At 65.6% G+C, this 56,284-nt stretch carries 50 protein-coding genes (1 of these 50 cut by a window edge); 21 read left to right on the top strand and 29 right to left on the bottom strand.

The window, feature by feature from the left end:
* From J2X19_RS00250 to J2X19_RS00240, 3 genes are all read right to left on the bottom strand, one after another.
* Positions 1-1,175, bottom strand: the 5' portion of a protein-coding gene (locus J2X19_RS00250; protein ID WP_310369577.1) for a cyclic nucleotide-binding and patatin-like phospholipase domain-containing protein. 604 nt of this gene lie to the left of the window's left edge; only the first 1,175 of its 1,779 coding nucleotides appear in the window; the start codon lies at positions 1,173-1,175; the stop codon falls past the left edge of the window.
* Between the two features lie 141 nt (positions 1,176-1,316).
* Positions 1,317-2,039 (bottom strand): lipoprotein-releasing ABC transporter ATP-binding protein LolD, encoded by a 723-nt coding sequence (gene lolD, locus J2X19_RS00245; protein ID WP_310369575.1) that lies wholly within the window; start codon positions 2,037-2,039, stop codon positions 1,317-1,319.
* On the bottom strand, positions 2,032-3,288 hold the full coding sequence (locus tag J2X19_RS00240) for a lipoprotein-releasing ABC transporter permease subunit (protein WP_092758257.1): 1,257 nt from the start codon (positions 3,286-3,288) through the stop codon (positions 2,032-2,034). The genes lolD and J2X19_RS00240 overlap by 8 nt, the downstream gene beginning before the upstream one ends.
* A gap of 338 nt (positions 3,289-3,626) precedes the next feature.
* On the opposite strand from J2X19_RS00240, the gene J2X19_RS00235 reads away from it, so the two are divergent.
* From J2X19_RS00235 to J2X19_RS00210, 6 genes are all read left to right on the top strand, one after another.
* On the top strand, positions 3,627-4,508 hold the full coding sequence (locus J2X19_RS00235) for a helix-turn-helix domain-containing protein (protein ID WP_310369572.1): 882 nt from the start codon (positions 3,627-3,629) through the stop codon (positions 4,506-4,508).
* A 125-nt stretch (positions 4,509-4,633) separates the two neighbouring features.
* Positions 4,634-5,362, top strand: coding sequence for an SDR family oxidoreductase (locus J2X19_RS00230; protein ID WP_310369570.1), 729 nt, complete (start codon positions 4,634-4,636; stop codon positions 5,360-5,362).
* Between the two features lie 2 nt (positions 5,363-5,364).
* Complete coding sequence (locus tag J2X19_RS00225) at positions 5,365-6,930, top strand: FGGY-family carbohydrate kinase (protein ID WP_310369568.1); 1,566 nt, start codon at positions 5,365-5,367, stop codon at positions 6,928-6,930.
* Between the two features lie 66 nt (positions 6,931-6,996).
* Complete coding sequence (locus tag J2X19_RS00220; RefSeq protein WP_310369566.1) at positions 6,997-8,076, top strand: ABC transporter substrate-binding protein; 1,080 nt, start codon at positions 6,997-6,999, stop codon at positions 8,074-8,076.
* Positions 8,077-8,083: 7 nt separating this feature from the next.
* Positions 8,084-8,905, top strand: a complete 822-nt coding sequence (locus J2X19_RS00215; protein ID WP_092758262.1) for an ATP-binding cassette domain-containing protein — start codon at positions 8,084-8,086, stop codon at positions 8,903-8,905.
* 8 nt (positions 8,906-8,913) lie between these two features.
* Positions 8,914-10,173, top strand: coding sequence for a sugar ABC transporter permease (locus tag J2X19_RS00210; RefSeq protein WP_310369561.1), 1,260 nt, complete (start codon positions 8,914-8,916; stop codon positions 10,171-10,173).
* A 73-nt stretch (positions 10,174-10,246) separates the two neighbouring features.
* Here J2X19_RS00210 and J2X19_RS00205 read toward each other — a convergent pair whose 3' ends face one another.
* The 3 genes from J2X19_RS00205 to J2X19_RS00195 all read right to left on the bottom strand — a co-directional run bounded on the left by J2X19_RS00205 (position 10,247) and on the right by J2X19_RS00195 (position 15,629).
* Positions 10,247-12,421: a LamG-like jellyroll fold domain-containing protein gene (locus tag J2X19_RS00205; RefSeq protein WP_405048613.1), complete on the bottom strand. Its 2,175-nt coding sequence runs from the start codon at positions 12,419-12,421 to the stop codon at positions 10,247-10,249.
* Between the two features lie 175 nt (positions 12,422-12,596).
* Complete coding sequence (locus tag J2X19_RS00200) at positions 12,597-14,714, bottom strand: beta strand repeat-containing protein (RefSeq protein WP_310369557.1); 2,118 nt, start codon at positions 14,712-14,714, stop codon at positions 12,597-12,599.
* A 603-nt stretch (positions 14,715-15,317) separates the two neighbouring features.
* The gene (locus tag J2X19_RS00195) at positions 15,318-15,629 is read right to left on the bottom strand and encodes a BON domain-containing protein (protein WP_310369555.1); all 312 of its coding nucleotides are present in this window, start codon (positions 15,627-15,629) and stop codon (positions 15,318-15,320) included.
* 217 nt (positions 15,630-15,846) lie between these two features.
* Between J2X19_RS00195 and J2X19_RS00190 the strand changes: the two genes are divergently transcribed.
* Positions 15,847-16,299 carry a DUF2214 family protein gene (locus tag J2X19_RS00190; protein ID WP_310369552.1) on the top strand — a complete coding sequence of 151 codons (453 nt, stop codon included), beginning with the start codon at positions 15,847-15,849 and terminating at the stop codon, positions 16,297-16,299.
* A 25-nt stretch (positions 16,300-16,324) separates the two neighbouring features.
* A complete protein-coding gene (locus J2X19_RS00185) occupies positions 16,325-17,620 on the top strand; it encodes a cation:proton antiporter (RefSeq protein ID WP_310369550.1) in 1,296 nt (431 codons plus the stop codon).
* Between the two features lie 8 nt (positions 17,621-17,628).
* Here the strand turns inward: J2X19_RS00185 and J2X19_RS00180 are convergent, their stop codons facing one another.
* On the bottom strand, positions 17,629-17,949 hold the full coding sequence (locus J2X19_RS00180) for a hypothetical protein (RefSeq protein WP_310369549.1): 321 nt from the start codon (positions 17,947-17,949) through the stop codon (positions 17,629-17,631).
* Positions 17,950-18,123: 174 nt separating this feature from the next.
* Between J2X19_RS00180 and J2X19_RS00175 the strand changes: the two genes are divergently transcribed.
* Positions 18,124-19,632, top strand: a complete 1,509-nt coding sequence (locus J2X19_RS00175; protein WP_310369547.1) for an aminotransferase-like domain-containing protein — start codon at positions 18,124-18,126, stop codon at positions 19,630-19,632.
* 135 nt (positions 19,633-19,767) lie between these two features.
* Complete coding sequence (locus J2X19_RS00170; protein WP_310369545.1) at positions 19,768-20,571, top strand: class I SAM-dependent methyltransferase; 804 nt, start codon at positions 19,768-19,770, stop codon at positions 20,569-20,571.
* Positions 20,572-20,575: 4 nt separating this feature from the next.
* Here J2X19_RS00170 and J2X19_RS00165 read toward each other — a convergent pair whose 3' ends face one another.
* From J2X19_RS00165 to J2X19_RS00125, 9 genes are all read right to left on the bottom strand, one after another.
* The gene (locus tag J2X19_RS00165; protein WP_310369543.1) at positions 20,576-21,469 is read right to left on the bottom strand and encodes an SMP-30/gluconolactonase/LRE family protein; all 894 of its coding nucleotides are present in this window, start codon (positions 21,467-21,469) and stop codon (positions 20,576-20,578) included.
* 139 nt (positions 21,470-21,608) lie between these two features.
* Complete coding sequence (locus J2X19_RS00160; protein WP_310369541.1) at positions 21,609-22,370, bottom strand: SDR family NAD(P)-dependent oxidoreductase; 762 nt, start codon at positions 22,368-22,370, stop codon at positions 21,609-21,611.
* Positions 22,371-22,500: 130 nt separating this feature from the next.
* A complete protein-coding gene (locus J2X19_RS00155; protein ID WP_116605760.1) occupies positions 22,501-23,352 on the bottom strand; it encodes a carbohydrate ABC transporter permease in 852 nt (283 codons plus the stop codon).
* A complete protein-coding gene (locus J2X19_RS00150) occupies positions 23,352-24,287 on the bottom strand; it encodes a carbohydrate ABC transporter permease (RefSeq protein ID WP_310369536.1) in 936 nt (311 codons plus the stop codon). The genes J2X19_RS00155 and J2X19_RS00150 overlap by 1 nt, the downstream gene beginning before the upstream one ends.
* A gap of 45 nt (positions 24,288-24,332) precedes the next feature.
* A complete protein-coding gene (locus J2X19_RS00145) occupies positions 24,333-25,568 on the bottom strand; it encodes an ABC transporter substrate-binding protein (RefSeq protein WP_310369535.1) in 1,236 nt (411 codons plus the stop codon).
* Positions 25,569-25,626: 58 nt separating this feature from the next.
* Positions 25,627-27,579 (bottom strand): beta-galactosidase, encoded by a 1,953-nt coding sequence (locus tag J2X19_RS00140; RefSeq protein ID WP_310369533.1) that lies wholly within the window; start codon positions 27,577-27,579, stop codon positions 25,627-25,629.
* Positions 27,580-27,596: 17 nt separating this feature from the next.
* Positions 27,597-28,751, bottom strand: a complete 1,155-nt coding sequence (locus tag J2X19_RS00135; RefSeq protein WP_116605757.1) for an ABC transporter ATP-binding protein — start codon at positions 28,749-28,751, stop codon at positions 27,597-27,599.
* Positions 28,752-28,829: 78 nt separating this feature from the next.
* Positions 28,830-30,560 (bottom strand): IlvD/Edd family dehydratase, encoded by a 1,731-nt coding sequence (locus tag J2X19_RS00130; RefSeq protein ID WP_310369530.1) that lies wholly within the window; start codon positions 30,558-30,560, stop codon positions 28,830-28,832.
* A gap of 94 nt (positions 30,561-30,654) precedes the next feature.
* Positions 30,655-31,431, bottom strand: a complete 777-nt coding sequence (locus J2X19_RS00125; protein WP_310369528.1) for a FadR/GntR family transcriptional regulator — start codon at positions 31,429-31,431, stop codon at positions 30,655-30,657.
* A gap of 83 nt (positions 31,432-31,514) precedes the next feature.
* Between J2X19_RS00125 and J2X19_RS00120 the strand changes: the two genes are divergently transcribed.
* Positions 31,515-32,444 (top strand): 2-dehydro-3-deoxygalactonokinase, encoded by a 930-nt coding sequence (locus tag J2X19_RS00120; protein ID WP_310369526.1) that lies wholly within the window; start codon positions 31,515-31,517, stop codon positions 32,442-32,444.
* 2 nt (positions 32,445-32,446) lie between these two features.
* Positions 32,447-33,064: a 2-dehydro-3-deoxy-6-phosphogalactonate aldolase gene (locus tag J2X19_RS00115; RefSeq protein WP_310369524.1), complete on the top strand. Its 618-nt coding sequence runs from the start codon at positions 32,447-32,449 to the stop codon at positions 33,062-33,064.
* Positions 33,065-33,129: 65 nt separating this feature from the next.
* On the opposite strand, the gene J2X19_RS00110 is transcribed toward J2X19_RS00115, so the two are convergent.
* The 5 genes from J2X19_RS00110 to J2X19_RS00090 all read right to left on the bottom strand — a co-directional run bounded on the left by J2X19_RS00110 (position 33,130) and on the right by J2X19_RS00090 (position 38,197).
* Positions 33,130-34,053: an L-lactate dehydrogenase gene (locus J2X19_RS00110; RefSeq protein WP_310369522.1), complete on the bottom strand. Its 924-nt coding sequence runs from the start codon at positions 34,051-34,053 to the stop codon at positions 33,130-33,132.
* A gap of 46 nt (positions 34,054-34,099) precedes the next feature.
* On the bottom strand, positions 34,100-35,824 hold the full coding sequence (locus J2X19_RS00105; protein ID WP_310369520.1) for a dipeptidase: 1,725 nt from the start codon (positions 35,822-35,824) through the stop codon (positions 34,100-34,102).
* Positions 35,825-35,886: 62 nt separating this feature from the next.
* The gene (locus J2X19_RS00100; protein WP_310369518.1) at positions 35,887-36,324 is read right to left on the bottom strand and encodes a TIGR02594 family protein; all 438 of its coding nucleotides are present in this window, start codon (positions 36,322-36,324) and stop codon (positions 35,887-35,889) included.
* Positions 36,324-37,010 carry an SOS response-associated peptidase gene (locus J2X19_RS00095; RefSeq protein ID WP_310369516.1) on the bottom strand — a complete coding sequence of 229 codons (687 nt, stop codon included), beginning with the start codon at positions 37,008-37,010 and terminating at the stop codon, positions 36,324-36,326. The genes J2X19_RS00100 and J2X19_RS00095 overlap by 1 nt, the downstream gene beginning before the upstream one ends.
* A 104-nt stretch (positions 37,011-37,114) precedes the next feature.
* Positions 37,115-38,197 carry a TIGR03118 family protein gene (locus tag J2X19_RS00090; protein WP_310369514.1) on the bottom strand — a complete coding sequence of 361 codons (1,083 nt, stop codon included), beginning with the start codon at positions 38,195-38,197 and terminating at the stop codon, positions 37,115-37,117.
* Positions 38,198-38,373: 176 nt separating this feature from the next.
* Between J2X19_RS00090 and J2X19_RS00085 the strand changes: the two genes are divergently transcribed.
* Together J2X19_RS00085 and recJ are read left to right on the top strand one after the other, a co-directional pair.
* Positions 38,374-39,324 (top strand): phosphoglycerate mutase, encoded by a 951-nt coding sequence (locus J2X19_RS00085; RefSeq protein ID WP_310369512.1) that lies wholly within the window; start codon positions 38,374-38,376, stop codon positions 39,322-39,324.
* Complete coding sequence (gene recJ / locus J2X19_RS00080) at positions 39,321-41,045, top strand: single-stranded-DNA-specific exonuclease RecJ (protein WP_310369510.1); 1,725 nt, start codon at positions 39,321-39,323, stop codon at positions 41,043-41,045. The genes J2X19_RS00085 and recJ overlap by 4 nt, the downstream gene beginning before the upstream one ends.
* Before the next feature lie 68 nt (positions 41,046-41,113).
* On the opposite strand, the gene J2X19_RS00075 is transcribed toward recJ, so the two are convergent.
* The 3 genes from J2X19_RS00075 to hmpA all read right to left on the bottom strand — a co-directional run bounded on the left by J2X19_RS00075 (position 41,114) and on the right by hmpA (position 45,613).
* On the bottom strand, positions 41,114-42,928 hold the full coding sequence (locus tag J2X19_RS00075) for a methyl-accepting chemotaxis protein (protein WP_310369508.1): 1,815 nt from the start codon (positions 42,926-42,928) through the stop codon (positions 41,114-41,116).
* A 133-nt stretch (positions 42,929-43,061) separates the two neighbouring features.
* Positions 43,062-44,396, bottom strand: coding sequence for an NAD(P)/FAD-dependent oxidoreductase (locus tag J2X19_RS00070; RefSeq protein WP_310369506.1), 1,335 nt, complete (start codon positions 44,394-44,396; stop codon positions 43,062-43,064).
* A gap of 35 nt (positions 44,397-44,431) precedes the next feature.
* Positions 44,432-45,613, bottom strand: a complete 1,182-nt coding sequence (hmpA, locus tag J2X19_RS00065; RefSeq protein ID WP_310369504.1) for an NO-inducible flavohemoprotein — start codon at positions 45,611-45,613, stop codon at positions 44,432-44,434.
* Positions 45,614-45,739: 126 nt separating this feature from the next.
* Here hmpA and norR point away from each other — a divergent pair, with 126 nt between their 5' ends.
* Together norR and J2X19_RS00055 are read left to right on the top strand one after the other, a co-directional pair.
* Positions 45,740-47,299 (top strand): nitric oxide reductase transcriptional regulator NorR, encoded by a 1,560-nt coding sequence (norR, locus tag J2X19_RS00060; RefSeq protein WP_310369502.1) that lies wholly within the window; start codon positions 45,740-45,742, stop codon positions 47,297-47,299.
* Positions 47,300-47,329: 30 nt separating this feature from the next.
* Positions 47,330-47,815 (top strand): acyl-CoA thioesterase, encoded by a 486-nt coding sequence (locus tag J2X19_RS00055; RefSeq protein WP_310369500.1) that lies wholly within the window; start codon positions 47,330-47,332, stop codon positions 47,813-47,815.
* 57 nt (positions 47,816-47,872) lie between these two features.
* On the opposite strand, the gene J2X19_RS00050 is transcribed toward J2X19_RS00055, so the two are convergent.
* The 4 genes from J2X19_RS00050 to J2X19_RS00035 are packed head-to-tail and all read right to left on the bottom strand — an operon-like array spanning position 47,873 to position 50,595.
* Complete coding sequence (locus J2X19_RS00050) at positions 47,873-48,412, bottom strand: NYN domain-containing protein (RefSeq protein ID WP_116605742.1); 540 nt, start codon at positions 48,410-48,412, stop codon at positions 47,873-47,875.
* A 5-nt stretch (positions 48,413-48,417) separates the two neighbouring features.
* Positions 48,418-48,810 carry an SMU1112c/YaeR family gloxylase I-like metalloprotein gene (gloA2, locus tag J2X19_RS00045; RefSeq protein ID WP_310369498.1) on the bottom strand — a complete coding sequence of 131 codons (393 nt, stop codon included), beginning with the start codon at positions 48,808-48,810 and terminating at the stop codon, positions 48,418-48,420.
* Positions 48,811-48,820: 10 nt separating this feature from the next.
* Complete coding sequence (locus tag J2X19_RS00040) at positions 48,821-49,564, bottom strand: LytR/AlgR family response regulator transcription factor (RefSeq protein WP_310369496.1); 744 nt, start codon at positions 49,562-49,564, stop codon at positions 48,821-48,823.
* Complete coding sequence (locus tag J2X19_RS00035) at positions 49,561-50,595, bottom strand: sensor histidine kinase (RefSeq protein ID WP_310369493.1); 1,035 nt, start codon at positions 50,593-50,595, stop codon at positions 49,561-49,563. Before J2X19_RS00035 ends, J2X19_RS00040 begins: the two co-directional genes overlap by 4 nt.
* A 68-nt stretch (positions 50,596-50,663) precedes the next feature.
* Here J2X19_RS00035 and argH point away from each other — a divergent pair, with 68 nt between their 5' ends.
* The 4 genes from argH (at position 50,664) to J2X19_RS00015 (ending at position 54,725) form a co-directional block, all read left to right on the top strand.
* Positions 50,664-52,067: an argininosuccinate lyase gene (gene argH / locus J2X19_RS00030; protein WP_310369492.1), complete on the top strand. Its 1,404-nt coding sequence runs from the start codon at positions 50,664-50,666 to the stop codon at positions 52,065-52,067.
* 183 nt (positions 52,068-52,250) lie between these two features.
* Entirely contained in the window at positions 52,251-52,688 is a 438-nt protein-coding gene (locus tag J2X19_RS00025) for a universal stress protein (RefSeq protein ID WP_116605740.1), read from the top strand.
* A 73-nt stretch (positions 52,689-52,761) separates the two neighbouring features.
* On the top strand, positions 52,762-53,421 hold the full coding sequence (locus J2X19_RS00020; RefSeq protein WP_310369487.1) for a response regulator: 660 nt from the start codon (positions 52,762-52,764) through the stop codon (positions 53,419-53,421).
* Positions 53,418-54,725: an ATP-binding protein gene (locus tag J2X19_RS00015; RefSeq protein WP_310369486.1), complete on the top strand. Its 1,308-nt coding sequence runs from the start codon at positions 53,418-53,420 to the stop codon at positions 54,723-54,725. The genes J2X19_RS00020 and J2X19_RS00015 overlap by 4 nt, the downstream gene beginning before the upstream one ends.
* A gap of 109 nt (positions 54,726-54,834) precedes the next feature.
* Here the strand turns inward: J2X19_RS00015 and J2X19_RS00010 are convergent, their stop codons facing one another.
* A complete protein-coding gene (locus J2X19_RS00010; protein ID WP_310369484.1) occupies positions 54,835-55,824 on the bottom strand; it encodes an isopenicillin N synthase family dioxygenase in 990 nt (329 codons plus the stop codon).
* Between J2X19_RS00010 and J2X19_RS00005 the strand changes: the two genes are divergently transcribed.
* Complete coding sequence (locus J2X19_RS00005) at positions 55,823-55,951, top strand: hypothetical protein (protein WP_310369483.1); 129 nt, start codon at positions 55,823-55,825, stop codon at positions 55,949-55,951. The genes J2X19_RS00010 and J2X19_RS00005 overlap by 2 nt on opposite strands.
* The last annotated feature ends 333 nt before the right edge of the window (positions 55,952-56,284 follow it).

The following is a 56,284-nucleotide window of genomic DNA, read 5'->3' as shown; positions in this document are numbered from 1 at the left end:
CCCGACACCAGGGAGATGATGGGCAGGGTCAGCCACTCGCCGCCCTCGGCGAATGTGCGGGTCTGGTCGCGGATGCTGTCCAGCGGCAGGCCGCACGCGTATTGCGCACCGATCAGCGCACCCATGCTGTTGCCACCCACCAGGTCGACCGGAATCTTGGCCTCCTGCAAAGCCCGCAGCACGCCCAGATGGGCAAAGCCCCGGGCGCCGCCGCCGCCCAGCACCAGGCCGACGGCGCGGCCGGTCAGAAAGCGCGCCAGGCGCGCATAGTCGCCGTTCTGCTGGCTGCGCAGCGGGTAGATGCGCTCCAGCGTGCGGCCCAGACGCCAGGGTCCGGTGGCCTGAGGCAGCGCGGCCGTGGCCGCATGCAACAGCACCAGGTGCTGGCGCTTCATCTGGACGCCGGGCTGGCTGGCCAGGCCCAGCTCCACGGCACTGGGCACCGCAGACGCGCCGGCGTCGGCCACCCACACCACCTGGTCGGCCTGGCGCAAGGCCCGCCGGGTCCAGGAAGAGGGGGAAGCGGCTCCGCCATCGGCCTCCAACACCAGGTAGTCATTGGCGTCTTCCAGCGCATCAAACCGGTCCTCGGCCGCGCCGGCTGCGGGTGTAACGTGGTGCACCCGGCCCAGCCGGCCCAGGGCCTGGGCCAGGCCGCGCGCCACCTCGGCTGCGCCGGTGCTGCCCGGCAGGGGCAGCACTACGAAGGCATGGGCCTGGTGCCGCTGCAGCACCCGCGCGCTGTGGCGCAGGTGCTCAAAAATGGCTTGCGAAAACACCCGGTTCACGGCCAGCGGCTGGCGCAACAGCAGGGTTTCGAAATGGCTGCGGTGCAGCACCGCCAGGGTGGAATCGCGCACCGCGCTGACATCGGCGGTGCGCGGCTGCTGCAGCACCATGCCCGTCTCGCCCACGCTGTCGCCGGAGCGGATTTCGTTGTACAGCAGCAAACCGCTCTCGGCACTGCGGCGCGATACGCGCAGGCGTCCGGTGAGCACGAAGAACATGCTTTCGGCCGGCGCCCCTTCTTCGAACACCATGCTGCCACCGGGCACGTCCTGGCGCTCCAGCAGCCGGGCCAGGTCGTGCAGCACGGCGTCGTCCAGGCTGCCGAACACCCGGCTGTCGCGCAGCACCTGGAGGGCCCGCCCGTAAAACTGCTCCTGACCTAGCATGGACCCACTCCTGCGCTTTGCATGTAATGGCCGCCTGGCCTGCTGTCGATAGGCGCACAGCGCGCCGCTGCGCCGTGATCCCGATACAAAAATACACAATTCACCAGTGTACGTCCGCACAGGAACGGTGCAACAGCGGGTTTACAGAAGCGAAGCGTAGCCCGGGTGTACGGGCTGGGCCGTGTCCAGCACGGCAAACTGGCCTTGGTTCAGGCGCAAGGTGCGGCCGCAACGGGCTGCCAGCGACTCGTCGTGGGTGACCAGTACAAAGGCCGTGCCCTGGTCGCGCGCCAGCTGCAGCATCAGGGCAAACACGCCGTCGGCGGTGCTGCGGTCCAGGTTGCCGGTGGGCTCGTCGGCCAGCACGCAGGCCGGTTGGGCCACCAGGGCGCGGGCGATGGCGACGCGCTGGCGCTCGCCGCCGGACAGCTCGGCCGGCCGGTGGTGGATGCGCTCGCTCAGGCCTACGCTTGCTAGCATTTTGGTAGCCTGCTGCGCAGCCTCGGCGAGCGGCATACGCCGAATCCATAGGGGCATGGCAACATTGTCCAGCGCGCTGAATTCGGGCAGCAGGTGGTGGAACTGGTAGACAAAACCCAGGTGCTGATTCCGCAACTGGCCCTGCTCGGCCGGGCCCTGGCTGGCCAGGTCCTGCCCATGCAGCAGCACCGAGCCGCTGGTCGGCGCGTCCAGCCCGCCCAGCAGGTGCAGCAAGGTGCTCTTGCCCGAACCAGAGGCACCGACGATGGCCACGGTTTCGCCGGCAAATACCTGCAGGTCCACGCCCTTGAGCACGGTCACATCGAGCCGGCCTTCGGTGAAACGCTTGGTCAAGCCATTGGCTTGCAATACAGGCTTATTCATAACGGAGCGCTTCTGCAGGGTTGACGCGGCTGGCGTGCCAGCTCGGGTAAATGGTGGCCAGGAAGGCCAGGATCAGCGATATCACCGCGATCGGCACGATGTCGGACTGCTGCGGCTCGCTCGGCATGCGGCTGATGAAGTACACCTCTTTGGGCAAGAAGCTGGCGTGGAACAGCTGCTCCAGCGCCGGCACGATCACGTCGATATTGAAGGCAATGCCCAGGCCCAGCGCCAGGCCGGCAAAGGTGCCCATCACGCCGACCATCGCGCCCTGCACCATGAAAATGCCCATGATGCTTTTCGGGCTGGCGCCCAGGGTGCGCAGGATGGCGATGTCGGCGCGCTTGTCGGTCACCGTCATCACCAGGGTGCTGACCAGGTTGAACGCGGCCACGGCCACGATCAGGGTCAGGATGATGAACATCATGCGTTTTTCCAGCTCGACGGCAGCAAACCAGGTCTTGTTCTGCTGGGTCCAGTCGCGGATCAGCAGGTTGCCGCTGAGGCTGTCGGCCAGCTGCTGCGCCACCTGGCGGGCCTGGTGCAGGTCCTGCAGGCGCACGCGGATGCCGGTCGGGCCTTCCAGGCGGAAGATGCGCGCCGCGTCGTCCATGTGCATCATCAGCAGCGCCGAGTCGTATTCAAAATGGCCGGAATCGAAGGTGCCGACCACCGTCATCTGCTTCAGGCGCGGCACCACGCCGGCCGGTGTCACCTGGCCGCTGGGCGCGATCAGGGTCACCGGGTCGCCCTCGCGCACGCCCAGGCTGCGCGCCAGCTCGGCCCCCAGCACCACGCCGAACTGGCCGGGCACCAGGCGCTCCATCACCGCCTTGGGCAGGGCCACGGCCAGGTCGGTGACCTCGCCCTCATGCGCCGGGTCTATGCCCCGCACGATAGTGCCCTTCATGTCGTCGCCGCGCGCCAGCAATGCCTGGCTTGCTATGAAAGGTGCAGCACCAATGACGGCCGGGTTGCGCTTCACCTCGGCCAGGGTCTTGGCCACATCGGGCAAGGCCTCGCCGTTCGGGGCGAACACCTCGATATGCGCGACCACCGACAGCATGCGGTCGCGCACCTCTTTCTGGAAGCCGTTCATCACGCTGAGCACGATGATCAGCGCCGCCACGCCCAGCGCAATGCCGAGCATGGAGACGCCGGAGATGAAGGAGATGAAGCCATTGCGCCGGGTGGCGCGGCCAGCCCGGGTGTAGCGCCAGCCCACCAGGAGTTCGTAGGGGATTTGCATGGAGCGGTAGAGAGCGAAAACAGCGGCGATTGTGGCATTGCGCCTGCAACGCCAGCTTGGCAAGGGCAATTTGCTATGTAAACAATAGCTGCCTGCGCAGGTACCAGCTGCGCTAGAGGCCTAAAAAGCTTGTAGTTCATGGCGCATTCCCACCGCATTTTTCGAGTCACTGATACAAACTAAGTGCTTACCCTATAAGCCAAAAAAGTATCAGAGATGCGCGGCTTGCGCAGTAGTAAGCCCCTGGGTGGCTGGCTAAGCTACAGGCATTCGCACAGAGGATGCAGCAGACCCGGGGTCTGCGCTCCCTGCACCCATAACCACAGCCGGAGACCGTGATGTCCCCTTACCTCGAACTGGTAGGCATTCAGCAGCAGGAGTCCTTCAAGGTCTGGACGCACGGCTATCCGTATGAAACGGTGCGCTGGCACTTCCACCCCGAGTACGAGCTGAACCTGGTGACCCATACCTCGGGCCGTTTCTATGTGGGCGACCACACCGGCACCTTCGAGCCCGGCCAGCTCTACATGGTGGGGCCGAACGTGCCGCACAACTGGATCAGCGAAGTGCCCGACAACCAGCCCGTGCCCGAGCGCTGCCGGGTGCTGCAGTTCTCCGGCAAAAGCATCATGGGCGGGATCGAGGCCTTCCCCGAACTGGGCCAGCTGGAGCGCCTGCTGGTAGACGCGCAGCGCGGCATCCTGTTCTCGCCCAGCACCTCGGCCAAGGCCGCACCGCTGATGGAAGAGCTGCTGCACGCCAAGGGCTTCCAGCGCGTGCACAAGTTCCTGAGCCTGCTGGAGATTCTGGCCACGGCCCATGACAGCACGCTGCTGGCCACACCCACCTTCCAGCCCGATCCGCAGGGCTACCAGTCGTCCACCATCAACCAGGTGCTCAGCTACCTGGCCGAGCACCTGGACGAACAGCTCAGCGAAGCCGACCTGGCGCGCTATGCGGGCATGGAGGCCAGCGCGTTTTCGCGCTTCTTCCGCCGGCATACCGATGTGCCCTTCATCCAGTACCTGAACCGCCTGCGCATCAACAAGGCCTGCGAGATGCTGATCTCCAGCGACACGCCGGTCACCGACGTCTGCTACGCCTGCGGCTTCAGCAATGTGTCCAACTTCAACCGCCAGTTTCTGGCGCAGAAGACCATGCCGCCCTCCAAGTTCCGGCAGTACTACCGCCTGAACGAGGACTGCGCGGCGCTGGGCTAGCGCCCCCACGCCACCCCATCCGCTCTGTACAAGCGGCCGCCCGACGGCGGCCTGGGCGGAGCTTTGCCCACAACCTTTTAAACACCCACCGACATGAACACCAACCGCCCCTGGAGACAAGCAAAATGAAGCAAGCACTCGATGGAAAGGTCGCGGCCGTCACCGGCGCCGCTTCCGGCATAGGACTGGAATGCGCCAAGGCCATGCTGGCGGCCGGCGCCACCGTGTTCCTGGTCGACCGCGCCACCGACCGGCTGGCCGCACTGTGCGCCGAGCTCGGCGAGCGCGCGATTCCGCTGACGGTGGATCTGCTGGACAGCGCCAGCGTGGCCACCATGCTGCCGTCCATCCTGGCCCGCGCCGGCCAGCTCGACATCTTCCATGCGAATGCCGGCGCCTATGTGGGTGGCGAGGTGGCCACCGGCGACCCCGACGCCTGGGACCGGATGCTGAACCTGAACATCAACGCCACCTTCCGCTCGATCCACGCGGTGCTGCCGCACATGATCGAACGGCGCAGCGGCGACATCATCGTCACCAGCTCGATCGCCGGCCTGGTGCCGGTGATGTGGGAGCCGATCTACACCGCCTCCAAATTCGCGGTGCAGGCCTTTGTGCACACCGTGCGGCGCCAGATCGCCCCGCACGGCGTCCGCATCGGCGCGGTGGCCCCGGGCCCCGTCGTCACCGCCCTGCTCGACGACTGGCCCAAGGCCAAGATGGACGAAGCCCTGGCCAACGGCAGCCTGATGCAGCCGCAGGAAGTCGCCGACGCCGTGCTGTTCATGCTGACCCGGCCGCGCACGGTGACGATACGTGACCTGGTGATCCTGCCGCTAAGCGTAGACCTCTGACCATGCAACACACAACGTATGTCATCGGTGTCGATATAGGCACCCAAAGCACCAAGGCGGTGTTGGTCAGCGCGCAGGGCGAAATCGTGGCCCAGTGCGCCCAAGGCTACCAGGTGGAAACGCCGAAACCGCTGTGGGCACAGCAGTGGCCGGATGTCTGGCTGGACGCCGTGGAATATTGCATCAAAGGCGTGCTAGCGCAGGCAGATATTGCGGTAGCTGCTATCAAAAGCATATGTGTGAGCAGCCTGTATGGCGGCAGCGGTATCCCGGTGGATGCGCAGGGCGAGGCCCTGTACCCGAGCCTGATCTGGATGGACCGGCGGGCGCAGGACGAGGTGCGCTGGGTGCGCGACCACGTCGATCTGGAGCGCCTCTTTGATATCACCGGCAACGGCGTGGACAGCTACTACGGCTACACCAAGATGCTCTGGCTGCGCGAAAAAGAACCCGCCGTGTGGGCCCGCACCCAGCAGTTTCTGCCACCGAACAGCTATGTAAATGCCCGCCTGACCGGCGAGGTGGCGGTAGACCACAGTTCGGCCGGCAATATCGGTGGCGTCTACGACGTGAAAGCACGCGGCTGGTCGGATGAAGCCCTGCAGATGCTGAGCATTCCGCGCCGCATGATGCCGGACCGCCTGGTCGAGTCCAGCGGCGTGGTCGGCCCGCTGCTGCCGGCCTGGGCCGAGCGCCTGGGCCTGCCCGCAGGTATTCCTGTGGTGGCCGGTGGTGTCGATGCCGCGGTCGCCACGCTGGCTGCTGGCGCAGCCCAGCCCGGCAACCATGTGGCGATGATTGGCACCAGCATGTGCTGGGGCACGGTACGCCCCAGCGTCGATGCGCGCCACGGCCTGATCAGCATGCCGCATGTGTTCAACGGCGCCCAAGATTTATATGTATTCGGTGGCGCTATCACTGCCGGCGCCTCGGTCACCTGGTTCCGCGAAACCTTTTGCCAGGCCGAGATCGCCACCGGCAAGGCGCTGGGCGTGGACCCGCACAGCCTGCTAGAAAAAGACGCCGCGCCACTGCCACCGGGCAGCGACGGCCTGCTGTTTCTGCCGTACCTGATGGGCGAGCGCAGCCCCGTATGGGACGCGCAGGCCAGCGGCGCCTTCGTCGGCCTGGGCCTGCACCACGGCCGTGCCAACCTGTACCGCGCGGTGCTGGAGGGTGTGAGCTACGCGCTGCGCCACAACATCGAAGCCGGCGTGAAAGGTATTGCCCAGCTGGACGAGCGTCTCGTGGTGGTCGGCGGCGCCAGCCATTCCGACATGTGGATGCAGATCATTGCCGACGTCACCGGCCGCCCGGTGTTCACCCTGGCCGACGACGTGGAAGCCTCGCTGGGCGCGGCCATGCTGGCCGCCTTTGGCGCGGGCCTGATCGACGCCGACGCGGTGCGCCGCGGCTGGGTCAGGCCGGTGCTGCGCACCACGCCCCAAGCCGCAGCCCACGCCGCCTACAACGACTTGTTTGCCCAGTACGTGGAGCTGTACCCCGCACTCAAACCAACCATGCACCGCCTGCGACAACCGCCCCAAGGAGACACACCGACGACCTAACCATCGCTTTGACACCCTGCCATTGTTGAATTTCGAATTTAAGAATTACATCCATAGGAGATAGACATGCACAAACGTACACACGCTGCCGCACTGGCCACCCTGGTGCTCGGCACCACCGCGCTGTACACCCAAGCCTTTGCCCAGAGCATCACGCCGGCCAAGATCGCGTTCCTGATGCCCGACCAGTCGTCCACCCGCTACGAAGAGCATGACAAGCCCGGCTTCGTGGCAGAGATGAAAAAGCTCTGCGCGGCCTGCGAAGTGCTGTACCAGAACGCCGACGGTGATGCATCGCGCCAGCAGCAGCAATTCAATTCGGTGGTTTCGCAGGGCGTGAAAGCTATCGTGCTGGACCCGGTGGACTCCACAGCCGCCGCCTCGCTGGTCAAGCAGGCCCAGGCTAAGGGCATCAAGGTCGTCGCCTACGACCGCCCCATCCCCGACGCCAAAGCCGACTACTACGTGTCGTTCAACAACGAAGGCATTGGCAAGGCGATTGCCGACTCGCTGGTGGCCCGTCTGAAGGCCAAGGGCGTGTCGCCCAACGACGTGGGCCTGCTGCAGATCAATGGCTCGCCCACCGACGCAGCTGCCGGGCTGATCAAGAAGGGCATCCACTCCAGCCTGGACAACAGCGGCTACAAGATCCTGGCTGAATACGACACGCCGGACTGGGTGCCCGCCAAAGCCCAGCAATGGGCCAGCGGCCAGATCTCGCGGTTCGGCAAGAAGATCATCGGCGTGGTGGCTGCCAATGACGGCACCGGCGGCGGCGCAATTGCGGCTTTCAAGGCGGCCGGCATGAACCCCGTGCCCCTGGTCTCCGGCAACGACGCCACCATCGCGGCGCTGCAGCTGATCATCGCCGGCGACCAGTACAACACCATCTCCAAGCCCAGCGAAACCGTGGCCGCGGCCGCCGCCCAGGTGGTGGTGAAGCTGCTGGCCGGTGAAACCCCAAAAGCCGAGACCACGCTGTACGGCACACCGTCGCAGCTGTTCGTACCCGCCGTGGTGACGGCCGAAAACCTGAAGGCCGAAATCATCGACAAGATGGTCAGCGGCAAGCCGATCCAGACCCCGGCCGTACTCTGTGTCGACCGCTATGCGGACGGCTGCAAGAAACTCGGCATCACCAAGTAAACACACCATGGCTGCACAACCAATACAACACCCTGCTGCTGGACCCACGGCCCGCGAACCGGTGCTGCGTCTGCGTGGCGTCTCCAAGCGCTTCGGCGCGGTGGCGGCTTTGACCGATATCGATCTCGACGTGCATGCGGGAGAGGTGGTTGCCTTGGTTGGCGACAACGGTGCGGGCAAGTCCACGCTGGTCAAGATCCTGTCCGGCGTGCACCAGCCGACCACCGGCAGCATGCACTTCTGCGGCCAGCCGGTGACCCTGGCCGACCCGGGCGCCTCCTTGGCGCTGGGCATCGCCACCGTGTTCCAGGACCTGGCGCTGTGCGAGAACCTCGACGTAGTGGCCAACATCTTTCTCGGCAAAGAGCTGAGCCCGCTGCACCTCGATGAGGTCAGCATGGAAGTCACCGCCTGGAAGCTGCTGAACGAGCTGTCGGCCCGCATCCCCAGCGTGCGCATTCCGGTGGCCTCGCTGTCCGGCGGCCAGCGCCAGACGGTGGCCATCGCGCGGTCCCTGCTGCTGAACCCGAAACTGATCCTGCTGGACGAACCCACGGCGGCACTCGGCGTGGCCCAGACCGCCGAGGTGTTGGACCTTATTGAGAGGGTGCGCGACAAAGGCCTGGGCGTGGTGATGATCAGCCACAACATGGAAGACGTACGCGCCGTGGCCGACCGCATCGTGGTACTGCGCCTGGGCAAGAACAACGGTGTGTTCGCTCCCGACGCCTCCAACCAGGAACTGGTCAGTGCCATCACCGGCGCATCGGACAACTCCGTCTCGCGCCGCTCCGGCCGGCGCCAGGCCCAACTCAACCAGACAGCATAAGAACCACCATGACAAGCGCTAAGCACACCACCGCCCCCGCCACACCGCTGCTCGACCGCAGCGACGAACGCTACCAGGTCGCCACCGGCGTGATGGGCAGCATCCGCAGCTTCCTCGACCGGGTCCGCGCCGGTGACCTGGGCTCGCTGCCGGTGGTCGTCGGGTTGGCGATCATCTGGACCGTGTTCCAGAGCATCAACCCGATTTTCCTGTCCAGCCAGAACCTGATCAACATGCTGTTCGATGCATCCACCATCGGCGTGATCTCGCTGGGCATCGTCTGCATCCTGATGGTCGGCGAGATCGATCTGTCGGTGGGTTCGGTCAGCGGCTTTGCCTCGGCCATCGTCGGCGTGCTGTGGGTCAACCATGGCTGGCCGGTGGGCCTGGCAATCGCCGCGGCGGTGGCGACCGGTGCCGCCATCGGCCTGCTGTATGCCCAGCTGTTCAACCGCTTCGGCATGCCCAGCTTTGTCTCAACCCTGGCCGGCCTGCTGGCCATTCTGGGCGCGCAGCTGTATGTGTTGGGCGGCACCGGCTCCATCAACCTGCCCTACGACTCGCCCTTGGTGAACCTGGGCCAGTCGGTGTTCATGCCGGCCTGGTTGGCCTACACAGTGGTGGCCCTGGCTGGCGGGGTGATGTTCCTGGCCGGCTTTCGCACCGCGGCCCGCCGCCGCAGTGTCGGCCTGTCGACCGAGTCGCTGCAACAACTGCTGCTGCGCACGCTGGCCATTACCGTGGTGCTGGAACTGATCACGCTGTACTTCTACCAGGACCGCGGTATTCCCTGGATGTTCGGCATCTTCATGGGCCTGGTGGTGGGGCTGGACTACCTGCTGAAGCGCACCCAATGGGGCCGCATGGTGAATGCCGTCGGAGGGAATCGCGAAGCCGCACGCCGGGCCGGCATCGATGTGCACAAGATCTACTCCAGCGCCTTTGTGCTGTGCGCCGTGCTGGCGGCTTTCGGTGGCGTGCTGGCATCCTCGCGCCTGGCCTCGGCCAGCCAGCAGGCCGGCACCGGCGACGTAAACCTGAACGCGATTGCGGCAGCCGTCATCGGCGGCACCAGCCTGTTCGGCGGACGCGGCAGCGCGTATTCGGCCTTGCTGGGCATCATCGTGATCCAGTCGATCTCCAGCGGCCTGACCTTGCTGGACTTGTCCTCGTCGCTGCGCTACATGATTACCGGTGCGGTGCTGGCCATCGCCGTCATCGTCGACTCGCTGGCCCGCCAGTCGCGCGTATCGCACGGCCGCGCTTGAGCGCTTCAGATGTGAGCGGCCACCTACCAAAAACCGAGGCCGCCGGCTGGCCGGCGTTCAACGCCGGTTTCAGCTACACCAGCGCGGCGATCTCCGCGGCGCTGAGGGCGCCGCGATAGATGCGGAAGTCCTGTACACGGCCCTTCAGATAGGGGTCCGGGTACTGGGACCGGCCAATCCAGTTCTGTGTCGTGCCGCCCAGGCGGAAGGGAGCGAGCGTCATTGCCGTGTTGGTGCCGGCAACGCTGCCGTTGACGTAGAGAGTACCGACTGTGCCGGAAAGGGTTACGGCGACATGCACCCATTGGCCGGTGGGCAACGCCGTACTGCCGTCGATCACCTGTTCGTTGTACGCATGCACGGTGGAGATGGCATAGCGGACAACGCCGCTACCGTTCCTGGGCGTCAAAAACATAGAACGCCGGGCGCCCGAGCCGAAGTCGAAAACCCGTGCCCAGGTCCCTGCCGCGTCCACGAACACCCAGGTCGCAATACTGAAGTCCGCAAGGTCGGCGACCACCCCGTCAGGCAGGCTTACATAATCATCGGTCCCGTCCAAAGACACGGCATTGTCGGTACGCCCCGCCACCCACAGCGGCCCGTTGACCAAGCTGCCGGTGTACCCGTTGCCGCTGGCATCGGCCGCCGCAGTTCCACTGGTTTCGTTGAACCGCAGCCGCACCAGCAATTCGGGCGTGATGATGGCTTTGGCCTCTGCAGAAGGCGCGGTTTCGCCCGATGCCGTGGCGGCTGTCACCACGTAGTAATAAGCAGCCGCACCGTCCACATTGGTGTCTGTGTAGGTGAGCAGATCCGTAATGCCGGAGGCGACCGTGGTTGTGTAGGGCCCGCCCTGGCTGGTGGCGCGCTTAACGGTATAGCTGCTCGCATTGGGGACACCCCACCACGACAGGATGACCTGCTGACCGCTGCACTGCGCGGTCAACCCGCTTGGGCTGGCGGCAAGAGGATCGCGCGAAAAGGTCAGGGTGCCAAAACCCAACTGGTCGCCATTGCTGCCATCGCGCTCTGGATGCAGCTGCGCCACCTGCAGCGCACAGTAGGGCGCCGCGATACCGCGGCGGCCCGCGTAGTGGTTATAGACCGACTCCCAAATCGGGCGAACACTGCCCTGCCCGGCCGTGGACAATTGCGTTTGCGAGCCTTGCTTGTTCTTGTTGGTCAGGTACGGCATCACGTAGAACGCGCCGTTGGCGTCAAGCAAGTTGGTCTTGGCCACATACTCGGCGCCAGCCAGGAAGCGGTTGTTTTCGTAGCCGTACAAATCATCACCTTGGTTCCAGGCCATCTCGCAGAAAGCACCTGCCAGCCCAATGCCCAGTGTGCAATGCCCCTGGTCGCGCCCGCTTTCCTGCCATTGGCCGAGGTAGCCTGGGTGCACATGGTAGACGGCCTCCAGCCCGGCGCCATTGCCCTGCCCGTTCTTGTAGTAACCCATTGCTTCGTCGTAAATATCCACACGGTCGCAAAGCACGCCAACGGCCAGGATGCAGGCCAGGGAGCACTGGTCCCAATTGGCCCAGTAGTTGGTGATCTCCGCACCGTTGTGCCGCGCAAGAAAGTCGCTGCTGAGCGGATAGAAAACGGTGAGCATCATGTTCTGGAAGCGCGCGAAATCCGCCGCGGCCCACCCGGAGTAGCTGCGCATGATCTCGGCGGCATTGGCGAACTGGTAGCCGTAGATGCCAGCGGCCAGGAAGCGGTCGGCATTGCCGGTCACGGTCTTCAGCGTAGACGACCATGCATTGAGAAACGTCACCGCCAGATCGGCATAGCGGGTATCGCCCGACACCTGCCAGCGCAAGGCGAGCTGGTAAGCCCGCGCGATATCGATGTACATCTGCGCGAAGTTCTGACCGGTACCACCCCGCACCACGGTCTCCAAGGGACGCGGGCTTGCGCCGAGCTGAGAACGTCCGTTCGAGGTCAAGGCATTCCATCCGTCGGTCCAGGGCTGGGCGAGCGCCGCCACCTTGGAGCGCATGCGCTCAAAGTCGGCCTCGGTGTGCAATAGACCAGGATGCACGAACACCCTCGCCGTAGACACCTCCGTGCTTGAGTTGGCTGACGTGGCGTCGGACACCAACGTGCTTGATTCCGAAGCGGCGAATGCCACGCTGGTAGAAGTTGACGCCGTCGAAGCGGTAGCGCCAGAGTCGGATGCACCGCCACCGCAAGCAGGCAGCCCCAACACACCCAGACCGTACAAGAACATGCGCCGCGACATGCTGTCTACCGTTTGGCTCGGTTCGCCGCATGCATCCAAGGGTTCAACCGGTCGGCTGGCGGCGTCGGAGCCAAGGTCGCGGGCAATCGTCTGGTACGGCTTCAATTTTTTCATGGTCACTTTCTCTTGGGATGGGTACAAGGAAGATGGCAACAGGCGCGCCCGGTGGCAGGCTTTACTGGACGATGACGTAAAAACTCGTTGCGTCCTGCCCGCCCACCACGGATGTGCCATTGCTGGTGATGCTGCTGAACGTGCCGCTGACGCTGGCGGCATTGACCAGCACCAGCTTCTGCCCGCTGGTGTAGCTGCCGGTGATATTCAGCGTCAGCGTGCCGCCGAGCACGGCCGCGCCAGCCACCGTCAGCTGGTCAAAATCAACACCCGGGCTGGTACCGTTAACGGCAAGAGTCAGGCTGCCGCCGCTGCCTTGCTGGAAACCGCCGCCAATCGCCAAGGCCCGCGTGCTGGTCAGCGCCAAAGCGGCGTTGTTGACCACGCTGCCGGTGCCCAGGGCACCGCTGCTGCCGGCCAGCAGTGTGCCGCGGTTGATGGTGGTAGCACCGCTATAGCTGTTGTTGAGCAAGGTGGTGGTGATGGCGCCGTTATGCACCAGGCTGCCACTGCCGCTGATGTTCGACAGCGTGATGTTGGTGCTGGTGTTCTGGATGATCAGTTGGCCCGCGTTGACGATGGCATTGCTCGAGAGCCCGCCGGTGGACTCGGCCGTCAACAGGCTGGAGTCCCCCGTATAGGTGGCTTGCAGCACGGTGGTCTTGCCCGTGGGACGCACGGTGGTGTAGTTCAGAGGCACGGTGCTGCCCACGCCCAGCCGCAGAATGGCATTGGCGCCGATGGTGGTGGTGCCGTTGTAGTTCTGGGGCTGTGCAAAGGTCACATCGTTGCCGGCCGTGCCCATGATGGTCACATTGCCCACGCCGATGGCGCCAGTCCTGTTGGGGCCGCCACCGCCGCCGGTGATGCCCACGTTCAGGGTCACCGCGCCGTTGTAATTGAAAGCCAGCGTGCTGCCGCTGTGCAGGTTGATGTAAGCGTTTTTGGCTCCCAGGGCCGGGGACACCTCGGCAGGCGACGGAGCCGATGGCAAGAAAAAATGACTATGCGTGCCGTCACCCCACTGCACCGTGCCCCCGCCAGCTTCGATATTGATGCCACGGTAGCTGCCATCGTTGCCATTGACGTCGTTGGCGCCACCGCGGTAGATCACTTTGGCAAAATTCAGACTGGCATCGCTCAAGCCCGGATCAACCAGGTTGGGGCTGTTGTGCGGGCTGTTGTCGGTATGGCTGTATACGCCGGACATGACGATGGTCGAATTGCCGATGGGATGGAAGTTGATGTCGCCACCAAAGGCCGCCTCGTAGATGTTCTGCGTGACCTTCACCACGCTGCCCGGCGGGCTCCAGACCAGCCACGAGCCTTCGTTCAGCACGGCCTTGGCGCTGGACAGCGAGGCGGCAACGTGGTTGCTGCCGAAGTCGTGCCCTGTGCTCAGTGACAAGACGCCTTCGAATGCATGGACCCCGCGCATCGAGTTGCCGCCCCAGACATTGACGCCTTGCAAGACCGGGCCACTGCCGCTGATTTCGCCCAGCAGGATGAATTGCGCGCTGCTGAGCACAATGCGACCGTTGTTGAGAATATTGTTCAGGTTGACTTCGCCGTTGACCAGGCTGGCGGCGTTCAGGCTGTCCGAGGTGGCGATGATGTTGGGTGCGTTGTCGGCGCTGGTGTTGGTGCCTATCTGCAGCGTCACCCCCGCATCGATGGTCAACACAGGCGGGTTGGTGCCGGAAATATCGAGCCGGTAGCCACCCGTGGCGCTGGTCTTGGTGACCACCTCGACCTGCTGGGCATCCGGCAGGGTAAAGGTGCTGGTCTGGGTAATGATGAGGGTGCTGGGGCTGCTGGTGCCACCGGTAGCCGCCAGCACCAGCGTTCCCTTGCCGGAAATCACCCCCGTATAGGTCGTGGAGCCGACCGGCAGGCGGATGATCGCATCGCCACTGAGGGTGACATTCTGGTTCGCCAGAATGGCGGCGGTGATGTCGGTGGCACTGCGGCCATCGGCTGTCGCCGCACTGCCAGAGCCTCCGCCGCCACAGGCGGACAGGCTCAAGACACCCACGCTGTACAGAAAGCTGCGGCGCGAAAGCCCCACGGTAACCTCGGCAGACGGCTCACATGCTGCGGTCGATCCGGTAGCCGAGCACGCAACCAGCGCTGGAACCTGTTTGGTGGCTTTATTCGGCTTGCCGTTCTTATGGCGCATGGGCTTCCTTGGGTTACTTGCTGATGGGGCTTAACTACGACAAAGGTGGTTATCGCCAAGCGCCGCCAGACCTATTCCAATCTGCGTGGAACGGTTACATACAGAGCACTTTCAATGCAGGCATTTGTGACAAATTTTGTCTTTAGGAAAATTGCTTGTTAGCGTAAATGTCAGATATCCAACCAACCAAACAGTGATATCCGTCACAACTATCCAAGTAAATTTCTCCTGACAATCTTGCATTTCAGATATTTTTGGAGAACAACCTTGACGGGAATAGCAAGCTCTGGACCAACATGGCTTGTCTTTACAAAAACAATGAGGCCAAGCAAATATTAGTAGCTCACATACTTCAGGATATGTAACAAAAAACACTCCGGAGCGTATGCAACTGGCAATGCATTTATCCACGCGTCGGCATGCGCGCCCAACACCAACGCCGGCCGCGTTCCTGGGAATAGACATAGGCATGGCGCAGACGAAAAAAAAGCCTCTGCACAACCCAAGGTTGCGGCAGAGACCTATAACCCGGCCACGCCTGGCGCACCCTATGGGCGCTCCGGGACGTTCCGGTCACTGGAGAAGATGAAAGCGGCTTGCGGTTTACTCGTTGCTGTCGCTGGAGAAGGTGCGCACCGAGCTGTAAGCGTTGTGCACGCCGGGCACCTTGCTGGCGACGAAGCGGGCCTTGGCTTCTTCTTGCGGGCCTTGGGTCCAGCCGTGCAAGGTGATGTTGCCGTTGTTGGCGGTGACGGTCAGGCCGCTGGCATCACTGCCCAGCGTGTTGCTGAGACTGGACTGCACGGCGCTGGCCAGGTCAGCGTCATTGGAGGTAGCGGCTTGGGCAGCCATGAAAGGGCCGGCTGCCAGGGCGATCAGGGCGGCAGCGGCAATGCGGTTGAAAGAGCGTGTCATGGTAAATCCTTTGGGTTGTTGGTTGCGATGGGGTGATCTTCCCAAGCGGGGATCAATACCGTGTGTCGGAAACGCGTACTTGTGTTGCAACTGTCATGGAGAATGTCATCTGGCGAGTTGCTTGCTATTAAATTTGCAGCTGCTTGCGCAATATCCATATGCGCCAGAGGCCTAAAGTCCTCCATACTCCGGCCATCGCTACACCCAGGAGACCCGCATGCTGACCAGCGCCTTGTTTGCCTTTTTGCACTTTGCCGCGGTGTTCGGCATCTTTGCCACGGTGTTCGGCACCTGGCTGCTGCTGCGCCAGGCGCCGACCTGCGCCCAGGCCCGGCAGATCCAGGCCTGCGACCGCTGGTACGGCCTGTGTGCGGCTGCAGTGCTGGGGGTCGGCCTGCTGCGGGTGTTCTATTACGAGAAGGGCGCGGCCTATTACGCTGGCAATCCCTTCTTCGGCTGGAAGATGGCCTTGTTTGTGCTCGTCGGCCTGCTGTCCATCTACCCTACCGTGCAGTTCATCCGCTGGGGCGCGCAAACCCGGCAGGGCCTGCCGCCGGTGGTCAGCGCGCAGCAACTGGCGCGGCTGCGCGGCCTGTTGGGTCTGGAACTGGCCTTGCTGCTGGGCGTGGCGCTGTGTGCGGCGCTGATGGCCAAAGGGGTCACGCTATGACTTGCGGCGCCAAGCGTCTGCGGCCATGAACGGACCGACCGCCTTTACCCTGGGCTGCATCGTGGTGGGGGCGCTGCTGATCGCCATGACGCTGGGCGGCTCGTTCATCAGCCGCCTGCCCTTGAGTTCGGCCATGCTGTACCTGGGCGTGGGCATTGCCATCGGCCCCTGGGGACTGGGCCTGTGGAAGCTGGATGCGCTGAAAGACACCCAGCTGCTGGAACGCCTGACCGAAGTGGCCGTGCTGATCTCGCTGTTTACCGCCGGCATGAAGCTAAAGCTGCCTTTGAAAGACCGGCGCTGGTGGATTCCGCTGCGGCTGGCGTCGCTGTCCATGCTGGTCACCGTGGCGGCGGTCACGGCCATCGGCATCTGGCTGCTGGACTTGCCAGTCGGTGCCGCGGTGCTGCTGGGCGCCATCCTCGCGCCTACCGACCCGGTGCTGGCCTCGGATGTGCAACTGTCCGACCCCGGCGACCGGGACCGCCTGCGCTTTGGCCTGACCGGCGAAGGCGGCCTGAACGACGGCACCGCCTTCCCCGTGGTGATGCTGGGCCTGGGTCTGCTGGGCCTGCACGACCTGGGCGCCGGCGGCTGGCGCTGGGCTGCGGTGGACGTGCTGTGGGCGATTGCCGGCGGCCTGGCGCTGGGCAGCCTGATGGGCGCGCTGCTCGGCCATGCGATTCTGTACCTGCGCACCCGCCACCAGGAGGCGCTGGATGCCGACGAATTCATTGCCCTGGGCCTGATCGCGCTGACCTATGGCCTGGCGCTTGCCTGCCAAACCTATGGCTTTCTGGCGGTGTTTGCCGCCGGGCTGGCGCTGCAGCGCGTCGGCGAAAAAGCGGCCGCCCCGGCCACCGAGCCGCCACCCGAGCTGGAGCCCGCCACACCCACGCCGGCCGAGATGATGCTGGCGGTGCAGCGCTTCAACAGCCAACTGGAGCGCTTTGTGGAAGTCGGCATCGTGCTGGCCATTGGCGTGCTGCTGGCAACGGTGCGCTTCCGGGCTGAGCTGCTGTGGTTCATCCCCGTGCTGTTTCTGCTGGTGCGTCCGCTGTCGGTTTTTGCCGGCCTGCTGGGCACGACTGTCCAGGGTGCGCAGCGCCGCCTGATGGCCTGGTTTGGCATCCGCGGCATTGGCTCGCTGTACTACCTGCTGTACGCCATCCACCACGGGCTGCAGCCAGCGCTGGCCCAACAGCTGTTGTCGATTACCGTGGGCGTGGTGGTGGCGTCCATCGTGGTGCATGGTATTTCCGTGACCCCGTTGATGAACCGCTACGAAGCCCGCAAAAAACCCCGGCCTGGCGCTCTGTAGCCAGCCGGCTAGACCGTCCGCGGGCTGCGCCAGAACAGCAGTCTCGCCAGGGCCGCAGGCCAGCTCCACCGGCTAGGCGCAGACACCAGCAGCCGCGCCGCGACCAGCGCCTCGATCTCAACCCAGCCGGCCGCCACCCGCTGTCGCTCCCCGGCGCGCAGCAGCAGCGGCGCATCCACCCACAGCCCGGCCAGGTACTCACGCCGGTGCAGGCAGACCGCGCCCTCGGCCACCATGACTTCCGCCCCCCGCGGCAGCGGCTGCCAGCTGCGCTGGGCGGCGGGCAATTGCAGGGTCAACAAGGGCACTGGGGCAGTAAGGAGCGGCATACAAGACCTCTTTGTGAAAGTAGCTGTAGCGTAGAAATTCCAGTCCCCATCGAACAGCCACAGACCGCCGCCATCTGTTACGCAACAGTTCAGAAAATGTGCATCTGTTATGGTGTGTTTTGCGTCCGTCTGTACCTGTTCAGCCCACCCCCGGCCCCGCATGATGGAGGGCCCATGACCATGCCCGCAGCCCACCCATCCCCGCCCAAGTACCAAAGCCTGGCCGAGCACTACCGCAGCGCCATCCAGGCGGGCAGCCTGCTGCCGGGACAGCGCATGCCCTCGCTGCGCGAGCTGGTGCGCCAGCACGCGGTCAGCCTGTCCACTGCCATGCACGTCTGCCGCCTGCTAGAAAGCGAAGGCACGCTGGAGGCGCGGCCACGCTCGGGCTACTTTGTGCGCACACCCGAACGCTCGCGGCTGGCACCGGTGAACGACCCACCGATGCAGCGCGCACCCGACCCGGCCCAGTACGTGGGCATCCACACCAAGGTGTCCGAATTCCTTGCGCTGGGCCGCATGCAGCGCTTCAAGACCAATCTGTCCACCGCCCGCTGCGCGCCCGAGCTGTACCCCAGCCAGGCGCTGAACCTGGCCGCCCAGCGCAGCCTGCGGCAAGACCCCGAGCAGTTGGTGCGCGCCGCGCCGCCGCAGGGCTGCCTGGAGTTCCGCGAAGTGCTGGCCCAGCGCGCCATGGGTGCCGGCATGCACTTGTCGGCCAACGACATCCAGGTCACCAATGGCTGCACCGAGGCGCTGAACCTGGTACTGCGCGCCGTGGCCCAACCCGGCGACACGATTGCGGTGGAGTCGCCCACCTTCTACGGCCTGCTGCAAACCCTGGAGAGCCTGGGCCTGAAGGCGTTGGAAATCCCCACCAGCCCGCGCACCGGCATCTCGGTGGACGCGGTGGAACTGGCACTGCGCAACACCCAGCGCATCAAGGCCGTGGTGGTCATCCCCTACCTGCAGAACCCCACCGGCAGCATCATGCCCAGCAGCCACAAACAGGCGCTGCTGCGCCTGTGCCAGCAGCACGATGTGGCCTTGATCGAAGACGATACCTATAGCGCGCTGGTGGACGACAGCGTGCTGCGCGAGGAGCCGCTGCGCGCCATCAAGTCCTGGGACGACAGCGGCCACGTGGTGTACTGCGCCTCGCTGCACAAAAGCCTGGCACCCGGCCTGCGCCTGGGCTGGGTCAGCGCCGGGCGCTGGCAGACGCGGGTGGAGATGCTGAAGTTCGCCGCCTCGCGCAGCAACGAGCGGCTGGCACAGCGGGCGGCCGCCAGCTTCATTGCCTCGGCCGCCTACGACCGCTATCTGCGCCGGCTGCGCAGCATCCTGGCCACGCAGCGCACCCAGACCGCCCAGGCCGTGGCCAGCTACTTCCCGCCCGGTACCCGGCTGACCGTGCCGCGCGGCGGCCTGTCGCTGTGGGTCGAGCTGCCCCACCAGCTGTCGGCCACCGCCCTGTTCCACGCGGCGCTGGCGGAGAACATGGTGATTGCGCCCGGCACCATCTTCACCAACTCGAACCGCTTCGAGAACCATCTGCGGGTCAACTGCGGCTGGCCGTTCACACCCGAGATCGACCACGCGTTTGCGCGGCTGGGGCAGATGGTCGGCGCCTTGGCGCATGCAACTTCAGGCGCCAAGGCGGGCCGCCTTGCTGCAAGCTAACCTAGAAGCCCGTATCCATCCAAGCCGGACGGGCAGAACGGCCGGCATGCAAAAGCGGGCCACGGCTTGCCTTTTGGCCTCGACGGACTAAAGTTGTTTCCTGCCCCGGCAGCAATGCACTTTACGGAGAACACCATGGCTCCAGACCCGTTTGCAGAACTGAAGAAGCGCCAACGCGAGATGTGGGTCACGTTCACGCCCGTGGCCATGTTCACCACCCCGGTGGCGGGCCAACTGGTGAAGTTTGCGGGCATCCGGGCGGGCGAGGCGGTGCTCGACGTGGGCACCGGAACCGGCGTCGTGGCCATCACGGCGGCGCGTGCCGGGGCCCGCGTCTCGGCGCTCGACCTTACCCCGGAACTGCTGTTGCAGGCCCATCAAAACGCCCAGATCGCCCAGCACACGGATATTGTGTGGACCGAAGGCGACGCCGAACAGCTACCCTACCCGGACGCCTCCTTCGACGTGGTGCTGAGCCAGTTTGGACACATCTTTGCGCCCCGCCCCGAGGTGGCCATCGCCGAGATGCGCCGCGTGCTCAAGCCGGGTGGACGGGTGGCCTTCGCTACCTGGCCGCCTGAGCACCTCGTGGGCCGGATGTTTGCCTTTATCGCCCGAAATTCGCCACCGCTGCCCGCAGGCGTGGCACCGCCGCCCCAGTGGGGCAACCCGGCCATCGTCAGCGAGCGTCTGGGGGCGCGGTTCGAGGCGCCCTTTTTTGCCCGGGGCACCATGGGCTTCCCCGCCTTGAGCGTCGCCCACTACCGCCTCTTCATGGAGCAATCGGTCGGGCCCATGCAAAAACTCGTTGAGAGCCTGGCCAACGAACCCGAAAAGCTGGCCCAGCTGCGGGCCGAGTACGAGACGCTGGTCGCCCCCTACCATCTGGACAACGTGATGCAGCAGGACTATCTGCTGACGCGCGCGCGGGCCTGCTGAGAGATCAAGCCGGCCGGCCCCAGACCGCTGGCACCAGGCCGCGCACACCGGTGCGCAGCACAAAGGCCGAGCCGGCCAGCGGCTGCTCGGCCAGTTGCGCGGCCGACAGGCCGGCCCGGGCGCTGGTCACCAGCATCAGGTCCAGGTTCTCGCCGCCGAATGCCACATTGGTGATCTGGCTGGCGGGCAAGTTGATGCGCTGTAGTTCGTCGCCGGCCAGGTTGAAGCGGCGCAGGCAGCCACCGCCCCAGAACGCCACCCACAGATGGCCTTCGGCGTCGAAGGTCATGCCGTCGGGCTCGCCCTCTTCGACCGCAAAGCGCTTCCACAGGCTCTTGCCCTGCAGCTGGCCGTTGGCACCCAGGGTGTAGCGGTAAATGCTGCGCAGCAGGCTGTCGGTGTGCAGCATCACCGTGCCATCGGCCGAGATCGCCGGGCCGTTGGCGATGTGGATGTCGCGCTCGGCAATCTCGATACGGCCGTCGGGGTGCAGGCAGGCCAGCTGGCCCAGCGGCTGCTGGGGGTTTTCGTGGTGCATGGAGCCGGCCCAGATGCGGCCCGCGGCATCGGCCTTGGCGTCGTTCAGGCGCAGGCCCGGCTGGTCGGGGTGCGGCGAACCCAGGCGCTCGATCTTCAGCTCGGGCTCCAGGGTCAGGCGTACGAAACCCGACTGGAAACCGGCCACAAAGCCCTGGCCATCGGCGCACGGCACCAGCCAGCCCACCTTCTCGGGCAGCAGCCAGGTTTGGCGGGTATCGGTGCTGGGCGTCCAGGCGTGCACCGCCTGGCCCAGGATGTCGACAAAGAAGAAACGGGCGCTGGCGGCATGCCAGAGCGTGCCCTCGCCGAGTTGCAGATTCGCGGGCCAGATGGGGGTGATCGGAGTGGGCAAGGGCATGGCAACAGGTTTGCTACAGTTTTTAAGTATAAAAACCATAGCTTCTCACGCAATTCAGATCTGCGTAAGAGGGTTTTTCAGTAGGCGAACCAAGGCATCAAAAATGCCCGCCCGTTGGGCGCCGGGCAGGCAGCGGGCTTCAGGTCCAACCGGCGTCCACCACGAAGTCCTGGGCGGTGACCATGCTGCTGTCGTCGGCCGCCAGGAACAGCGCCATATTGGCGATGTCGGCACCGACGATGCGACCGGGCAGGCACTGGTTGTCGTCCATGGCGCGCTCGCCCTCGGCATCGACCCACTGGGTCAGCTGCTTCTCGGTCATGATCCAGCCGGGAGTCAGGGTGTTGACGCGGATGTTGTCCGGCCCCAGATCCCGCGCCAGGCTGCGCGACAGGCCAACCGTGGCCGACTTGCAGGTGGCGTACACCGGGTAGCCCTTGCCCTTGATCTTCCAGCTGGTCGAACCGAGGTTGACGATGACCCCGCCGCCCAGGCGCCGCATGCCCGGTACCACGGCTTGCGCCGCGAAGAAGTGCGGCCGCAGGTTGACGGAAACGCGCCAGTCGAAGTCGTCCGGTGTCACGGACATGATGTCGTGGCGCTGGTCGTTGGCCACGTTGTTGACCAGCACGTTGATATCGCCATGGGCGCTGGCTGCCTGGGCAATCGCCGCCTGCAGCGCAGCCACATCGGCGGCTTCGCTTTGCAGGAATAGCGGCGTGGGGCCGACCGCGCTGGCCTCGGCCAGCACTTTGGCGGCTGACTCGGCATTGCGGCCGGTGAAGGCCACCTTGGCGCCCTGGCGGGCAAAGCCGACCACGATGTCGGCGCCGATGCCCGAGCTGCCGCCGGTGACGAACACGCTGCGGCCCTCCAGGCTGGGGTAATGTGCGGTTTTCAAAGCAATGCTCCTTGGTCTGTCTGAATAAAAAAATGCGTGCCTGCTCAGCCCTCTGAGGCAGGCACGCTGGAGAATGTAAAAACCCGGACCGGCTCGGGACGCAGCAACGGCAGCAAATGTGGCATCACCATCAGCCTTTGGTGGCACCGAAGGTCAGGCCTGCGATGAAGTGTTTTTGCATCAGAAAGAAGATCAGCACCGGCGGCATGGCGGCGACGATGGAGCCGGCCGAGACCAGATGCCACTGCGCCACCCACATGCCGTTCAGCGACTTCAGCCCGCCGGTTACCGGCATCGCATGGTTGCCCTGTATCAGCACCGTGGCCCAGAAATAGTCGTTCCAGATGAAGGTGAACACCAGCACCGCCAGCGCTGCCACCGCCGGGCGCACCAAAGGCAGCACCACCTTGAAGAAGATCTGGATCTCCGAAGCACCCTCGACCCGCGCGGCCTCGATCAGCTCGCGCGGCAGCTCGCGGATGAAGTTGCGCATGAAGAAGGTGCAAAAGCCGCTCTGGAAGGCGATGTGGAACAGCGCCAGCCCGGCGATGCTGTCGTACAGGCCGAGCCGCAGGCTCAGGTCGCGCACCGGTACCATCAGGATCTGGAACGGCACGAAGTTGCCGCCTACGAACAAAAAGAACACCAGCAGGTTCAGCTTGAAGCGGTACACGCCCAGTGCAAAGCCGGCCATGCAGGCCAGCGCCACCGCACCGATGACGGTGGGGATGGTGACCAAAAAGCTATTGATGATGTAGGCCGCCAGCGGGGTCTTACTGAACACCGCGGTGTAGTTCTCCACCAGCCGCCATTCGGTGGGCAGGCCCCAGTAGTTGCCGGTGCTCAGGTCGGCGCCGCCGCGGATCGAGGTCAGCGCCACAGCGATGATGGGCAGCAGCCAGACCAGCATGGCCACGGGCAGGCCCAGGCGGTACAGCAACTGCGTCGCCAGGCTGGTTTTCTGGATCGGGGTGGGGAACATTATTCGGTTTCCTGCTCTTGTTTGTAGACGCGGCGGAGCACGAAAACGATGTAGACCAGCATCAGCAAGAACAGCACCGTGGCGATGGCCGTGCCATAGCCCATGCGGTAGCCGTATTCGCTCAAGGCCTTCTCGTACATGTAGTAGGCCAGCACCCGCGACTGGCCGAAGGGCCCGCCCTGGGTCATGATGGACACCATGTCGAAGCTGCGCAGCGAGCCGACCACGGTGACCACCACGGCGATGAAGGTGGCAGGGCGCAGCTGGGGCAGCACGATCTTCCACAGCATGGTCCAGCCCTTGGCGCCTTCCAGACGCGCGGCCTCGATCAGGTCGGGGCGCAGATTGTTCAGGCCGGTCAGGTACAGAATCATGCAGTAGGCGATCTGCGGGTACAGGCCCGCGATAACAATCCCATAGGTGACCAGGGTGTCGTCCGACAGAATGGCAACAGGCTCCATGCCGAAGAAACCCATCACATGCAGCAGCAGGCCGTTGGTGGGGTCATAGAACCAGCTGAACACCAGGCCGATCACCACCTGCGAGATCACGAACGGAAAAAAGAACAGCGACTTGGCGAGGCGGATGCCGAACACCTTCTGGTTCAGCAGCAGGGCCAGGCCCAGGCCGGCGGGAATGGCCAGCAAGAAGCCGAAGAACCAGATCACATTGTTCTTCAGCGCGATGTAAAAGTCCTCGTCACCGGCCAGCTCGACGTAGTTGCCGAAGCCTATGTACTTGGGCGTGCCCAGGCCGTCCCAGTCGTAGAAGCTCAGTGCGATCGACTCGAAGATCGGGCCGATCACATACACGCCGAACATCACCAGCGCGGGCAGCAGGAACAACCAGGGCACTATGCTGATCTGGTGTTTGGACCACCAGCTGGCAGCCGGTGGAGCGAGTGGAGCAATGGGTTCGGAGGATGGAGTCATCATGCAGTTTCCTGACCGGGAGGCCCTTGCAGACCTCCCGGGGCGGGATTACTTGTAAACGCTCTTGCGCACCTTCTCCAGGCGCTCCAGGATCTTGGCGCGCTCGCCCGGCTTCACCATGTACTGCTGGAAACCGTCCATGCCGGCCTTGGCCATTTCAGCGGGTGCATCGCGGTCATAGAACTGGCCCAGCGCATAGGCGTTGGACAGCATGGAGAAGCCGGCCTTCAGATAGGTATCCATAGGCATCTTCGAATCCTTGTTGACCGGCAACTGGCCCAGGATGGCATTCATCTCGGCCTGCACTTCGGGCTTGGACAGATAGGCCAGGAAGCGGCGCGCATCAACCTTGTTCTTCGCCTTGCTCGGGATGTGGAGGGACTCGGTAGGCGCGTCTTCGGCCTTGGGCAGGCCGGGGGTGATCTCCGGGAACTGCATGAAGCCAACCTGGGCTTCGGTCAGGCCGGCCTCCTTCATCGGTGCCACGGCAAAATTGCCCATCAGGTACATCGCGGCATCGCCCTTGATAAAGGCGGGCAAGGCTTCCTGCCACTTGTAGGAGGTGTGGTTGGTCAGGTAGTAGCCGGGCTTGACCAGGTCGTCCCACTTGTCGAACACGGCTTGCACGCGCTTGTCGGTGTAGGGCACTTTGCCAGCGGTCAGGTCCATGTGGAACTCGTAGCCGTTGACGCGCATGTTCAGGTAGTCAAACCAGCCGCCGGTGGGCCAGGTTTCCTTGGTGCCGATAGCGAACGGGGTGATCTTGTTGGCCTTGAGCTTGGCGCTGGCGGCTACCAGTTCGGCCCAGTTCTTGGGTTCGGCGATACCCAGCTTGGCGAACAAGTCCTTGCGGTAGTAGATGCCCCACTGGTAGTAGCTATAGGGCATGCCCCACTTCTTGCCATTGATGGTCATGGCCGAAGTGGCCGACTTGAGCTTTTCGTTCAGGCCTTCCTTGGCCCAGATATCGGACACGTCCTCGAACAGCCCGGCGTTGACAAACGGGGCCATGCGGTTGCCCGCGTACCAGGTGCAGACATCGGGTGCCTCGGCCGTCAGAAAGTTGCGGATCGAGGTCTTGTAGCCCTCGTGGTCGAACACATTGACCTTGACCTTCACGTCCGGGTTGGCGGCTTCGAAGCCCTTGACCAGTGCCTCGAAAGCGGCACGCGGCGCCGGGTCGGATGCGTCGTTGTTGAACACCAGCTCACCGGCCAGGGCCGACAGACTGCAAGCCAGCAAGGCGGCAACAGCCAGCACCTGTTTGACGGGTTTGAACACCATTTTTTTGTCTCCTAAATATGCGTTTGAAACGCGTTGTACGGAAGCCTTAACGTGAAAGCTACAGCTTCCAGATCGACACGGCCTGGGGGGCCAGATCACGCGCACCCAGCAGGCACTGCGCGTGTGTTGCCGGTGCCAACTGCACCTCGGAACCCGAAAAATTCATCACGAACTGCAAGTCGCCGCAGCGGCGGGTGCGCACGTCCGTTGGCAGGTCCTGCACAGTCAGCTGCGCAGCCTGGGCGGCCAGGCCCAGCACCCGGCGCCAGCCCGCGGCGTCCAGCCAGCCGGCGGTGTACCAGGTGCTGCCGTTATGGGTCACGGCCGGACGGTTGTCGGCGAACACGGCCACCGGGGCGGCCGTGCTGCAAGCCAGGTCTTCGCGCCAGCGGCTGGCCTCGGTATGGCCGCCATCGTTCCAGTGCACGCTGTCGACCAGGCCGGGCGGCAGTGAGGCGACGCGCTGCACCGTGACACCGGCCAGATCGGCAAACGCGCCCGGCGGCAGCTTGTCGGGAAAGGCCAGGGCCTCGCTCTTGGAGCCGCTGCGCGGACCCAGCACCACCTGCGCCTTGCTATTGGCCAGGCGCGCGGCCAGGGCTGCGTCTTCGCGCAGATGGGCGGGCAGCACCACCAGCGCATAACCATCAAGGTCGGCGCTGCTGGAGACGATGTCCACATCCAGCCCCATCTGGCGCAGCATGCTGTAGGCGCGAAAGCTCAGTTCCACGGCATTGAAGTCCGCACCCTGGGGCTGGATCTTGGCCATCCAGATGCTGGTGAAGTCGAATACCAGGGCCACCGGCGCCTGCTGGTAGCTGGTCGGCAAATGGGCTTGCAGCTGGCGCAGCTCCTGGGCCACCTGGGTGGCTTCCAGGCCGCCTTGGTCCAGTGTGCGGTCGGGGCGGTTCAGGCCGGCGTGCATCTGCTCTTGGGCAAACGGTGCCTGGCGCCAGCGGAAATAGCTGACCACCTCGGCCCCATGGGCGAAGGCCTGCCAGGTCCAGAGCCGCACCATGCCATCCAGCGGCGCCGGGTTCCACTGGGCCCAGTTGACCGGGCCGGGCTGCTGCTCCATCACCCACCAGCGGCCCTTGCACATGCCGCGGTACAGGTCGTGGTGGAAGGACGCGATGTCCGGATGGCCGATGCGCGCGTAGTGGCGCTTTTCTTCGGGCGTGAGAAAGAAGTTCTGCGTAAAGCCCAGCGGGTAGCTGTCCCAGGTGGCCACGTCCAGATCGGCCGACAGCGCGTGGTGGTCGAACTCGGTGAAGAAACCCATGAAGTTGTGCACCACATCGCGCCCTGGCGAGTGCTGGCGCAAGATGTCGACCTGGATGCGGTTGAAGGCCACCACCTCGTCCGAGGCAAAGCGCTGGTAGTCGAGGCGCTGCGCAGGCGTGACTTCGGTCACCGTACCCACCGGCGCATCGACTTCTTCAAAGTTGCGGTACTCCTGGCTCCAGAACACCGTGCCCCAGGCCATGTTCAGCGCGTCGATATCGCTGTAGCGCTGCTGCAGCCAGGCGCGGAAGCCCTGGCGCGCTGCCGTGCTGTAGCTGACCACGGTGTCATGGCAGCCGTACTCGTTGTCGGTTTGCCAGGCCACCACCGCCGGGTGCTGGCCGTAGCGCTCGCCCAGGGCCGTGGTGATGCGCGCCGACTGGGCGCGGTAGCTGAGGCTGGAGAAGCAGTAGTGCCGGCGCGAGCCAAAGCCGCGCGTCTGGCCATGGGCGTCCACGGCCAGCATGCCGGGGTCAGCATCGACCAGCCATTTGGGCGGCGTGGCGGTGGGCGTGCACATCACCACCTTCAAGCCGGCCGCATGCAGTGTGGCAATCGCGCGGTCCAGCCACTCCCAGGCGAACACGCCGGGGCTGGGTTCGATGCGGCTCCAGGCGAATTCGGCAATCCGCACGTACTGGATGCCGACTTCGACCATGCGCCGGGCATCGTCGGGCCACCAGCTCTCAGGCCAGTGTTCAGGGTAATAGCAAACGCCTAGTTTCATCTTCGGGGTTCCTCGGTTCAAGCCATGGCCGCCGACAGCAGCAAGTCCTCGTTGGCCACGGTGCGCTCCACCGCGCGGCCTTGCGCGTCAAACAAATGCAGGTGCTGCGGCGGCAGCGACACGGCCACGCGCTCGCCGGCGCGGGCAAACGCATTGCCGGGCGCCTTGACCACCCAGGGGTCGCTGGGCGTGCCGCTGTCCAGGTACAAATAGGTGGATTCGCCCAGCCGCTCCTGCCACTGCACGGTGCGCAGCACATGCTGGGTGGCGGTGCCGACTTCGGCGTCTTCGGGGCGCAGACCCAGCGACACGGCGCTGCCGACGGCCAAAGCGCTGGCGTTGACGCGGATCTGCAGCAGCTCGCCCTGGACCAGGCGCACCGTGGCCAGCTCGGTGCTGGCGGATTCCAGCGTTCCGTCGATGAAGTTCATCTTGGGCGAACCGATGAAGCCGGCGACAAACTTGTTGCGCGGCCGGTGGTACAGCTCCAGCGGCGGGCCGAACTGGGCCACGCTGCCGTCGCGCTGCACGGCTTCGCCGGTGTTCAGCAGCACGATGCGGTCGGCCAGGGTCATGGCCTCGACCTGGTCGTGGGTCACATAGACGGTGCTGGCCTTGCCGAAGTCGCGGTGGATCTTGGCGATCTCGAAACGGGTCTGCACGCGCAGCGCCGCATCCAGGTTGGACAGCGGTTCATCAAACAAAAACACCCCCGGCTGGCGCACGATGGCCCGGCCGATCGCCACCCGCTGGCGCTGCCCGCCGGACAAGGCCTTGGGCAGGCGCTCCAGCAGCGGACCAAGCTGCAAGATACGCGCGGCTTCATTGACACGCTGCAGCACCTGGGCCTCTGGTGTCTTCGACAAGCGCATGCCGAAGGCCATGTTCTCGAACACCGTCATGTGCGGAAACAGCGCGTAGCTCTGGAACACCATGGCCACGCCGCGCTGCGCGGGTTCCACATCGTTCATCTTCACGCCGCCGATCAGCAGCTCGCCCTGGTTGATGGTCTCCAGGCCAGCCACCATGCGCAGCAAGGTGGACTTGCCGCAGCCGGATGGGCCAACGAAAACGCAGAACTCGTTTTCACCGATATTCAAGGACACGTCACGGATCGTCGCGGGGTTGTCGCCGTACGACTTGAAAACATTCTTCAGATCAATGCGTGCCATACGGGCGTGCCTTCGGAAATGGAGTGAGGCTGGCGCAGCACCCGCACCGCGGACACTGCGCTAATCTTTGGGAAAAAGTTAGTGCGAATCGCGCGGTACGGCGGCGCCGCGGCAGCCCACCAGGAAATCCATGTCGGCGCCCTGGTCGGCCTGCAGCACATGGCGGTGGTACATGCGCACATAGCCGGAGGCCGGCTCGGGCGGCGGCACCCAGGCAGCGCGGCGGCGTGCTAGCTCTTCGTCGCTCACATGCAGGTGCAGGCCGCGGCCGGCTACGTCCAACTCGATCTCGTCGCCGTCCTGCACCAGGGCCAGCGTGCCGCCGGCAGCGGCTTCGGGCGCCACATGCAGCACCACCGTTCCGTAGGCCGTGCCGCTCATGCGGGCATCGGAGATGCGCACCATGTCGGTAATGCCCTTTTGCAGTAGCTTGGGCGGCAGGCCCATATTGCCCACTTCGGCCATGCCGGGGTAGCCCTTGGGGCCGCAGTTCTTCAGCACCATCACGCAGTTTTCGTCGATGTCCAGGTCCGGCTCCATGATGCGTTCCTTGTAGTGTTCGATGTTCTCGAACACCACGGCCCGGCCCCGGTGCTGCAACAGCTTGGCGGTGGCAGCCGACGGCTTGATCACCGCGCCCTGCGGCGCCAGGTTGCCACGCAGGATCGCCAGGCCGCCCTGCTCCACCAAGGGCTGGTTCAGCGGACGGATCACCTTGTCGTTGAAACACTCGGCATGCTCGACGTTTTGCGCCTGGGTGCGGTTGTTGACGGTGATCGCGTCGCCGTGCAGCAGGCCGGCTTCCAGCAGGCGCTTCATCACCACTGGCAGGCCGCCAGCGTAGTAGAAGTCTTCCATCAGGTATTCACCGGATGGCATCAGATTCACGATGGTCGGGATGTCCTTGCCCAGGCGGTCCCAGTCGTCCAGCGACAGCGGCACGCCCATGCGGCCGGCGATGGCGATCAAATGGATGACGGCATTGGTCGAGCCGCCAATAGCGCCGCAGACACGGATGGCGTTTTCAAAGGCTTCGCGGGTCAGCACCTGCGACAAACGCATATCGCGCTCGACCATGTCGACGATCATGCGGCCGGAGCGCTGCGCCAGTTCCAGGCGGCGCGAATCGACGGCCGGAATCGCCGCATTGGTGGGCAGCGAAACACCCAGCGCCTCGACCATGCTGGCCATGGTGGAGGCCGTGCCCATGGTCATGCAAACGCCGGCGGAACGCGACATGCAGCTTTCGGCCTGCATGAACTGCGGCAGGGTCATCTTGCCGGCGTTCACCGCCTCGGAGAACTTCCACACATGGGTGCCCGAGCCAATCGCTTCGCCGCGGTAGTTGCCGTTCAGCATCGCACCGCCAGACACCACCAGGGTGGGCAGGTCGACGCTGGCCGCGCCCATCAGGGTGGCGGGCGTGGTCTTATCGCAGCCGGCCAGCAGCACCACGCCGTCCAGCGGATGGGCACGGATGGCCTCCTCCACGTCCATGCTGGCCAGATTGCGGTACAGCATGGCGGTGGGGCGCATCAGGGTCTCGCCCAGCGAGGACACAGGGAATTCGACCGCAATGCCGCCGGCCTGCAGCACGCCGTGCTTCACGCGCTCGGCGATCTGGCGGAAATGCTGGTTGCAGGGTGTGAGCTCGCTCCAGGTGTTGCAGATGCCGATGACCGGGCGGCCATCAAAGCTGTCGTCCGGCAGGCCTTCGCTTTTCATCCAGCTGCGGTGGATGAAGTTGTCCTTGCTGGTGCCGCCAAACCAATGCTGGGAACGGCGTTTTTTGGGGGATTCGGTGGTCATGGAGGGGCCTCAGGGGTCACAAAAGCGTGGAATTAATAAATCATACAAATGACTTGGCATTCTACGATCAGGGGAAACCCTTGAGAACCCGGCTTCAGACCTCCGGCGCCACCGCTTCCGCCCGCGCATCGGCCAGCATGTCGGAGCGCTGCATCAGCTCGCGCGTGTCCGACAGCATCACCGCCATGCGGTGCAAGGCACGCTGCGCATCACCCATGCGGATGGCATCCAGCACCTTGCGATGGTCGGGCAGCGCATCGTTGAAGCCACCGGCCTTGCGCGCAGAAATCCCCAACAAGGACTCGAGTGCACTGCCAATAATGGCCGCCAGCGGCACCAGCAAGGGGTTGTTGGTGGCCTGCAGCACCGCGCTATGGAAAGCCAGGTCCGCCTCGACCCACTGGTTCACATCGGCAGCGTTTTCCATGGCCGCAAAAGCCGCTTCCAGGTCCGCCAACTGGGCGGGGCTGCGGCTGCGCGCCGCCAGGGCGGCCGCTGCGGGCTCGATGATTTCGCGCATCTCGGTCAGGTGCCGCAAGAACTGCGCATCCGGCCCGGTGGCACAGCGCCAGGACAGCACATCCGGGTCCAGCATGTTCCAGCTGGATTCGGGCCGCACCCAGGTGCCGACGCGCGGGCGCGATTCCAGCAAACCCTTGGCCGCCAGCACCTTGATGGCTTCGCGCAGCGCGGTGCGGCTCACATCCAGCGTGCGGCACAACTCCTCCTCATTCGGCAGCAGCTCGCCCGCCGGGTAGGTGCCACCCAGCACCCCATGGCCCAAGGCCTTGACCACCTGGCCATGCAGGTTGCGGCCGGTATAGGTGGCCGAGGTGTTTTGACTCGCTTTCGCGGGAACAGGGGACTTCATTGCGCATCACTCCAAAGCACGAAACCGTGTAATACACCCATAATAAATCATACAATCTCATAAAAACAGAGGCGACAAACACCATGGCACATTCTCATACCCCCTGGATCGGCGTGGACTGGGGCACGACCCACCGGCGCGCATATGCATTGGACGCCGCCGGCCAGTGCAGCACCGAGGCATCCGACGACCAGGGCGCACTGACCACCCGGGGCCGCCACGCCGAGTCGCTGGCCGCCTGGCTGCCCTCGCTGACCAGCAGCGCCGACAGCCCGGTCGTCATGTCCGGCATGGTCGGCAGCGCGTTTGGCTGGGTCGAAGCCCCTTACCTGGGCCCGGAAGTCGCGCTCGAAGCCATACCGCAGCACCTGGTCGCGGTGCCCGGCCAGGCGCGGCGCCACATCGTGCCCGGCTACTGCGTGCGCGATGCCACAGGCCAGCCGGACGTGATGCGCGGCGAAGAAACCCAGCTGCTGGGCGCAGTCGCCATGGGCTTGCGCGACGGCTGGTTTGTGCTGCCCGGCACACACAGCAAATGGGTGCTGCTGCGCGACGGCCGCATCGCGCAGCTGCGCACCTATATGACAGGCGAGTTGTTTGCCTTGCTGTCGACCCACGGCACGTTAGCCGCCGCTGCCCAACCCGCCGGCACGGACCCACTGTGGAGCCAGGCCGCGTTTGCCGACGGAGTGGCCGCAGGCGCGCCGGGCGCACTCGCGCACCAGCTGTTTGCCTGCCGGGCCCGGGTGGTCACCGGCACTATGCCGGCCAACCAGGCCCAGGCCTACCTCAGCGGCCTGCTGATCGGCAGCGAGCTGCAAGACGTACTGCGCGACCTGGACCCACATACCGCGACCACCGATGGCCGCCCCCAATTCCACCTGATCGGCTCACCCGCCCTGGCCGAGGCCTACCAGGTCGCGGCCCGCCAGCTCGGCAGCGCGCTCACCGTGCTGTCGCCGCGCGAGGTGATCCTCAGCGGCTTCCACTACATCCAAACCCACGGAGCTTGACCATGCACGCACCCCACCCCCCTCTGGTCGCCATCCTGCGCGGCCTGGACATTGCCTCGGCCGAGGACGTAGGCCAGGCCTTGTTCGACGCCGGCTTCCGCATCCTGGAGGTGCCGCTGAACCGCCCGGGCGCGCTGGAATGCATACGCCTGCTCTCGGCCATGGCCCCGGCCGACGCCCTGGTCGGCGCCGGCACGGTGCTGCGCACCGCCGATGTGGATGCGGTCAAGGCCGCCGGCGGCAAGCTGATCGTCTCGCCCAATTGCAACCCCGAAGTGATACGCCACAGCGCCGCCAGCGGCCTGTACAGCGCCCCCGGCATCGCCACGCCCAGCGAAGCCTTTGCCGCGCTCGACGCCGGCGCGCATGCGCTGAAGATCTTCCCCGCCGAACAGGTCGGCACTACCGGCCTGAAGGCCCTGCTGTCGGTACTGCCCAGCGGCACGCCGATCTGGCCGGTGGGCGGCATCACGCCCGAGAGCATGGCGGCCTGGGTCAAGGTGGGTGCCACCGGCTTCGGCATCGGCGGCCAGCTGTACGCCCCCGGCACGCCGGCCGACCAGGTGAAAACGCGGGCCGCAGGGTTCGTGGCGGCATGGAAAGCCTGCCAGCCGGGTTGAACCGGTTTGCTATTGAATTAGTAGCTTTCGGCGCAGGTACTAGCTGCGCTGGCGGCCTAAAAGACTTAAAAATCTACCGAGGCAATCGCGGCGCGCAGCACCTCGGCGGAGCGCAGCAGCGCGGTGCGCTCGTCGGCCTCCAGCGCCGGCTCCAGCACCTGCAGCGCGCCACCCGCCCCCACCACCGTGGGCAGAGACAAGGCCACGCCGAACAAGCCCAGCGCGCCGGTCTGCACCCGCGTCACCGTCAGCACCCGGCGCTCGTCGCGCAACATGCCGTGCAGCAGATGCGCGGTGACCAGGCCGATGGCATGGTTGGTCGCGCCCTTGCGCTGGATGATCTCGTAGGCGGCACGGCGCACCTGCAAGGCGATCTGCGCCTCGTCCGCGCGCTGCCAGCCGGGCCAGCTGCGCAGCGGCACCCCGCCGACCTCGGCGCCCGACCACAGCACCGCCTCGGAATCGCCATGCTCGCCCAGCACCTGGGCGTGGATGGAGCGCGGGTCCAGCGCCAGCCGCTGGCCCAGGATCTGGCGCAGCCGCGTCGTATCCAGCATGGTGCCGGTGCCAATCACCCGTTCGGGTGGCAGGCCCGAGGCCTGGGTGAAGTCGTAGACCAGTACGTCGATCGGGTTGCTGACGATGACCACGATGCCCGTGTAGCCGCGCAGCTGCAGCGCAATGCCGCGCAAGATGGCCAGGTTGTCGCGCAGCAGGTCCAGCCGCGACTGGCCGGGCGCGCCGTTCTTGCCGGCAGTGATGACGATGGCCTGGGTGTCCTGCATCTCGGCCAGCGACCCGGCGCGTACCGTGGCCGAGGGGTAGAACGATGCGCCGTGCGCCAGGTCCATGGCCTCGCCCTCGGCCAGGCCGTCGCGCGCGTCGAACAGGATCAACTCTTGCGCCGCCCCGGCCTGCAGCACCGAAATCGCCACGCTGGCCCCGACCCAGCCCGTGCCGATGATGCCAATCGAAATACGTGGATGCATGGGGGCCTTTGAAAAGTTAGCTCATCGACAGTCTGGCGGAGCGCCCTTACTGCATCTGCGGCAGGTTGCCGATGCGCACCAGCATCTCGGTGAACATCTGCATGTCGGCGTCCAGGTCGACCACTTCCTTGAACTCCTTGGCATTGTGCGCCGTGTACTTCTTGCCCGGCATGGCGGGGCCGAAGTTGATGGCGTTGGGCATCAGCTTGGCGGTGGTGCTGCCGGCGGTGGGCACGGGCTTGGCCTCCAGGCCGGTGGTGTCGCCAAAGATGTTCAGCAACGTGGCCAACCACGCGCCCTTGGGGTCGCGCGCCATCCAGTCGCCCTGGTCGTAGCTGACTTCCAGCGGCGCCTGCTGGGCGCTGGACCAGGCATTGACCTTGGCGGTCACCGCGGCCGTCAGCTCGGCCGGCGTGCGGCCGCGCGGCATGCGCACATTGGCAGTGACTTCGAGCTTGCCGTCTTTTTCGCGGATCAGATTCGGCGAGAAGGTCAGCGGCCCCATGAAGTCGTCGCGGTAGCCCAGGCCCATCTTTTCGCCCAGGTAGCCGGTGCCGTACAGGTCGCCCAGGTACTGCACGGCCCGCGCGTAGTGGTTGCGGGCCAGCGGCACGCCAGACTCCTGCAGGAACAGCGCCAAACGTGGCAGCGGGTTCACGCCTTCTTCGGGCCGCGAACCGTGGGCCGAGACGCCGACCACCTTGATGTCCACGCTGTCGGCGCCGCTGCTGATGGCAATGCTGAAGGCCCCGCCCTGGGCGCTGTACTTCTGCACAAATGCCGCCTTGGCGGCCTCCAGCTGGGCCGCAACGGCCACCAGATTGCCGCCACGCAACTGGGCGGTGGCGTTCTGCGGCACGGCATTCGCCGCCGCTGCGCCGGCCATGGCGACGATGGCCGTGCTGCTGGCATCGGCCGGTACCGCGGGGAAGAACACCTTGAGCGCGCCCGAGCCCTTCTCGGCCACCACCGCCGGGTATTTGCTGTCGAGCACGATGTTGTAGTTGGGCAGCGGGTTTTGCGCGCGGTAGTACTTCATCGCGTCGCCGCCGGTTTCCTCGGTGGTCTCGACCATCAGGCGGATGGTGCGGTCCAGCGGCAGGCCGCTGTCCTTGACGGACTTCATCGCATACAGCACGGCGGCGATCGAGCCCTTGTCGTCGATGGTGCCGCGGCCGTACAGGTAGCCGCCGACGCGGGTCAGCTTGAACGGGTCGAGCTTGGTGCCGTCGTCCAACACCCATTCATCGGCCACCACCGGCACCACATCGGCATGCGTCAGGATGCCGAACTCCTCCTGGCCGCGGCCGGCCAGCTTGATCTCGAAGATCCGGTTGTCCACGTTGCGGTACTGCAGGCCGAAGTCTTTGGCCATGGCCTCCAGCAGCGTGCCAAAGGCGATGGTGCTGGGGTTCTGGTGCGGCGGGATCTTGTCGTCGCGCACCGTGGGGATGGCCACCATCTGGGCGATAGAGGCAATCACCGCCGTCTGGTTGTGCAGCCGGTTGTACAGGCCGAGCAGGCGGCTGATGTTGGTCAGCGCGTCGCCGGTCAGCACCGCCTTGGCCCGGTAGGCCGCCACATCCGCTTGCAGCCAGGGGTTGGCCTGGGCCGCAGCCGCCAAAAAGGCGTTGAAGTCCGGCGCGGGCTGGGCCTGCTGGGCCGCGGCAAAGCGGTCCAGTGCGGGCTTTTGCAGGGTCTCGGCCTGTGCGGCGGGTATCCAGGCGAGGGCCATGCCCGCACACAAAACGGCCAGGGAAAATCGTTGCATCTCAGTGCCTCTTGATCAGGGGAAAAAGGGCTGCGGGCGCGGCCCGCAGACAGCCAACGATGTTACGCCGGCCAGCGGTAGCCGAGCAGCGTGTCGGCGGGATAGCTGTTCTCGCACACGCAATCCAGCTGGTTACCGCCCAGCAGCACGATCTGCCCGGCTTCGTGGCGCAGGTAGAAGCCCACGTGGCCCTTCCAGCCAGTCGGGTCGTCGCGGGTCAGCACCACGATGCAGCCCGGCACCGGCTCGTCCAGAGCCTTGCCCCAGTCCAGCCAGGAGCGCGCCAGCGCCGAGCCGGTACCGGCAATGCCGACCTGGGCCAGCGTCCAGTTGACGAAGGACGAGCACCATGAAGCCTTGTCGTCGTAGCCTGCGATGTTGGTGCCCGCGTGGTAGGCAGTGACCCGCGGATTGCTCTGGCCCGGCGGGAAGGTATGCACACCTTTCTCACCAGCGGCCACCAGCATCCAGGTGGCAAAAGGCTGCTGCAAAGACTGCATCAGAACAGGCCCTGCGGTACCTTGTCCGCCTTGTCTTCCACCGGGTTCGCCGCCAGCCAGTTGGCCGGGTACTGGCGCATGAATTCCTTGGCTTTTTCGATGCGCACCGTCAGCCAGGCGTCCACCGCGCCTTCGTTCAGGATGACCGGCATGTGCCGGTCGTTGCCTTCGGGGCCGTAGCGGCGCATCAGGGCGTGGTTGTTGGCGTTGATGGTCAATAGGGTGTAGCTGAGCAAGGGCACGCCGTCCGGCCCAGTCCAGCTGGCCCACAGCCCCGCCACGCCCATGGGCTTGCCATCGATGCGCGAGATGCGCGTGGGCACGGCTTTGCCGCTACGCCAGTCGTCCACATAAAAAGCCTGCATGGGCACGATGCAGCGCTGGTTTTGCAGCCAGGCGTCGCGGAAGTTCTGCGTGGTGCTGGCGGTTTCGGACCGCGCATTCACCAGCTTGGGCGCGCGCAGCTTGCCGTCGGACGCCGATTTGACCCAGTGCGGCACCAGGCCCCATTGGGCCGGCAACAGTTCGCGGGTGGGTGGCACATCGCCTTCGCCTGCCACCGGCCGGATGCAGAAGCCCGGCTTGCGCGGCCACATGTGGCGCTCGCCTAAGGCAGCGGGCGGTTCGACGTTGAAGGCATCGCGGTAGGCAGCGGCTTGCTGCAGGGATTCGTAGTGGGTGCTCATGCAGGCGATGGTAGCAATTGCCGCTGTCGCCACCGCGCCCACTCTGCGGCCAGACACGGCGATAAAGCCGCCAGTGCCTGGCCGGGGGGAGCTTTTACAGGGTCTTACTGGGCAAGATCGATCCGGGCGTACAGGCCGTTGGCTCCGCGGTTCGGACCTGCCGCGAGGAACAAAGTGTTGGTCGGCTGCGCGTTCAAGCCATTGCCGAAAGCAATGCCCCACAAACCGGGTACCGTGATCGGCGTACCGTCGTTCTGGGTCAGCGCGCCCAGCAGCTTGCCGCTTTGCAGGTCGTACGCGTGGATCGTGCCATCACCGAAGTTGCCGACCAACAGTGCGTTGCTGAACGGCCCGAAGTTGGCCGGCGCAGCTGCCAGGCCCCATGGCGCGTTGAGTGCGCCGCCGCTGGCAAGGCGCTTTTTCAGGTTGCCGCTGGTGTCGTAGATGTCGATGAAACCCAGGCCGCTGCCATGGACGGAGATACGGGCCGTACTATCTTGCTGGGCATACGCCACCACAATGCTGTCGCCCACCGCCTGGATGCCAAACGGGGCGAAGCCCGCTGGCAACGCCGGGTCGGTAAAGCGACCGGTAGTCGCCAGCTTCTGGAACGTGTTGTCGAAAACATCCACCTTGTTGTTGTGAAAGTCCGCCGCATAAATACGGGGCGCACCGCCGTCGCTGCCAATGGCCAGGCCGGTATATTCTGCCCCGCCCGCCGCGTCGTCATAGGCCGTTACTGCATTGGTCAGGTTGACCGTGGGCGACCAAGCGGCAATGGTGCCGGTCAGCGTAGCGAAAAGGAATGCGCTGGAGCCCGTCACACCGTTCTGGCTGATGGGGAAGCTGCTGGCGCCGCTGAACACGATGCCGGTCGGCCCTGCGGGTCCGTTGGCGCCGTCGGGAATGGCCACCACCAGTTGCTGTGGTACGCCATTGCCGTCATACAGCGTGGACTTCTTCGAACCAGCATCGGCCACCCAAACGACTCCCTGGGGGTTGAAGGCGATGCCCCAGCCGTTCTTCAGGTTCGCGTCGGTATTGGCTGCCGGGACGCCGCCGTCCGATACCAGCGCGGTCAACTTGAACGGAGTGGGGTCACTTCCGCCACCGCCGCACGCGGTCAAGCTTGCCGCAACTGCGGCGGAAAGCGCAAATTTCAAAGCTATAGAGCGCAGGGAAACCATGGTGTCATTCCTCCTTGAATAATATGAATGCGTCGGTAGGTACCAAGGACTCGGAAAAAGGTTGCAAGCACCTCCACATTGCGTTGCAGATCACAATGGGCGCACGCACCACTGCTTGCAGGAGCCCCACTGCGCACAGCCCCCAGGCCCCCGGCGCCATCCCGGACAATAGGCCCATGTCCACCCTCTCCCATTTGCTGATTCCCTTCGCTGCCAGCGACTCCCAAGGCTGCCGCCCCGCGCTGGCCGCCCTGCGTCTGCCCCACCTGGAGCGGCTGCTGGCGCGCCTGACACCGACCACGCGGGACGGCGGGCCGGAAGACAGCCTGTCGCCGCCGCACGAACGCGCGCTGGCCCGCCACCACGGCCTGGCCGCTGCCGACGGCCTGATCCCCTGGGCCGCCTGGCGGGCCTCGCAGGCCGGGCAGGATGGCGCCTGGGCCTTCATCACCCCCTGCCACTGGCAGGTGATGACCGACCACATCGTGATGGCCCGCCCCGACACCTTGGGCCTGGATGAAGCCGATTCGCGCGCCGTGCTGACCGCAGTGCGGCCGTACTTCGAAGAAGACGGCATTGCGCTGGAGTACGCCCACCCCACGCTGTGGCTGGCGCGCAGCGAGATCTTCCGCGGCCTGGCCACGGCCTCGCTGGACCGCGTGGTCAGCGGCGTCGGCAGCCGCAATGTGGACGACTGGATGCCGCCCACCGCCCAGGGCGGGCCGCTGCGGCGGCTGCAGAGCGAGACGCAGATGCTGCTCTACACCCACCCGGTGAACGACGCACGGGCCGAGCGCGGCCTGCTGCCGATCAACTCGTTCTGGGTCAGCGGCAGCGGCGCCCTGGCCGCGCCACCGCCGCCGGCAGCCGCCCCCCGCATGCCCCTGGCGCTGCTGCACGCCGCCCAGAATGAAGACTGGGCCGGCTGGACCGCCGCCTGGCAGCAGATCGACGCCGAAGACTGCGCGGCCCTGCTGCTCGCCGCCGAACAAGGCGCGCAAGTACAGCTGACGCTGTGCGGCGAACGCAATGCGCAAAGCTTCGAGCCCGTGCCACGCAGCTTCCTGCAGAAAATATCAAGCATTTTTAGCCGCCAGCGCTTATCCGCTGTGCTGGAGCAGCTATGAAAATTACAGCACGCGATATTCCCCCGCGCGCCGTCTGGGCGCTGGAACAGGCCGGCGTGCACCCGCTGCTGGCACGCCTGTTCGCGGCCCGCGGCGTGGCCGACAAGGACGCGCTGGACGACGGCCTGGGCCGATTGCTGTCGCCCGCCAGCATGCTGGGCACGCAGGCCGCGGCCGTGCTGCTGGCCGATGCCATTGCTGCCGACAAAAAGCTTTGCATCGTCGCCGACTACGACTGCGATGGCGCCACCGCCTGCGCCGTGGGCCTGCGCGGCCTGCGCCTGCTGGGTGCCAAGCATGCCGACTACATCGTGCCCGACCGCGTCACCGACGGCTATGGCCTGACACCCAGCATCGCCCGCCGCGTCAAGGACAGCGGCGCCGACATGCTGGTCACAGTGGACAACGGCATCGCCAGCCTGGAAGGCGTGGCCGAGGCCAAGGCGCTAGGCCTGCAGGTGCTGGTGACCGACCACCATTTGCCCGCGCTGAAAGACGGCCAGATCGTGCTGCCGAATGCCGACGTGCTGGTGAATCCCAACCAGCCGGGCTGCAGCTTCGAAAGCAAGTCGATCGCCGGCGTCGGCGTGATGTTCTATGTGCTGCTGGCCTTGCGCGCCGAGCTGCGCCGCCGCGGCGTCTTCACCGCCGAGAACCAGCCCAAGCTGGACCCGTTGCTGACCCTGGTAGCCCTCGGCACCGTGGCCGATGTGGTGAAGCTGGACGCGAACAACCGCCGCCTTGTGGCCCAAGGACTGAAACGGCTGCGCGCGCAGGCACAACCTGCGGGACTAGCTGCGTTATTTGTAGCAGCCGGGCGCCAGGCCAAGGTCGCAACCACCTTCGATTTCGGCTTTGCACTCGGCCCACGCATCAACGCCGCCGGGCGCCTGGCCGACATGACACTGGGCATCGAATGCCTGCTGACCGACGACACGGCGCGCGCCACCGAACTGGCTACGACGCTGGACAAGATCAACCGCGAGCGCCGCGAAATCGAGGGCGGCATGCGCGACCAGGCGATGCTGGTGGCCGAGTCATTGTTCGACGAATCCGAAGAGCCGCCGCCAGCGGTCTGCGTGTTCGACCCGGATTTCCACGAAGGCGTGGTCGGCATCGTCGCCTCCCGGCTGAAGGACAAGCTGCACCGCCCCATCTTCGTGTTCGCCGCCAGCAAGGCGCCGGGCAAGGAGCATGAGCTCAAAGGCTCGGGCCGCTCGATCCCTGGCTTCCACCTGCGCGACGCACTCGACCTGGTGGCCAAGCGGCACCCGGGCGTGCTGCTGCGCTTTGGCGGCCATGCGATGGCTGCCGGCTGCACCGTGCACGAAGACAATTTCGAACAGTTCGAGCAAGGCCTGCAGCAGGTGGCGCTGGAGTGGCTGGACGCCGCCACCTTGACCCGCCGGCTGGAAACCGATGGCCCGCTGGCGCCCGAATACCGGCGTGCCGAGCTGGTCGATGTGCTGCACAAGGAGGTCTGGGGCCAGGGCTTTGCACCACCCACCTTCAGCGAAGAAGTCGAGGTGGTGTCGCAGCGCCTGGTCGGCGAAAAGCATTTGTCGCTGAAGCTCAAGCACCAGGGCCAGCCGGTAGACGGCATCTGGTTCGGCCACACCGAGAGCCTGCCAGCCCGGGTGACCCTGGCCTTCCGGCTCGACGTGAACGAGTGGCAGGGCCAGCGCCGGGTGCAGTTCCTGGTCGAGGCGGCCGAGCTTTAAAAGCTTTTTAGGCCTGTAGCGCTTGATCTATCTGCGCCAGAAGCTATTGATTCAATAGCATTTCGGTTTTAGAAACTTTCCCAGTCGCCCTCGCCGCCTTTGGCCGCGGATGGCTTGCTGGCGGTGATGGCCACCGGACGGCGCGGCACGGGAGCCCGTGGCGTGGCCGGTGGTGCGGGCTTGGCAGTGGACAGGGCTTTCATGGGCGGGCGGGCGGGGGCCGGCACGGCAGGCTTGCCAGCCAAGGCCTTGGCCACGGGTTTGGCGGACAGCTTGGGCGCAGCCGCCGGGCGCATGGCCACCGGGCGCGGTGCCGGCCGGGCCAGTTGCACCGCATGGCTGCCGACGTTGAACACCGACACCACTTCCGACAGGCGCTGCGATTGTTCGCGCAGGCCGGAGGCGGCCGCCGCGGATTGCTCGACCAGTGCGGCGTTCTGCTGCGTCATCTGGTCCAGGTTGTTGACCGCCTGGTTGACCTGGGCGATGCCGTCACGCTGCTCGGTGGACGAAGCGCTGATCTCGCCAATCAGGTCGCTGACCCGGCGCACGCTGCTGACGATCTCGCCCATGGTCTCGCCGGCCTGGGCCACCTGCTGGGTGCCGGACTCGACGGTTTGCGCCGAGGCGCCGATCAGGGTCTTGATCTCCTTGGCGGCCTGGGCCGAGCGCTGGGCCAGGCTGCGCACTTCGGACGCCACCACCGCAAAGCCCCGGCCTTGCTCGCCAGCCCGTGCGGCTTCCACCGCCGCGTTCAAGGCCAGGATATTCGTCTGGAAGGCGATGCCGTCGATGGTGCCGATGATGTCGGCGATTTTGCGCGAGGCATCGCTGATGTTCTGCATGCTGGTGACCACCTGGGCCACCACTTCGCCGCCGCGGATCGCGGCCTGGGCAGCGGTGGATGCCAGCTGGTTCGCCTGGCGCGCGGTGTCGGCCGACTGGGTAACGGTGCTGGTCAGCTCTTCCATGCTGGCGGCGGTCTGCTGCAGGTTCGAGGCGGTCTGCTCGGTGCGTTCCGACAAATCATGGTTGCCAGTGGCGATTTCGTTGGACGCGGTGGACACCGATTCCACGCCGGTGCGAACCTCGGCCACCACACCGCGCAGCTTGCCGACCATGCCCGACAGGGCGCGCAACAGCTGGCCAAATTCGTCCTTGCGGCTGTCCTGGATGTCCAGGGTCAGGTCGCCGGCGGTGATGGCAGCGGCCACATCCACGGCGCGCTGCAGCGGCTGGGTGATGGAGCGCACCAGCAGCAGCGACAGCGCCACACCCAGGGCAAACACCACCAGCACGCTGGCGATGGCGACCAGCACCACGTTGTCGCTGGCAGCGGCGGCGGCCTTCCTGGCGTCATCCCGCTGCTTGACCTGCACGGCCACGTATTTGTCGATGGAATCCAGGTAGGCCTGGGCGCGTGGGCGGTAGTCTTTTTCCAGGAAGGCCTGGCTGGCGGCGGCGTCGCGCGCGGCCTTCAGCTCCTTGACCTTGTCGCCCTGGCCGCGAATCTCGGCACGGGTCTTGGCGACCAGGTCCAGCGCGGACTTGTCGTCCGGCGTGGAAGCGGTCTTGTTGATCTTTTCCTGGATCGGGGTGATGCTGGCGGTGATCGCCGCCACCTTGGCGTCGAAGTCCTTGCTCAGGGCCTCGTCGGTCGTGACCAGGCTGGACATATTCATGTTCACAGCCATGTTCGCCATGCCGCGCCAGGTCACGGCGGTGGTAATGGAATCTTCAAATTGCGCCACCAGGCTATCGGTGGTCTGGGTGACCTCGCGAGAGCGGGCCTGGACCCATACCGTGACCAGCAGCATGGCCAGTAACAAACCCAGAATCGTCGCCCAGAGTTTGGTCGCGACCCGCATGTCATTGAATTTCATGGTTTGTCTCTTTATCCATTACGAAAGCAAATGACCGCAGCCGGCCAAAAAGTAACCGAATGCTACATCCAAAAGCCGGCTGCCTGGAAAGGACTTTGCGTGCAGCCTTTGCGCGGCCGCTATTTAGGCCGCATTAGTGCAGCTTGACGTGCGACTCGGTGCGCCGGGTGATGGCGCGGGTCAGGGTTTCCAGCGCCACCTTGGTGAAACCGTGCAGCGCCAGTTCGTGCATCTTGTACAGCGAGGTGTACATCAGCCGCGCTACCAGGCCGTCGATGAACAGGCTGCCGGCCATGAGCCCGCCCATCAGGCTGCCGACGGCGCTGTAGTCGCCCAGCGACACCAGCGAGCCGAAATCGCGGTAGTGGTAGGGCTCAAGCGGCTTGCCGGCCATGCGGCGCTTGATCTGCTTGGCCAGATGCGATGCCTGCTGGTGCGCGGCCTGGGCGCGTGGCGGCACAAAGCCGTTCTTTTCGGGCCAGGGGCAGGCGGCGCAGTCGCCCATGGCGAAGATGTTTTCGTCGCGGGTGGTCACCAGGGTCTGGTGCACCGCCAGCTGATTGATGCGGTTGGTTTCCAGGCCGTCGATGTCCTGCAGAAAGCCCGGCGCCTTGATACCGGCCGCCCAGACCAGCAGCTCGGCCGGAATCACCTCGCCGCTGGCCAGCTGCACGCTGTCGGCGGCCACGCCCGAGACCCGGGCCGAGGTGTGCACCTTGATGCCCAGGCCGTTCAGCAGGTCCAGCGCGCCGGCGGAAATGCGCGGCGACAGCGCGGGCAGGATGCGGTCGGCGGCTTCGATCAAATGCAGCTGGATATCGCGCTCGGGGTCGATGCGGTCCAGGCCAAAGGCCACCACCTCGCGCGTGGTGCGGTGCAGCTGGGCCACCAGCTCCACGCCGGTGGCGCCGGCGCCGATCACCGCCACATGCAGCTGCGACGGACTCAGCGGCGTAGTCTGCGCATGGGCGCGGATGCAGGCGTCGAGCATGCGGCGGTGGAAGCGCTCGGCGTCGGCCAGGGTTTCCAGCTTCAGCGCATGCTGGTCCACGCCGGGCGTGCCAAAGTCGTTGCTGCGGCTGCCCACGGCCATCACCAGGGTGTCGTAGGCAAACGACTGCTGGGTGGTCACCGCCACGCCGTCTTCGTCGATGAAGGGCGCCACGTGCACCAGCTTGTTGGCGCGGTCCAGGCCATTCATCTCGCCCAGCCGGTAGTGGAAATGGTGCCAGTGGGCCTGGGCCAGGTAGTTGAGCTCATGCCGGCCCACGTCCATGCTGCCGGCGGCAATCTCGTGCAGCTTGGGCTTCCAGATGTGGGTGCGGGCCTTGTCGATCAAAGTGATGTCGGCCTGGCCCCTGCGCCCCAGCGTATTGCCCAAGCTGGTCGCCAGCTCCAGCCCGGCAGCCCCTCCACCAACGATAACAATGCGGTGGGCCGGGGTGCTGGAAGGAGTGGGGGTACGCATCGGGAAATTCTACGATGCCCCCAAAGCTGTATCGACTATTCGAGCGCGCTGGCCGGGCCGAAGAATTCATAGCGGGTCTGTGTCTCGGGCACGCCCAGCTCGCGCAACTGCTTTTTCACCTGACGCATAAAGGGCTTGGGGCCCAGAAAATACGCATCCACGTCGCGCGAAGCGGGCAACCACTGGGCCAGCTGCAGCGGGCTCAGGTGGCCGACGGCGTGCGGCACGTCATCGGGTCCGCTATGTTCGTCGTAGGCATAAAAGCGCTGCAGCTGCGGGTGCTTGGCCAGACGCGCCTCGATCGCATGGCGGAAGGCATGCACATGGCGGTTGCGCGCGCAGTGGATGAAGTGCACGGGCCGCGTGCCCTGCAACGCAGCATCCAGCATGGCCAGGGTCGGCGTGATGCCGACACCGCCGCTGATCAGCACCAGCGGCTTGTCGCTGGCGGCCAGCACGAAGTCGCCCGCGGGCGGGAACAGGTCCAGCACCGTGCCTACCCGCACCTGGTCGTGCAGGTAGTTGGAAGCCACACCACCGGCCTCGCGCTTGACGCTGATGCGGTAGTCCACGCCATTCGGCGCAGCCGACAGCGAGTAGTTGCGGCGGATCTCTTTGCCGTTCACCACCAGGCGCAGGCCGATGTACTGGCCGGGCTGGAAGCCGATCAGCGCGCCGCCGTCCTGGGGCTGCAGGTAGAAGGAGGTGATCTCGTCGCTCTCCACCTCTTTGCGCGCCACGCGGAAAGCCCGCGCACCGCGCCAGCCACCGGGGGCTGCCGCCACATCGGCGTAGATCTTTTCCTCGGCACCGATCAGGATGTCGGCCAGTTGGCCATAGGCCGCGCCCCAGGCTGCGATGACGGCGTCGGTGGCGATCTCGGCGCCTAGCACCTCGCGGATGGCGCGCAGCAGGCAGGCGCCGACGATGGGGTAGTGCGCGGCCTCGATCTGCAGCGACACATGCTTGTTGATGATTTGCGACACCAGGCCACCCAGCTGCTCCAGGTGGTCGATATGCCGGGCATACATCAGCACGCCATTGGCCAGGGCGCGCGGCTGGTCGCCATTGGCCTGGTGGGCCTGGTTGAAGAAGGGCCGCACCTCGGGGTGCTCGGCCAGCATGGTTTTGTAGAAATGCGTGGTCAATGCCTCGCCGCCGCTTTCCAGCAGGGGCACGGTGGATTTGACGATGGCGCGTTGTTCTGGGGTCAGCATGTGTGGCTTTCAATCGGATGCAGGGCGACGCCCGGCTGCAGCTACTAACTCAAGTTCCATGCCCGCCCTGTAGCCCATAGAAATCAAGCACTTAGGTGCGCCCACTATCTTTTTGATGCAGTCATAATGATCTACCAAGGAATCATTTTGATAACAAAAAGCCTGCTCCAGACCCTGGTGCCCCTGGTCGACGACCTGGCACGCGAACTGCCCGACGGCGAGCGTTACCGCCGCTTGCTGGAGGCCGTGCGCGCCCTGCTGCCCTGCGATGCAGCCGCGCTTTTACGGCTGGACGGCGGCTGGCTGCTGCCGCTGGCCGTCGACGGCTTGAGCCACGACACGCTGGGGCGGCGCTTCAAGGTCAGCGAACACCCGCGCCTGCAGCAGCTGCTGGAAGCCCCCGGCCCGACCCGCTTCCCGCCCGACAGCCCGCTGCCCGACCCCTACGACGGCCTGATCGAAGGCGTACAGCTGGAGGTGCACGACTGCATGGGCTGCCCGGTACTGCTGGGCGACACCCCATGGGGCGTGCTGACCCTGGACGCGCTGGACAAGGAACGCTTCTCCAGCGTCGATCTGGCCGATCTGCAGGCCTTTGCCAGCCTGGCGGCGGCAACGGTCAGCGTGGTGCAGCGCATGGCCGGGCTGGCGCAGCAGTTCGAGGCCGAGCATGCGCGCGCCGAAAGCTACCGCGCGCTGGCCGAAGAGCACCCGGCGCCCACGCTAATCGGCCAGAGCCCGGCCCACCAGCGCCTGCTGGCCGACATCGCCACCGTCGGCAACAGCGACCTGACGGTGCTGATCACCGGCGAAACCGGCGTCGGCAAGGAGCTGGTGGCCCAGGCTCTGCATGCGGCTTCGCCGCGTGCCAGCCGGCCGCTGATCAGCCTGAACTGCGCGGCCCTGCCCGAATCGCTGGTGGAAAGCGAGCTGTTTGGCCATGTGCGCGGCGCGTTCTCGGGCGCGGTGGCAGACCGGCGCGGCAAGTTCGAGCTGGCCGATGGCGGCACGCTGTTCCTCGACGAGGTGGGCGAGCTGTCGCTGAGCGTGCAGGCCAAGCTGCTGCGCGTGCTGCAGGGCGGCCAGCTGCAGCGCCTGGGCTCGGACCGCGAGCACCGCGTCGATGTGCGGGTGATTGCCGCCACCAACCGCGATCTGGCGCAGGAGGTGCGCGCCGGCCGCTACCGCGCCGACTTCTACCACCGGCTCAGCGTCTACCCCTTGCCGGTGCCGCCGCTGTGCGAGCGCGGCCACGACGTGCTGCTGCTGGCCGGGCATTTTTTGGAGCTGAACCGATCCCGGCTCGGCCTGGGCAGCCTGCGGCTGGATGCCGATGCGCAGGCCGCGCTGCTCGCGCACCGCTGGCCCGGCAATGTGCGCGAACTCGAGCACCTGATCGCCCGCAGCGCGCTCAAGGCCATGCAGGGCGCGGCGCCCCGGGCCCGCATCGTCAGCCTGACGGCTGCGCATCTAGACCTGGGCGCCCAAACCGCAACGGTGGACATGCCGGCCGATACGACACCGCCCGTCGATCTGCGTACTTCGCTGGACGACCACCAGCGCCAGCGCATCGCCGACAGCCTGCAGCGCCACCAGGGCAACTGGGCCTCGGTGGCGCGCGAACTGGGCCTGCACCGGGCCAATCTGGTCCGGCTCGCCGGTCGCCTCGGTTTGCGCAAACAGTAATAATCGGCACAAGAATTACGAAAGCCCGCGATGGAACTCCCAGCACACCAACTGAGCATGACGGTCTTGATGACCCCGGATATGGCGAATTTTTCGGGCAATGTGCACGGCGGCGCCGTGCTCAAGCTGCTCGACCAGGTGGCCTACGCCTGCGCCAGCCGCTACGCGGGCCGCTATGTGGTAACGGTCAGCGTCGACCAGGTGATGTTTTTGCAACCCATCCACGTGGGCGAGCTGGTAACCTTTCTGGCCAGCATCAACCACACCGGTACCTCGTCGATGGAAGTCGGCATCAAGGTGGTGGCCGAGAACATCCGTGGCCACAGCGTGCGCCATGTGAACAGCTGCTTCTTCACCATGGTGGCTGTGGACGACGACCGCAAGCCCGCGCCCGTGCCGGCGCTGCACCCCGATTCGGTCGACGGCAAGCGCCGCTTCGAGCAGGCCGTGTTGCGCAAAAAGCTGCGCCAGGAGCTGGCCAGCAAGTTTGCCTCGATCAAAGCCAGTTACGAGTAAAAACCGGCTCCGGCGCAGGTACTGCCTGCGCAAGCAGCTACTTATTCAATAGCAAAACTACCTATCGATGCTGGACCCCATATCGTCCAGCCAGAGCACGCGGTCGGCATAGCACTGCAGGTCGGCCGACAAGGTGGCCTGCGCGCCGTTCAGCCAGACCTCTTTGTGCAGGTCCGACTTCAGGTAGGAGATCGCATCCTCGAAATCACCGTCGCCGGCCGACAGGATCACCCGGTCGTAAATGCCCTGGGCGGCCAGCTTGATCATCAGGGTGGCGATGGCCACGTCCACGCCTTTCTGCACCGTGCGGTCGAAACGCGTGCCGCAGGACGGGCACTGGTTGTGCTGCTCCTTCAGCTTGTACAGCTGGACCCGCATCTGCGGGCCCTTGGGTGGCGCGGACTTGATCCAGGTGTGGAAGGCGTTCTGCGCCTCGGCGTTCGGGTCGCCCGTGGAATTGAGGTAGTAGCTCTCGTACAGCGGGCCGCCGTTGGCCTTGACCAGCTCGTTCTTCAGCTTCAGGTAGTCAAAGCCGTTCGGCCGGGAGCGGCCGAAGTTGTACAAATACGCGGCATCTACGATCCAGACAGTCTTCATGGGGGTCACGGGTTCATTTCATAAAGTTCGAGGGGCAGACCGTCGGGGTCGGCAAAAAAGGTAAAGCGCCGGCCGGTGAATTCATCCACCCGCACCGGCTCGACAGCCACGCCATCGGCTTGCAGGCTGGCCATGTTGGAATCCAGGTCGACCACCGCAAACGCCAGATGGCGCAGGCCGCAGGCCTCGGGCCGCGAGGGGCGCGGCGGCGGGGACGGAAAGGAAAACAGCTCGATCTGCGAGCCATCGGCCAAGGCCAGGTCCAGCTTGTACGACTGGCGCTCGGCGCGCAGGTTCTCGGCGACGACGCGCAGGCCCAGGATGCGGGTGTAAAAGTCTTTGGAGCGGGCGTAGTCCGAGCAGATGATGGCGGCGTGGTGCAGGCTGGCGAGTTGCATACCACCGAGCTTACCCCGCCATCGCCTCGCGCACTGCGGCCAGCTGCCGGCGCGACACCATCAGCGGCTCGGCCAGGCCTTGCAGGCGCACGGCCCAGCCCTCGCCCTCTTCGGGGTCGAAATGCTTTTCCAGGGCCCGCAGGGCGCGCTTGGACACCAGGGCATTGCGGTGGATGCGGATGAACACACTGGCGTGGCGCGCCTCCAGCTCGCTCAGGGAGCCGTCGAGGATGTAGTTCTTGCTGGCGGTGCGCACGGTGATGTACTTCAGCTCGGCCTTCAGGTACAGCACGCTGGCCATGGGCACGCGCTCGGTGCGGCCGCGGTCGTGTATCACCAGCACGTCCTCGGTCAAATCGGGCTCTGGCGCTTTATTTACCTGCGCAATACGCTCTACTTTTTGTAGCGCCTGCTGGAGCCGCTCCAGCCGCACCGGCTTGGTCAAATAGTCGACCGCCGCCACCTCGAAGGCCTGCAGCGCATGGCCGGCGTGGGCGGTGACGAACACCACGGCCGGCGGCTGGCCCAGGGCCTGCAGGCGCTGGGCCAGCTGCAGGCCGTCGATGCCGGGCATGTGGATGTCGAGCAGCAGCAGGTCGAAAGTCTGGCTGGACAGCAAGGCCAGCGCCTGCTCGGCATTCGCCGCCTCGCCACCCACCTGGGCCCGCGGCGCAGTGCAGTCGCCCAGCAGCGTGCGCAGCCGGGAACGCGCCAGCGCTTCGTCGTCCACCAGCAAGACGCGCAGGCTGTTCATAGCGGCAGCTCCATGCGTACCTGGTAGACGCCGTCTTTCAAGCCGGCCTGGAACTGGCTGTGCACATCGTGCAGCAGGTTCAGGCGGTCGCGCACATTGTCGAGTGCCAGGCCGTGGCCGGGCGCGCCCTGGCCGCCGGGCACGGTATTGCTGATCTTGATGACCACCGTGCTGCCGCGCCGCTCGGTGGAGATGTGCAGATCGGCTCCACTGGCGCTGGGCTCGACGCCATGCTTGACCGCGTTCTCCACCAGCGGCTGCAGCAGCAGCGGCGGCAGCTCGGCGCCTGCCGCCCGCGGGTCCAGCGACCACTGCACGCGTAGCCGCTCGCCAAAGCGCACCTGCTCGATGGACAGATAGCGCTCGGCCAAGGTGGTCTCCTGCTCCAGGGAGACGGATTCGCCCTGGTCGACCAGCGCATGGCGGAACAGGTCGCTCAGGTCTTCCAGCAAGGCCTCGGCCCGGGCCGGCTCGGCCCGCACCAGCGCAATCGCGCTGTTCAAGGTATTGAACAGAAAATGCGGCCGGATCCGCGCCTGCAGCTCGCCCAGACGGGCGGTGGTGGCCGCCGGCGTGCGGGCCCGGGCGCGCAGCACCAGGCCGGCCACGATCAACGCCGACAGCCAGGCACCGGCCGCCGCGCTGGCCCCCCAGGGCGCGGGCTCAACGACACCGATCAGCGCCAGCATGCCGCAGCCATACAGGCCGGCCAGCGCACCCAAGGCCACGCCGGCGGCGTTCTGCCAGCGCTGGCGCAGCCGCGCCAGGCTGCGCTTCAGGCTGCAGGCGGCCAGCAGCCAGACCAGCACCGCGGGCAAGGCGCCGCCGGTCCACAGCGCCAGTTTGGTCAGCCAGTCCCAGCTGTCCTGCGCGCCAAACAGCGCGGCCACGGCCACCGCCACCTCGACAAACAGCACGGCGCGCAGAATCACGCCGGCCTGGCAGGCGTCGAACACCAGCGCCGGCCGGGCAGACGCGGACGGCTCGGCGGCCACAGGCTGGAAGCCCGATAAAATTTGGGTCTCTTGCATACCAGCCCGATTATTGGGGAAGTTCATCTTCATTGGTACGCCACTTCAGTTTCCATTTGGTGCCCCGCATGTCCTCCTCCCCAAACCAACTCGACAAAAAATCCGAAGCCTGGTCGGCGCTGTTCTCCGAGCCCATGAGCGATCTGGTCAAGCGCTACACCTCCAGCGTGTTTTTTGACAAGCGCCTGTGGCAGGCCGACATCGCCGGCAGCCTGGCCCATGCCGAGATGCTGGCTGCGCAAAACATCATCGCCGCCCAGGACCATGCCGACATCCAGCGCGGCCTGGCGCAGATCAGCGCCGACATCGAGTCCGGCAACTTCGAGTGGAAGCTGGACCTGGAAGACGTGCACCTGAACATCGAAGCCCGCCTGACCCAGCTGGTCGGCGACGCCGGCAAGCGCCTGCACACGGGACGCAGCCGCAACGACCAGGTGGCCACCGACGTGCGCCTGTGGCTGCGCGGCGAGATGGACCTGATCAACGGCCTGTTGACCGACCTGCAGCTGGCCCTGGTCAGCATCGCCGAGAAGAACGTTGACGTGGTGATGCCCGGCTTCACCCACCTGCAGGTAGCCCAGCCGGTGAGCTTTGGCCACCACATGCTGGCCTATGTGGAAATGTTTGCCCGCGACGCCGAGCGCATGCTGGACGTTCGCAAGCGCGTGAACCGCCTGCCGCTGGGCAGTGCGGCCCTGGCCGGCACCAGCTACCCGCTGGACCGCGAGCGCGTGGCCAAGACCCTGGGCATGGAAGGCGTGTGCCAGAACAGCCTGGACGCCGTCAGCGACCGCGACTTTGCCATCGAGTTCACCGCCGCCGCCAGCATCGCCATGGTGCACATCAGCCGCTTGAGCGAAGAGCTGGTGCTGTGGATCAGCCAGAGCTTTGGCTTCATCGACATCGCCGACCGCTTCTGCACCGGCTCCAGCATCATGCCGCAGAAGAAGAACCCCGACGTGCCCGAGCTGGCGCGCGGCAAGACCGGCCGCGTCGTCGGCCACCTGATGGGCCTGATCACCCTGATGAAGGGCCAGCCCCTGGCCTACAACAAGGACAACCAGGAAGACAAGGAGCCGCTGTTCGACACGGTCGACACGCTGAAAGACACGCTGCGCATCTTCGCCGAGATGGTCGGCGGCATCACCGTCAAGCCCGAAGCCATGGAGCGTGCCGCGCTGCGCGGCTATGCCACCGCCACCGACCTGGCCGACTACATGGTGAAGAAGGGCCTGCCGTTCCGCGACGCGCACGAGGCCGTGGCCCATGCGGTCAAGGCTGCGATCTCGCACAACGTGGACCTGTCCGAGCTGCCGCTGTCGGTGCTGCAGCAGTTCAACCCGAAGATCGAAAAAGACGTGTACGACGTGCTGAGCCTGCGCGGCTCCATGAACGCCCGCAACACCCTGGGCGGCACCGCGCCGGCCCAGGTCAGCGCGCAGATCGCACGGCACCGGGCGCGCCTGGCCTAAAGCCCTGTAGCGAGTGCAGGAATGCTATTTAATAGATAGCTACCTGCGCTGGTAGATACTGCGCTAGCGGCATTTTTTACATAGAGAAAAACAAAGGCTTACATCCTTGATGCAGGTCAAGGCTGTGGCGCGCGCATCGGTCGCACAATGGGACAGCACAAGCCTTGTGCGCAAGGAGTCCCTATGCTGAAACACATTCTGTTGGCTACCGATGGCTCCACCGCCTCGGACCACGCTGCGGCCCTGGCCGTGGACCTGGCCCGGAGCATGGGCGCCAAACTGACCTCGCTGTATGCGGTAGACCCCTACCCCTACCTGGCGGTGGGTGAAATGAGCACCGAAGGCGTCCAGTACTACATGGCCGCCGCACAGCAGGAAGCCTCTGCAGCGCACGCCAAAGTGCAGGCCCTGTGCAACCAGGGCAGCACTGTGGCGCTGCAGACCATCGTGGTGGAAGACCGGGCCGTATCGAAAGCCATCGTGGAGAACGCCCACAGCGAAGGTGCGGACATGATCGTCATCGGCTCGCACGGCCGCACCGGCATCGCCAAGCTGATGCTGGGCAGCATCACCACCAAGGTGCTGGCCGAATCCACGCTGCCGGTGCTGGTCGCCCGCTGAGGTTCGCGGCTTTAAGCCTGGCCTAAGCCCGGCCGGGCATACTCGCAGCGCATACAGGAAACACAGGATCTCCATGCGACTGCTGCTGGTAGAAGACGACACGATGATCGGCGAAACCGTGCTCGACGTGCTGCGCGCCGAGCACTTCGCCGTGGACTGGGTGAAAGACGGCGCCATGGCCGACACCGCGCTGCGCAGCGAACACTACGACCTGGTGCTGCTGGACCTGGGCCTGCCCAAGTTGGACGGCCTGGAGGTGCTGAAAGCCCTGCGCCAGCGCAAGGACGCCACGCCGGTGCTGGTCGCCACCGCCCGCGACGCGGTCGCCGACCGTATCAAAGGCTTGGACGCCGGTGCCGACGACTATGTGCTCAAACCCTATGACATCGACGAGCTGCTGGCCCGCATCCGCGCGCTGACCCGGCGCAGCGCCGGCCGCGCCGACCCGGTGCTGGAAGTGCACGGACTGCGCCTGAACCCCGCCACCCACGAAGCCACGCGCGACGGCCAGGCCATCGTGCTGTCGGCCCGCGAATGGGCGGTGCTGGAGGCCCTGATGGCCCGGCCCGGCGTGGTGTTCTCCCGCGCCCAGCTGGAAGAAAAACTCTACAGCTGGAAGGACGACGTGAGCAGCAACGCCGTCGAGGTCTACATCCATGGCCTGCGCAAGAAGCTCGGCGCCGAGCTGATCCAGAACGTGCGCGGCCTCGGTTATGTGATGCCCAAGCCATGAGCGGCACACACTCCCTGCGCCGCCGGCTGTTGGGCTCGGTGATGACGGCCATCCTGGTGGCCGCGCTGTTCCAGGCCGCGTCGGCCTACCGCGGCGCGCTGCAGCAGGCCGACGAGATGTTCGACTACCACCTGCAGCAAATGGCCTATGCGCTGCGCAATGGCGCGCCCAGCCAGCTGGAGCCGACCGAATCCGAGCTGGACGCCGACTACGAAGTGCAGATCTGGAGCGCCAACGGCGTGCAGCTGTTCCAGTCGCACCACAACCGGCTGCCGCCGCAGGCCGTGCTGGGATTTTCGGACGTGGAGCAAAACGGCACGCGCTACCGCGTCTACTCGATCCAGACCGCCGCCCAGACCATCCAGATCGCCCAGGACCTGAGCGCCCGCCAGGCCCGCGCCCGGGCCCTGGCCGCGCGCGCCATGCTGCCCATGGCCTGGATGGCGCCGCTGCTGATGCTGGCCCTGTGGTGGACCATACGCCACGCGCTGAAGCCGCTGGAACGCACGCGCCAGCAGGTGGCCAGCCGTGCCGCCGACGACCTCTCGCCGCTGGCCGAAGACGGCCTGCCCGACGAAGTGCGGCCGCTGGTGCACGAGCTAAACCTGCTGTTCGACCGCGTGCACGCCGCCTTCCACGCCCAGCAAGCCTTTGTCGCCAATGCCGCCCACGAGCTGCGCTCGCCGTTGACCGCGCTGAAGCTGCAGGCCCAGGCGCTCGACCGCGCGGCCGATGCGCCAACCCGCAGCGTCGCCGTGGCCCGGCTGCACCAGGGCATAGACCGCGCGATCCGCTTGATGAACCAGCTGCTGGTGCTGGCACGCCAGGAATCGGCCAGCGAGACCCCGCCCGAACGCCTCCAGCTGCAAGACCTGGTACGCCTGGCGGTCGAGGAAATGCTGCCGCAGGCCCAGGAGCGCCAGCAGGACATCGGCGTCGCACCCAGCGAGCCGGTATGGGTGCAAGGCCACGCCGACGCGCTGCGCATCCTGCTGCGCAACCTGTTGGACAATGCGCTGAAATACACGCCGGAGCACGGTAGGGTCGACGTCGCCATCGCGCTGGACAACGGCGCCCCGGTGCTCAGCGTGGACGACTCGGGCCCGGGCATTGCCGCGGAAGACATGGGACGGGTGTTCGACCGCTTCTTCCGCAGCGCCAGTGCGACCGCCAGCGGCAGCGGCCTGGGCCTGGCCATCGCCCAGGCCATCGCCCAGCGGCATGGCGCCCAGTTGCGGCTGGGGTCATCGCCCAAGCTGGGCGGGCTGCGGGTGACGCTGGAGTTCCCGGCGTCGGCGGGCTGAGAACGTATGTGAACATCCCGAATAAGCCAAGCTCATTCACCGATGCAGAGAAGATAAAGCCTGGGGAATCGGTAGTATGAACATAGCGGATGCTGCCCCGCCCGCCCGATCAATACGCTTTGAAGTTGGCCGCCACGCGCTGGTTCAGGTAGTCGCCCGCAGTGATAGGCGGGTACTTGCGCCCCGGGCCTTCGATGGTGGCGTCCCGGTTGGCCTGCGCGAAGAAGGCCATGCTGTAGCGAGGTCCCATGTATTCCCCCGGCAGCGGGTTCTTCACGCGGTGAAAGTTGGAGGGCAGTTGGTCGTCGCTCCAGCGCATCAGCATGTCGCCGATATTGCAGGTGACCGCTTGCTCATCGGGCTCCACCGAGGTCCAGGCTAGGCTTTCCATCTCCTTGCCCGGGCACACCTGCAGGCCACCCTGGCCCTGGCGCTGGAACAGCAGGGTCAGACAGTCGAAGTCGGTGTGCGCACCGGCGCGCCACAGGCCTAGGCCGGCTTGCTGCCCGGGCGGCGTTGCAAAGTAGTGCAGCAGACGCAGTGTGCTCTGGTAACTGGCCTGCGCCGGGTCGTGCGCACGCAGAAAGAAGGCTTCATCGAACCCAAGCTTCCACGCAAAGCAGGACAGCACCTGCATCGCCACCTGCCAGCACTGGCCCTCGAAGGCCTGCATGGTGGCTTGAAAACCCGCCAATTCTTCATCGGTGGGCCACAGGTCGACCATGTGGGGCCGCGTGATCTGGTAAGACTCCTTCTGGTCGGGCGTTCCCGTGGACGGGCGCACCTGCGCGCGGCTCTCCCAACCGACGTTCAAGGCCTTTTTCAAGGGGTACTGGGCCTTCACGGCATCGGGCAGCGCAAAGAAGCGCTCGGTCATGGCGAAGGCGTTTCGGACATCGTCCAGCGCTATGCCGTGGTTCACGATCTGGAAGAAGCCGACATCGACAGCGGCGTCCCACAGCTGGTGGGCAATCTCTGTCTTGCGCAGCGCGAAGTCCGAGAGGTCGATGCGGCGGATCTCACGGTTGCTGGTTTCCGAGCCCAAGGCGCCCATGCGCGTTTCTTTCTGCAGCTCGGTCAGGTCGTAGGAGGTGGTCATGCGGTTTTCCAAAAAGAAGGGGTGGAAGAAAGGTCTTCCCGCTCCAGGCTTCAGAAATCCGGACTGCCGCAAGGGCATGCTCGCGATGGCGTTCATGGCCCATCGGGCGCAGTCCGGTTTTTCCTGAAGCCACAGTGCGCACGGGCACACCGCGAGGTGCGGGCTTCAAGAGCAATTTCCGGCTGCCTGCCCACCATGCACAAAGGCAACGGGGCTGCGCAGTGAACGCTTCTACTCCTGCCACAGGCCATGCAAGAAGGGTGCCCATCGATCCTCAGGGCCGCTCGCTATGGAGCACATCGCAGCACGTCGCTGCACCGCCTGCAAAAGCCCAGTGTGCATACCCAACATGGTTATTGGCATGCTGTATGGACCGGGTACCTAGGTAACAGGTGTGCGAGGACATGGGTAACACTTTTCCCGCGCGAGATGCGCGAGGAGAAGTACATGGCCTGGCAAA

Source organism: Rhodoferax ferrireducens (genome assembly GCF_031458075.1).
In the GTDB taxonomy this organism is placed as follows: domain Bacteria; phylum Pseudomonadota; class Gammaproteobacteria; order Burkholderiales; family Burkholderiaceae_C; genus Rhodoferax_B; species Rhodoferax_B ferrireducens_A.
Note: the sequence above shows the minus strand (reverse complement) of the source record. Positions and strands in the feature narration are given on the sequence as shown.

Excerpts from the sequence above, each read along its gene's own strand:
- J2X19_RS00070 (WP_310369506.1), bottom strand. The coding sequence starts at position 44,396 with ATGCGTACCCCCACTCCTTCCAGCACCCCGGCCCACCGCATTGTTATC.
- J2X19_RS00140 (WP_310369533.1), bottom strand. The coding sequence starts at position 27,579 with ATGAAACTAGGCGTTTGCTATTACCCTGAACACTGGCCTGAGAGCTGG.
- J2X19_RS00190 (WP_310369552.1), top strand. The coding sequence starts at position 15,847 with ATGCTGACCAGCGCCTTGTTTGCCTTTTTGCACTTTGCCGCGGTGTTC.
- J2X19_RS00035 (WP_310369493.1), bottom strand. The coding sequence starts at position 50,595 with ATGCAAGAGACCCAAATTTTATCGGGCTTCCAGCCTGTGGCCGCCGAG.
- J2X19_RS00240 (WP_092758257.1), bottom strand. The coding sequence starts at position 3,288 with ATGCAAATCCCCTACGAACTCCTGGTGGGCTGGCGCTACACCCGGGCT.
- J2X19_RS00215 (WP_092758262.1), top strand. The coding sequence starts at position 8,084 with ATGGCTGCACAACCAATACAACACCCTGCTGCTGGACCCACGGCCCGC.
- J2X19_RS00020 (WP_310369487.1), top strand. The coding sequence starts at position 52,762 with ATGCGACTGCTGCTGGTAGAAGACGACACGATGATCGGCGAAACCGTG.
- J2X19_RS00025 (WP_116605740.1), top strand. The coding sequence starts at position 52,251 with ATGCTGAAACACATTCTGTTGGCTACCGATGGCTCCACCGCCTCGGAC.
- J2X19_RS00085 (WP_310369512.1), top strand. The coding sequence starts at position 38,374 with ATGTCCACCCTCTCCCATTTGCTGATTCCCTTCGCTGCCAGCGACTCC.
- J2X19_RS00150 (WP_310369536.1), bottom strand. The coding sequence starts at position 24,287 with ATGATGACTCCATCCTCCGAACCCATTGCTCCACTCGCTCCACCGGCT.
- recJ (WP_310369510.1), top strand. The coding sequence starts at position 39,321 with ATGAAAATTACAGCACGCGATATTCCCCCGCGCGCCGTCTGGGCGCTG.
- J2X19_RS00200 (WP_310369557.1), bottom strand. The coding sequence starts at position 14,714 with ATGCGCCATAAGAACGGCAAGCCGAATAAAGCCACCAAACAGGTTCCA.
- J2X19_RS00040 (WP_310369496.1), bottom strand. The coding sequence starts at position 49,564 with ATGAACAGCCTGCGCGTCTTGCTGGTGGACGACGAAGCGCTGGCGCGT.
- J2X19_RS00185 (WP_310369550.1), top strand. The coding sequence starts at position 16,325 with ATGAACGGACCGACCGCCTTTACCCTGGGCTGCATCGTGGTGGGGGCG.
- J2X19_RS00135 (WP_116605757.1), bottom strand. The coding sequence starts at position 28,751 with ATGGCACGCATTGATCTGAAGAATGTTTTCAAGTCGTACGGCGACAAC.
- J2X19_RS00100 (WP_310369518.1), bottom strand. The coding sequence starts at position 36,324 with ATGCAGTCTTTGCAGCAGCCTTTTGCCACCTGGATGCTGGTGGCCGCT.
- J2X19_RS00095 (WP_310369516.1), bottom strand. The coding sequence starts at position 37,010 with ATGAGCACCCACTACGAATCCCTGCAGCAAGCCGCTGCCTACCGCGAT.
- J2X19_RS00220 (WP_310369566.1), top strand. The coding sequence starts at position 6,997 with ATGCACAAACGTACACACGCTGCCGCACTGGCCACCCTGGTGCTCGGC.
- J2X19_RS00050 (WP_116605742.1), bottom strand. The coding sequence starts at position 48,412 with ATGAAGACTGTCTGGATCGTAGATGCCGCGTATTTGTACAACTTCGGC.
- gloA2 (WP_310369498.1), bottom strand. The coding sequence starts at position 48,810 with ATGCAACTCGCCAGCCTGCACCACGCCGCCATCATCTGCTCGGACTAC.
- J2X19_RS00235 (WP_310369572.1), top strand. The coding sequence starts at position 3,627 with ATGTCCCCTTACCTCGAACTGGTAGGCATTCAGCAGCAGGAGTCCTTC.
- J2X19_RS00195 (WP_310369555.1), bottom strand. The coding sequence starts at position 15,629 with ATGACACGCTCTTTCAACCGCATTGCCGCTGCCGCCCTGATCGCCCTG.
- lolD (WP_310369575.1), bottom strand. The coding sequence starts at position 2,039 with ATGAATAAGCCTGTATTGCAAGCCAATGGCTTGACCAAGCGTTTCACC.
- J2X19_RS00120 (WP_310369526.1), top strand. The coding sequence starts at position 31,515 with ATGGCACATTCTCATACCCCCTGGATCGGCGTGGACTGGGGCACGACC.
- J2X19_RS00015 (WP_310369486.1), top strand. The coding sequence starts at position 53,418 with ATGAGCGGCACACACTCCCTGCGCCGCCGGCTGTTGGGCTCGGTGATG.
- J2X19_RS00145 (WP_310369535.1), bottom strand. The coding sequence starts at position 25,568 with ATGGTGTTCAAACCCGTCAAACAGGTGCTGGCTGTTGCCGCCTTGCTG.
- J2X19_RS00125 (WP_310369528.1), bottom strand. The coding sequence starts at position 31,431 with ATGAAGTCCCCTGTTCCCGCGAAAGCGAGTCAAAACACCTCGGCCACC.
- norR (WP_310369502.1), top strand. The coding sequence starts at position 45,740 with ATGATCTACCAAGGAATCATTTTGATAACAAAAAGCCTGCTCCAGACC.
- J2X19_RS00175 (WP_310369547.1), top strand. The coding sequence starts at position 18,124 with ATGACCATGCCCGCAGCCCACCCATCCCCGCCCAAGTACCAAAGCCTG.
- J2X19_RS00165 (WP_310369543.1), bottom strand. The coding sequence starts at position 21,469 with ATGCCCTTGCCCACTCCGATCACCCCCATCTGGCCCGCGAATCTGCAA.
- J2X19_RS00180 (WP_310369549.1), bottom strand. The coding sequence starts at position 17,949 with ATGCCGCTCCTTACTGCCCCAGTGCCCTTGTTGACCCTGCAATTGCCC.
- J2X19_RS00230 (WP_310369570.1), top strand. The coding sequence starts at position 4,634 with ATGAAGCAAGCACTCGATGGAAAGGTCGCGGCCGTCACCGGCGCCGCT.
- J2X19_RS00055 (WP_310369500.1), top strand. The coding sequence starts at position 47,330 with ATGGAACTCCCAGCACACCAACTGAGCATGACGGTCTTGATGACCCCG.
- J2X19_RS00005 (WP_310369483.1), top strand. The coding sequence starts at position 55,823 with ATGCGGTTTTCCAAAAAGAAGGGGTGGAAGAAAGGTCTTCCCGCTCCA.
- J2X19_RS00110 (WP_310369522.1), bottom strand. The coding sequence starts at position 34,053 with ATGCATCCACGTATTTCGATTGGCATCATCGGCACGGGCTGGGTCGGG.
- J2X19_RS00105 (WP_310369520.1), bottom strand. The coding sequence starts at position 35,824 with ATGCAACGATTTTCCCTGGCCGTTTTGTGTGCGGGCATGGCCCTCGCC.
- J2X19_RS00225 (WP_310369568.1), top strand. The coding sequence starts at position 5,365 with ATGCAACACACAACGTATGTCATCGGTGTCGATATAGGCACCCAAAGC.
- J2X19_RS00170 (WP_310369545.1), top strand. The coding sequence starts at position 19,768 with ATGGCTCCAGACCCGTTTGCAGAACTGAAGAAGCGCCAACGCGAGATG.
- hmpA (WP_310369504.1), bottom strand. The coding sequence starts at position 45,613 with ATGCTGACCCCAGAACAACGCGCCATCGTCAAATCCACCGTGCCCCTG.
- J2X19_RS00155 (WP_116605760.1), bottom strand. The coding sequence starts at position 23,352 with ATGTTCCCCACCCCGATCCAGAAAACCAGCCTGGCGACGCAGTTGCTG.
- J2X19_RS00205 (WP_405048613.1), bottom strand. The coding sequence starts at position 12,421 with ATGTCGCGGCGCATGTTCTTGTACGGTCTGGGTGTGTTGGGGCTGCCT.
- J2X19_RS00115 (WP_310369524.1), top strand. The coding sequence starts at position 32,447 with ATGCACGCACCCCACCCCCCTCTGGTCGCCATCCTGCGCGGCCTGGAC.
- J2X19_RS00210 (WP_310369561.1), top strand. The coding sequence starts at position 8,914 with ATGACAAGCGCTAAGCACACCACCGCCCCCGCCACACCGCTGCTCGAC.
- J2X19_RS00075 (WP_310369508.1), bottom strand. The coding sequence starts at position 42,928 with ATGAAATTCAATGACATGCGGGTCGCGACCAAACTCTGGGCGACGATT.
- J2X19_RS00010 (WP_310369484.1), bottom strand. The coding sequence starts at position 55,824 with ATGACCACCTCCTACGACCTGACCGAGCTGCAGAAAGAAACGCGCATG.
- J2X19_RS00130 (WP_310369530.1), bottom strand. The coding sequence starts at position 30,560 with ATGACCACCGAATCCCCCAAAAAACGCCGTTCCCAGCATTGGTTTGGC.
- argH (WP_310369492.1), top strand. The coding sequence starts at position 50,664 with ATGTCCTCCTCCCCAAACCAACTCGACAAAAAATCCGAAGCCTGGTCG.
- J2X19_RS00090 (WP_310369514.1), bottom strand. The coding sequence starts at position 38,197 with ATGGTTTCCCTGCGCTCTATAGCTTTGAAATTTGCGCTTTCCGCCGCA.